This window comes from Nonomuraea sp. NPDC049655, from assembly GCF_044465465.1.
Classification (GTDB): domain Bacteria; phylum Actinomycetota; class Actinomycetes; order Streptosporangiales; family Streptosporangiaceae; genus Nonomuraea.
Window position 1 is genome coordinate 1 of record NZ_JBITLS010000015.1, and the last position, 54122, is coordinate 54122.

The 54122-nt window shown below is 69.1% G+C and carries 65 protein-coding genes (1 of these 65 running past the window's edge); 55 read left to right on the forward strand and 10 right to left on the reverse strand.

Annotated features, from left to right (window positions below; genetic code table 11):
- Positions 1-122 precede the first annotated feature (122 nt).
- The 39 genes from ACIBQ6_RS39040 (at position 123) to truA (ending at position 27986) form a co-directional block, all read left to right on the forward strand.
- A complete protein-coding gene (locus tag ACIBQ6_RS39040) occupies positions 123-3998 on the forward strand; it encodes a DNA-directed RNA polymerase subunit beta' (protein ID WP_357982792.1) in 3876 nt (1291 codons plus the stop codon).
- Between the two features lie 557 nt (positions 3999-4555).
- Entirely contained in the window at positions 4556-4930 is a 375-nt protein-coding gene (gene rpsL / locus ACIBQ6_RS39045) for a 30S ribosomal protein S12 (protein ID WP_020542315.1), read from the forward strand.
- Positions 4931-4932: 2 nt separating this feature from the next.
- Complete coding sequence (gene rpsG, locus ACIBQ6_RS39050) at positions 4933-5403, forward strand: 30S ribosomal protein S7 (RefSeq protein WP_043623423.1); 471 nt, start codon at positions 4933-4935, stop codon at positions 5401-5403.
- 90 nt (positions 5404-5493) lie between these two features.
- Positions 5494-7542 carry an elongation factor G gene (gene fusA, locus ACIBQ6_RS39055; protein WP_387669283.1) on the forward strand — a complete coding sequence of 683 codons (2049 nt, stop codon included), beginning with the start codon at positions 5494-5496 and terminating at the stop codon, positions 7540-7542.
- A gap of 109 nt (positions 7543-7651) precedes the next feature.
- The gene (gene tuf / locus ACIBQ6_RS39060) at positions 7652-8845 is read left to right on the forward strand and encodes an elongation factor Tu (protein ID WP_352327252.1); all 1194 of its coding nucleotides are present in this window, start codon (positions 7652-7654) and stop codon (positions 8843-8845) included.
- A gap of 253 nt (positions 8846-9098) precedes the next feature.
- Positions 9099-9407 (forward strand): 30S ribosomal protein S10, encoded by a 309-nt coding sequence (gene rpsJ / locus ACIBQ6_RS39065; protein ID WP_012887830.1) that lies wholly within the window; start codon positions 9099-9101, stop codon positions 9405-9407.
- A 14-nt stretch (positions 9408-9421) separates the two neighbouring features.
- Positions 9422-10075: a 50S ribosomal protein L3 gene (gene rplC, locus ACIBQ6_RS39070; RefSeq protein ID WP_358282128.1), complete on the forward strand. Its 654-nt coding sequence runs from the start codon at positions 9422-9424 to the stop codon at positions 10073-10075.
- Entirely contained in the window at positions 10072-10722 is a 651-nt protein-coding gene (gene rplD, locus ACIBQ6_RS39075) for a 50S ribosomal protein L4 (RefSeq protein WP_352362901.1), read from the forward strand. Before rplC ends, rplD begins: the two co-directional genes overlap by 4 nt.
- Positions 10722-11024, forward strand: coding sequence for a 50S ribosomal protein L23 (rplW, locus tag ACIBQ6_RS39080; protein WP_352327250.1), 303 nt, complete (start codon positions 10722-10724; stop codon positions 11022-11024). Before rplD ends, rplW begins: the two co-directional genes overlap by 1 nt.
- A 106-nt stretch (positions 11025-11130) precedes the next feature.
- The gene (gene rplB / locus ACIBQ6_RS39085) at positions 11131-11967 is read left to right on the forward strand and encodes a 50S ribosomal protein L2 (protein WP_125644676.1); all 837 of its coding nucleotides are present in this window, start codon (positions 11131-11133) and stop codon (positions 11965-11967) included.
- A gap of 11 nt (positions 11968-11978) precedes the next feature.
- Positions 11979-12257 (forward strand): 30S ribosomal protein S19, encoded by a 279-nt coding sequence (gene rpsS / locus ACIBQ6_RS39090; protein WP_030451498.1) that lies wholly within the window; start codon positions 11979-11981, stop codon positions 12255-12257.
- Positions 12258-12288: 31 nt separating this feature from the next.
- Positions 12289-12642 (forward strand): 50S ribosomal protein L22, encoded by a 354-nt coding sequence (gene rplV / locus ACIBQ6_RS39095; RefSeq protein ID WP_080043235.1) that lies wholly within the window; start codon positions 12289-12291, stop codon positions 12640-12642.
- On the forward strand, positions 12642-13487 hold the full coding sequence (gene rpsC, locus ACIBQ6_RS39100; RefSeq protein WP_352362898.1) for a 30S ribosomal protein S3: 846 nt from the start codon (positions 12642-12644) through the stop codon (positions 13485-13487). The genes rplV and rpsC overlap by 1 nt, the downstream gene beginning before the upstream one ends.
- 2 nt (positions 13488-13489) lie before the next feature.
- A complete protein-coding gene (rplP, locus tag ACIBQ6_RS39105) occupies positions 13490-13909 on the forward strand; it encodes a 50S ribosomal protein L16 (protein ID WP_125644673.1) in 420 nt (139 codons plus the stop codon).
- The gene (gene rpmC, locus ACIBQ6_RS39110; RefSeq protein ID WP_080047279.1) at positions 13909-14145 is read left to right on the forward strand and encodes a 50S ribosomal protein L29; all 237 of its coding nucleotides are present in this window, start codon (positions 13909-13911) and stop codon (positions 14143-14145) included. Before rplP ends, rpmC begins: the two co-directional genes overlap by 1 nt.
- A complete protein-coding gene (rpsQ, locus tag ACIBQ6_RS39115) occupies positions 14138-14431 on the forward strand; it encodes a 30S ribosomal protein S17 (RefSeq protein WP_357982781.1) in 294 nt (97 codons plus the stop codon). The genes rpmC and rpsQ overlap by 8 nt, the downstream gene beginning before the upstream one ends.
- A 191-nt stretch (positions 14432-14622) precedes the next feature.
- Positions 14623-14994 (forward strand): 50S ribosomal protein L14, encoded by a 372-nt coding sequence (gene rplN, locus ACIBQ6_RS39120; RefSeq protein WP_090769698.1) that lies wholly within the window; start codon positions 14623-14625, stop codon positions 14992-14994.
- Between the two features lie 8 nt (positions 14995-15002).
- Positions 15003-15290, forward strand: coding sequence for a 50S ribosomal protein L24 (rplX, locus tag ACIBQ6_RS39125; protein WP_352327499.1), 288 nt, complete (start codon positions 15003-15005; stop codon positions 15288-15290).
- Complete coding sequence (gene rplE / locus ACIBQ6_RS39130) at positions 15290-15865, forward strand: 50S ribosomal protein L5 (protein WP_352327490.1); 576 nt, start codon at positions 15290-15292, stop codon at positions 15863-15865. The genes rplX and rplE overlap by 1 nt, the downstream gene beginning before the upstream one ends.
- 4 nt (positions 15866-15869) lie before the next feature.
- A complete protein-coding gene (locus tag ACIBQ6_RS39135) occupies positions 15870-16055 on the forward strand; it encodes a type Z 30S ribosomal protein S14 (RefSeq protein ID WP_020542298.1) in 186 nt (61 codons plus the stop codon).
- A 145-nt stretch (positions 16056-16200) separates the two neighbouring features.
- Entirely contained in the window at positions 16201-16599 is a 399-nt protein-coding gene (rpsH, locus tag ACIBQ6_RS39140) for a 30S ribosomal protein S8 (RefSeq protein WP_125644666.1), read from the forward strand.
- Between the two features lie 16 nt (positions 16600-16615).
- On the forward strand, positions 16616-17158 hold the full coding sequence (gene rplF / locus ACIBQ6_RS39145; RefSeq protein ID WP_352327491.1) for a 50S ribosomal protein L6: 543 nt from the start codon (positions 16616-16618) through the stop codon (positions 17156-17158).
- Positions 17159-17160: 2 nt separating this feature from the next.
- A complete protein-coding gene (gene rplR / locus ACIBQ6_RS39150; RefSeq protein ID WP_125644663.1) occupies positions 17161-17544 on the forward strand; it encodes a 50S ribosomal protein L18 in 384 nt (127 codons plus the stop codon).
- Between the two features lie 25 nt (positions 17545-17569).
- Complete coding sequence (gene rpsE, locus ACIBQ6_RS39155) at positions 17570-18199, forward strand: 30S ribosomal protein S5 (protein ID WP_049572667.1); 630 nt, start codon at positions 17570-17572, stop codon at positions 18197-18199.
- 2 nt (positions 18200-18201) lie between these two features.
- Positions 18202-18384: a 50S ribosomal protein L30 gene (gene rpmD, locus ACIBQ6_RS39160; RefSeq protein ID WP_080043226.1), complete on the forward strand. Its 183-nt coding sequence runs from the start codon at positions 18202-18204 to the stop codon at positions 18382-18384.
- 2 nt (positions 18385-18386) lie between these two features.
- Positions 18387-18842, forward strand: coding sequence for a 50S ribosomal protein L15 (rplO, locus tag ACIBQ6_RS39165; protein ID WP_352327492.1), 456 nt, complete (start codon positions 18387-18389; stop codon positions 18840-18842).
- Between the two features lie 171 nt (positions 18843-19013).
- The gene (gene secY / locus ACIBQ6_RS39170) at positions 19014-20318 is read left to right on the forward strand and encodes a preprotein translocase subunit SecY (RefSeq protein WP_358282133.1); all 1305 of its coding nucleotides are present in this window, start codon (positions 19014-19016) and stop codon (positions 20316-20318) included.
- Positions 20318-20968, forward strand: a complete 651-nt coding sequence (locus ACIBQ6_RS39175) for an adenylate kinase (RefSeq protein WP_358282135.1) — start codon at positions 20318-20320, stop codon at positions 20966-20968. The genes secY and ACIBQ6_RS39175 overlap by 1 nt, the downstream gene beginning before the upstream one ends.
- Positions 20969-21094: 126 nt before the next feature.
- Positions 21095-21904 (forward strand): type I methionyl aminopeptidase, encoded by an 810-nt coding sequence (gene map, locus ACIBQ6_RS39180; protein ID WP_352362891.1) that lies wholly within the window; start codon positions 21095-21097, stop codon positions 21902-21904.
- A 17-nt stretch (positions 21905-21921) separates the two neighbouring features.
- Complete coding sequence (locus tag ACIBQ6_RS39185; protein ID WP_397218248.1) at positions 21922-22347, forward strand: DUF1707 domain-containing protein; 426 nt, start codon at positions 21922-21924, stop codon at positions 22345-22347.
- 108 nt (positions 22348-22455) lie between these two features.
- The gene (locus tag ACIBQ6_RS39190) at positions 22456-22833 is read left to right on the forward strand and encodes a hypothetical protein (RefSeq protein WP_397218251.1); all 378 of its coding nucleotides are present in this window, start codon (positions 22456-22458) and stop codon (positions 22831-22833) included.
- Between the two features lie 276 nt (positions 22834-23109).
- Entirely contained in the window at positions 23110-23331 is a 222-nt protein-coding gene (gene infA, locus ACIBQ6_RS39195) for a translation initiation factor IF-1 (protein ID WP_012887858.1), read from the forward strand.
- A gap of 24 nt (positions 23332-23355) precedes the next feature.
- Positions 23356-23469 carry a 50S ribosomal protein L36 gene (gene rpmJ, locus ACIBQ6_RS39200; protein WP_003956441.1) on the forward strand — a complete coding sequence of 38 codons (114 nt, stop codon included), beginning with the start codon at positions 23356-23358 and terminating at the stop codon, positions 23467-23469.
- A gap of 213 nt (positions 23470-23682) precedes the next feature.
- A complete protein-coding gene (rpsM, locus tag ACIBQ6_RS39205; RefSeq protein WP_125644650.1) occupies positions 23683-24063 on the forward strand; it encodes a 30S ribosomal protein S13 in 381 nt (126 codons plus the stop codon).
- A gap of 42 nt (positions 24064-24105) precedes the next feature.
- The gene (gene rpsK, locus ACIBQ6_RS39210) at positions 24106-24510 is read left to right on the forward strand and encodes a 30S ribosomal protein S11 (RefSeq protein ID WP_020542285.1); all 405 of its coding nucleotides are present in this window, start codon (positions 24106-24108) and stop codon (positions 24508-24510) included.
- Positions 24511-24533: 23 nt separating this feature from the next.
- Positions 24534-25160 (forward strand): 30S ribosomal protein S4, encoded by a 627-nt coding sequence (gene rpsD, locus ACIBQ6_RS39215; protein ID WP_352327498.1) that lies wholly within the window; start codon positions 24534-24536, stop codon positions 25158-25160.
- Between the two features lie 154 nt (positions 25161-25314).
- Complete coding sequence (locus ACIBQ6_RS39220) at positions 25315-26331, forward strand: DNA-directed RNA polymerase subunit alpha (RefSeq protein ID WP_043623495.1); 1017 nt, start codon at positions 25315-25317, stop codon at positions 26329-26331.
- A gap of 159 nt (positions 26332-26490) precedes the next feature.
- On the forward strand, positions 26491-27027 hold the full coding sequence (gene rplQ / locus ACIBQ6_RS39225) for a 50S ribosomal protein L17 (protein WP_352362883.1): 537 nt from the start codon (positions 26491-26493) through the stop codon (positions 27025-27027).
- Positions 27028-27107: 80 nt separating this feature from the next.
- The gene (gene truA, locus ACIBQ6_RS39230) at positions 27108-27986 is read left to right on the forward strand and encodes a tRNA pseudouridine(38-40) synthase TruA (protein WP_397218253.1); all 879 of its coding nucleotides are present in this window, start codon (positions 27108-27110) and stop codon (positions 27984-27986) included.
- On the opposite strand, the gene ACIBQ6_RS39235 is transcribed toward truA, so the two are convergent.
- From ACIBQ6_RS39235 to ACIBQ6_RS39245, 3 genes are all read right to left on the reverse strand, one after another.
- Complete coding sequence (locus tag ACIBQ6_RS39235) at positions 27951-29810, reverse strand: hypothetical protein (RefSeq protein ID WP_397218254.1); 1860 nt, start codon at positions 29808-29810, stop codon at positions 27951-27953. The genes truA and ACIBQ6_RS39235 overlap by 36 nt on opposite strands.
- Before the next feature lie 1786 nt (positions 29811-31596).
- The gene (locus ACIBQ6_RS39240) at positions 31597-32709 is read right to left on the reverse strand and encodes a hypothetical protein (RefSeq protein WP_397218255.1); all 1113 of its coding nucleotides are present in this window, start codon (positions 32707-32709) and stop codon (positions 31597-31599) included.
- Positions 32710-32763: 54 nt separating this feature from the next.
- On the reverse strand, positions 32764-33525 hold the full coding sequence (locus ACIBQ6_RS39245; RefSeq protein WP_364338135.1) for a CAP domain-containing protein: 762 nt from the start codon (positions 33523-33525) through the stop codon (positions 32764-32766).
- 322 nt (positions 33526-33847) lie between these two features.
- On the opposite strand from ACIBQ6_RS39245, the gene rplM reads away from it, so the two are divergent.
- The 3 genes from rplM to glmM are packed head-to-tail and all read left to right on the forward strand — an operon-like array spanning position 33848 to position 36190.
- On the forward strand, positions 33848-34291 hold the full coding sequence (rplM, locus tag ACIBQ6_RS39250) for a 50S ribosomal protein L13 (RefSeq protein ID WP_352328322.1): 444 nt from the start codon (positions 33848-33850) through the stop codon (positions 34289-34291).
- Positions 34292-34317: 26 nt separating this feature from the next.
- Positions 34318-34839 carry a 30S ribosomal protein S9 gene (rpsI, locus tag ACIBQ6_RS39255; protein ID WP_125644639.1) on the forward strand — a complete coding sequence of 174 codons (522 nt, stop codon included), beginning with the start codon at positions 34318-34320 and terminating at the stop codon, positions 34837-34839.
- A gap of 1 nt (position 34840) precedes the next feature.
- On the forward strand, positions 34841-36190 hold the full coding sequence (gene glmM, locus ACIBQ6_RS39260) for a phosphoglucosamine mutase (RefSeq protein WP_358282147.1): 1350 nt from the start codon (positions 34841-34843) through the stop codon (positions 36188-36190).
- Positions 36191-36233: 43 nt separating this feature from the next.
- Here the strand turns inward: glmM and ACIBQ6_RS39265 are convergent, their stop codons facing one another.
- Genes ACIBQ6_RS39265 through ACIBQ6_RS39285 form a run of 5 tightly spaced genes read right to left on the reverse strand, consistent with a single transcriptional unit; the run spans position 36234 to position 40584 of the window.
- Entirely contained in the window at positions 36234-36950 is a 717-nt protein-coding gene (locus tag ACIBQ6_RS39265; protein WP_397218256.1) for an ABC transporter permease subunit, read from the reverse strand.
- Positions 36951-37865: an ABC transporter ATP-binding protein gene (locus ACIBQ6_RS39270; RefSeq protein WP_352362865.1), complete on the reverse strand. Its 915-nt coding sequence runs from the start codon at positions 37863-37865 to the stop codon at positions 36951-36953.
- Positions 37862-38716, reverse strand: a complete 855-nt coding sequence (locus tag ACIBQ6_RS39275) for an ABC transporter permease (protein WP_397218257.1) — start codon at positions 38714-38716, stop codon at positions 37862-37864. Before ACIBQ6_RS39275 ends, ACIBQ6_RS39270 begins: the two co-directional genes overlap by 4 nt.
- Positions 38709-39617 (reverse strand): ABC transporter ATP-binding protein, encoded by a 909-nt coding sequence (locus ACIBQ6_RS39280; RefSeq protein ID WP_352362861.1) that lies wholly within the window; start codon positions 39615-39617, stop codon positions 38709-38711. The genes ACIBQ6_RS39275 and ACIBQ6_RS39280 overlap by 8 nt, the downstream gene beginning before the upstream one ends.
- A 40-nt stretch (positions 39618-39657) precedes the next feature.
- Complete coding sequence (locus ACIBQ6_RS39285) at positions 39658-40584, reverse strand: DUF389 domain-containing protein (protein WP_397218258.1); 927 nt, start codon at positions 40582-40584, stop codon at positions 39658-39660.
- Positions 40585-40647: 63 nt separating this feature from the next.
- Here ACIBQ6_RS39285 and ACIBQ6_RS39290 point away from each other — a divergent pair, with 63 nt between their 5' ends.
- Positions 40648-40782 carry a hypothetical protein gene (locus tag ACIBQ6_RS39290; protein ID WP_352318657.1) on the forward strand — a complete coding sequence of 45 codons (135 nt, stop codon included), beginning with the start codon at positions 40648-40650 and terminating at the stop codon, positions 40780-40782.
- Here ACIBQ6_RS39290 and coaA read toward each other — a convergent pair.
- Positions 40754-41656, reverse strand: coding sequence for a type I pantothenate kinase (gene coaA, locus ACIBQ6_RS39295; protein WP_352362923.1), 903 nt, complete (start codon positions 41654-41656; stop codon positions 40754-40756). The genes ACIBQ6_RS39290 and coaA overlap by 29 nt on opposite strands.
- Positions 41657-41861: 205 nt before the next feature.
- Here coaA and ACIBQ6_RS39300 point away from each other — a divergent pair, with 205 nt between their 5' ends.
- The 12 genes from ACIBQ6_RS39300 to tsaD all read left to right on the forward strand — a co-directional run bounded on the left by ACIBQ6_RS39300 (position 41862) and on the right by tsaD (position 52490).
- Positions 41862-43265: a PhoX family protein gene (locus tag ACIBQ6_RS39300; protein WP_397218259.1), complete on the forward strand. Its 1404-nt coding sequence runs from the start codon at positions 41862-41864 to the stop codon at positions 43263-43265.
- Positions 43266-43278: 13 nt separating this feature from the next.
- Positions 43279-43629 carry a holo-ACP synthase gene (locus ACIBQ6_RS39305; protein ID WP_352318661.1) on the forward strand — a complete coding sequence of 117 codons (351 nt, stop codon included), beginning with the start codon at positions 43279-43281 and terminating at the stop codon, positions 43627-43629.
- A 102-nt stretch (positions 43630-43731) separates the two neighbouring features.
- Positions 43732-45195: an NAD(P)H-hydrate dehydratase gene (locus ACIBQ6_RS39310; protein ID WP_397218260.1), complete on the forward strand. Its 1464-nt coding sequence runs from the start codon at positions 43732-43734 to the stop codon at positions 45193-45195.
- A 135-nt stretch (positions 45196-45330) separates the two neighbouring features.
- The gene (alr, locus tag ACIBQ6_RS39315) at positions 45331-46479 is read left to right on the forward strand and encodes an alanine racemase (protein ID WP_358283887.1); all 1149 of its coding nucleotides are present in this window, start codon (positions 45331-45333) and stop codon (positions 46477-46479) included.
- 19 nt (positions 46480-46498) lie between these two features.
- Positions 46499-47551 carry an alpha/beta fold hydrolase gene (locus ACIBQ6_RS39320; RefSeq protein ID WP_397218261.1) on the forward strand — a complete coding sequence of 351 codons (1053 nt, stop codon included), beginning with the start codon at positions 46499-46501 and terminating at the stop codon, positions 47549-47551.
- Positions 47551-48003, forward strand: a complete 453-nt coding sequence (gene tsaE, locus ACIBQ6_RS39325; RefSeq protein ID WP_352362852.1) for a tRNA (adenosine(37)-N6)-threonylcarbamoyltransferase complex ATPase subunit type 1 TsaE — start codon at positions 47551-47553, stop codon at positions 48001-48003. The genes ACIBQ6_RS39320 and tsaE overlap by 1 nt, the downstream gene beginning before the upstream one ends.
- Before the next feature lie 211 nt (positions 48004-48214).
- Positions 48215-48871 carry a hypothetical protein gene (locus ACIBQ6_RS39330; RefSeq protein ID WP_397218262.1) on the forward strand — a complete coding sequence of 219 codons (657 nt, stop codon included), beginning with the start codon at positions 48215-48217 and terminating at the stop codon, positions 48869-48871.
- 3 nt (positions 48872-48874) lie between these two features.
- The gene (locus ACIBQ6_RS39335) at positions 48875-49411 is read left to right on the forward strand and encodes a class F sortase (RefSeq protein ID WP_358282161.1); all 537 of its coding nucleotides are present in this window, start codon (positions 48875-48877) and stop codon (positions 49409-49411) included.
- A 10-nt stretch (positions 49412-49421) separates the two neighbouring features.
- On the forward strand, positions 49422-50351 hold the full coding sequence (locus ACIBQ6_RS39340) for an aminoglycoside phosphotransferase family protein (protein WP_397218263.1): 930 nt from the start codon (positions 49422-49424) through the stop codon (positions 50349-50351).
- A gap of 27 nt (positions 50352-50378) precedes the next feature.
- Positions 50379-51023 carry a tRNA (adenosine(37)-N6)-threonylcarbamoyltransferase complex dimerization subunit type 1 TsaB gene (gene tsaB, locus ACIBQ6_RS39345; RefSeq protein WP_352362846.1) on the forward strand — a complete coding sequence of 215 codons (645 nt, stop codon included), beginning with the start codon at positions 50379-50381 and terminating at the stop codon, positions 51021-51023.
- Between the two features lie 11 nt (positions 51024-51034).
- On the forward strand, positions 51035-51466 hold the full coding sequence (gene rimI / locus ACIBQ6_RS39350; RefSeq protein ID WP_397218457.1) for a ribosomal protein S18-alanine N-acetyltransferase: 432 nt from the start codon (positions 51035-51037) through the stop codon (positions 51464-51466).
- Positions 51459-52490 (forward strand): tRNA (adenosine(37)-N6)-threonylcarbamoyltransferase complex transferase subunit TsaD, encoded by a 1032-nt coding sequence (gene tsaD, locus ACIBQ6_RS39355; RefSeq protein WP_352318676.1) that lies wholly within the window; start codon positions 51459-51461, stop codon positions 52488-52490. The genes rimI and tsaD overlap by 8 nt, the downstream gene beginning before the upstream one ends.
- A 59-nt stretch (positions 52491-52549) precedes the next feature.
- On the opposite strand, the gene ACIBQ6_RS39360 is transcribed toward tsaD, so the two are convergent.
- A protein-coding gene (locus ACIBQ6_RS39360) for a hypothetical protein (protein WP_352362844.1) crosses the window boundary here: on the reverse strand, positions 52550-54122 show its 3' portion. It continues 236 nt past the right edge of the window; the window shows 1573 of its 1809 coding nt (coding positions 237-1809); its start codon lies off the right edge, out of view — the gene reads right to left on this strand; the stop codon is at positions 52550-52552.

Here is a 54122-nt window from a genome sequence, read left to right on the forward strand (position 1 = left end):
ATGTCCATCGAGATGCGCGACACCGACGAGGACGTCTTCCGCGCGGCGGAGGAACTCGGTATCGATCTGTCCCGGCGTGAGCCGAGCAGCGTGGAAGAAGTCTGAGGGGGAGATCGCACACAATGCTAGACGTCAACTTCTTCGACGAGCTCAGGATCGGTCTTGCGACCGCCGACGACATCCGTCAGTGGTCGCACGGCGAGGTCAAGAAGCCCGAGACCATCAACTACCGGACTCTCAAGCCGGAAAAGGACGGACTCTTCTGCGAGAAGATCTTCGGTCCGACCCGCGACTGGGAGTGCTACTGCGGCAAGTACAAGCGCGTCCGGTTCAAGGGCATCATCTGTGAGCGCTGCGGCGTCGAGGTGACCCGGGCCAAGGTGCGTCGTGAGCGGATGGGCCACATCGAGCTGGCCGCGCCCGTCACGCACATCTGGTACTTCAAGGGCGTGCCGTCGCGCCTCGGCTACCTGCTCGACCTGGCTCCGAAGGACCTGGAGAAGGTCATCTACTTCGCGGCCTACATGATCACGCACGTCGACACCGACATGCGTGAGCGTGACCTGCCCTCGCTGGAGGCGAAGATCTCCGTCGAGCGGCAGCACATCGAGCAGCGCCGTGACGCCGACGTCGAGTCCAGGCAGAAGAAGCTCGAGTCCGACCTGGCCGAGCTGGAGGCCGCCGGCGCCAAGGGCGACCAGCGGCGCAAGGTCCGCGAGGGCGCCGAGCGCGAGATGCGCCAGCTCCGCGACCGTGCCCAGCGCGAGCTGGACCGGCTCGACGAGGTCTGGAGCCGCTTCAAGAACCTCAAGGTCCAGGACCTTGAGGGCGACGAGCTGCTCTACCGCGAGATGCGCGACCGCTTCGGCCGCTACTTCAAGGGCGGCATGGGCGCGCAGGCGATCCAGGACCGCCTGATCAGCTTCGACCTCGACGCCGAGGCCGAGAACCTGCGCGAGACCATCCGCAGCGGCAAGGGCCAGAAGAAGGCCCGCGCCCTCAAGCGGCTCAAGGTCGTGTCGGCGTTCCTGAACACCACCAACTCGCCGCGCGGCATGGTGCTCGACTGCATCCCGGTCATCCCGCCGGACCTGCGCCCGATGGTGCAGCTCGACGGTGGCCGGTTCGCGACCTCCGACCTCAACGACCTGTACCGCCGGGTCATCAACCGGAACAACCGCCTCAAGCGTCTGCTCGACCTCGGCGCCCCCGAGATCATCGTGAACAACGAGAAGCGGATGCTCCAGGAGGCCGTCGACGCGCTGTTCGACAACGGCCGTCGCGGTCGCCCGGTGACCGGCCCCGGCAACCGGCCGCTGAAGTCCCTCAGCGACATGCTGAAGGGCAAGCAGGGTCGTTTCCGCCAGAACCTGCTGGGCAAGCGAGTCGACTACTCCGGCCGTTCGGTCATCGTCGTCGGCCCGCAGCTCAAGCTGCACCAGTGCGGTCTGCCCAAGCAGATGGCGCTGGAGCTGTTCAAGCCGTTCGTGATGAAGCGGCTCGTGGACCTCAACCACGCGCAGAACATCAAGTCGGCCAAGCGGATGGTCGAGCGCGCCCGCCCCGTCGTGTGGGACGTGCTCGAAGAGGTCATCACCGAGCACCCGGTGCTGCTCAACCGCGCTCCGACGCTCCACCGTCTGGGCATCCAGGCGTTCGAGCCGCAGCTGGTCGAGGGCAAGGCCATCCAGATCCACCCGCTCGTCTGCACCGCCTTCAACGCGGACTTCGACGGCGACCAGATGGCCGTGCACCTGCCGCTGTCGGCTGAGGCCCAGGCCGAGGCTCGCATCCTGATGCTCTCGACCAACAACATCCTCAAGCCGGCCGACGGCAAGCCCGTGACGATGCCCACCCAGGACATGGTCATCGGCCTCTACTGGCTGACCACCCAGAAGGAAGGCGCGACCGGCGAGGGCCGCGTGTTCGGCTCGATCGCCGAGGCGCAGATGGCCTTCGACCGCCGCGAGCTGGAGATCCAGGCGAAGATCCAGATCCGGGTCAAGGACGTCCTGCCGCCGCGCGACTGGGTCGCTCCGGAGGGCTGGGAGCAGGGTGACCCGATCCGGCTGGAGACGACGTTCGGGCGGTGCCTGTTCAACCAGACGCTCCCCGAGAGCTACCCGTTCGTCAACTTCCAGGTGGGCAAGAAGCAGCTGTCCACGATCGTGAACGAGCTGGCCGACACCTACCCCAAGGTCGAGGTCGCCAACTCGCTCGACGCGCTCAAGGACGCGGGCTTCCGCTGGGCGACCCGCTCCGGCGTCACGATCTCGATCGAGGACGTCGTCGCGCCGCCGAACAAGACCGACATCATGGAGAACTACGAGCGCCGGGCCGACAAGGTCCAGCGCGAGTACGAGCGTGGTCTGATCACCGACGAGGAGCGCCGTCAGGAGCTCATCGAGATCTGGACCCACGCCACGGCCGACGTCGAGACCGACATGGTCAACGCCTTCCCGGCGACCAACCCGGTCTGGATGATGGTCAACTCGGGCGCCCGTGGTAACAAGATGCAGGTCCGGCAGATCGCCGGTATCCGTGGCCTGGTGTCCAACACCAAGGGTGAGACGATCCCGCGGCCGATCAAGGCCTCCTTCCGTGAGGGCCTGTCGGTGCTGGAGTACTTCATCTCCACCCACGGTCAGCGGAAGGGTCTGGCCGACACCGCCCTGCGGACCGCCGACTCGGGTTACCTGACCCGTCGTCTGGTGGACGTCGCCCAGGACGTCATCGTGCGTGAGATCGACTGCGGCACCGACCGCGCGGTCCCGCTGCACGTCGGCGAGCGTGACGCGTCGGGCAACCTGGTCAAGGCGGAGAACGCCGAGTCCAACGTGCACGGCCGCATCATGGCCGAGGACGTCGAGGTCGACGGCAAGGTCATCGTCCCGGCGGGTGTCGACATCAACGACATCCACGTGACGAAGCTGGTCGAGGCCGGCGTCGAGACCGTCCGCACCCGCAGCGCGCTCGTCTGCGAGGCCAAGATCGGTGTCTGCGCGACCTGCTACGGCCGCTCGCTGGCCACCGGCAAGCTCGTGGACGTCGGCGAGGCGGTCGGCATCATCGCCGCCCAGTCGATCGGTGAGCCCGGCACGCAGCTGACGATGCGTACGTTCCACACCGGTGGTGTGGCCGGCGCCGACATCACCCACGGTCTGCCCCGTGTCACGGAGCTGTTCGAGGCGCGCATCCCCAAGGGTGTCGCCCCGATCTCCGAGGCCGAGGGCCGGGCCAGGATCGACGAGACCGACAAGACCAGGAAGATCGTCATCACCCCCGACGACGGGTCGGAGGAGATCGCCTACCCGGTCTCGATGCGTTCGCGCCTGCTCGTCCAGGACGGTCAGCGCGTGACGGTCGGCCAGCAGCTGATCGCCGGCGCGGTCAACCCCAACGAGGTGCTGCGCATCCTCGGCCCGCGGGCCGTGCAGCTGCACCTGGTGGCCGAGGTCCAGCAGGTCTACCGGTCGCAGGGTGTGTCGATCCACGACAAGCACATCGAGATCATCGTGCGGCAGATGCTCAAGCGCGTGAACGTGCTGGAGTCCGGTGACACCGACCTGCTGCCCGGTGAGCTGGTGGAGCGTCCGCGCTTCGAGCAGATGAACCGTGAGACGGTGGCCGAGAGCGGCTCGCCGGCCGCGGGCCGTCCGGTGCTCATGGGCATCACGAAGGCGTCGCTGGCCACCGAGTCGTGGCTGTCGGCGGCCTCCTTCCAGGAGACGACCAGGGTCCTGACGGACGCGGCGATCCACGCCAAGTCCGACTCGCTCCTGGGCCTGAAGGAGAACGTCATCATCGGTAAGCTCATCCCGGCCGGTACGGGCATGCCCCAGTACCGCAACATCCGGGTCGAGCCGACCGAGGAGGCCAAGGCCGCCATGTACACCGTCGGCGGTTACGACGGTTCCGCGGCCGACTACACCTTCGGCACGGGCAGCGGCGAGGCCGTCCCGCTGGAGGAGTACGACTTCGGTCAGTACAACCGCTAGCAGTTTCGCAGGCGCCGCGCCCGGGTCTCTGTCCGAAGAGGCCCGGGCGCGGCGCTTTTCCGGCCGTACGCGCTGCCGTAGACGCTCCCAGACGCCCTGTGGGGGCGGGGCGGCCCCCGGGGGAGACGGTCCGCCGGGCTGGCGGTCTGTGGGCCGGTTGGGGGGCTCCCCGGCGAATCGGCACACGTCGGTCCCCAGGCCCGGTATCATTGCCGCGGCGCTTCGGATGGGCTGGATGAGACAGGCCCCGGTGGCACGGAGCGGCGAGGCCGACAGGCGTTGCCGTGCCGTTTTGACGTGTCGGCTGGGCCTGGGTAGTCTTGAGCATCGTGCCCGTCTCTAGCGGGCTTTCGGCTGTGCGCTCATATCCATAGGGAGAGCGTCGGCTGGACTCTCAGGCTCGCAAGTCTCCGTGGCTGTGTCTGTGTGAATAGCGCGACACGCCCGACCGCGGGGGCACCGGGACGAGGAAAACCAGCAGGTCATGACACCGGCAGAACCTGCGAAATGCAAGACCCAATGACGTAACACCGGCCAAGGCACGAAACGGAGTGGCAGTGCCCACTATTCAGCAGTTGGTCCGCAAGGGCCGGCAGGACAAGGTCTCCAAGACCAAGACTCCTGCCCTCAAGGGGAGTCCGCAGCGGCGCGGTGTGTGCCAGCGCGTTTACACCACGACCCCGAAGAAGCCCAACTCGGCACTGCGCAAGGTGGCCCGCGTTCGGCTCACGAACGGCATCGAGGTCACGGCTTACATCCCCGGTGTGGGCCACAACCTGCAGGAGCACTCCATCGTGCTCGTGCGTGGCGGTCGTGTGAAGGACCTGCCTGGTGTTCGCTACAAGATCATCCGCGGTTCGCTCGACACCCAGGGTGTCCGCAACCGCAAGCAGGCCCGCAGCCGCTACGGCGCGAAGAAGGAGAAGAGCTAACAATGCCTCGTAAGGGTTCTCCTGGCCGTCGTCAGCTCATGTCTGACCCGGTTTACAGCTCGCCGCTGGTGACCGCCCTGATCAACAAGGTGCTCCTTGACGGCAAGCGCTCCATCGCGCAGTCGATCGTCTACGGCGCCCTCGAAGGCTGCAGGGAGAAGACGGGCAACGACCCGGTCGTCACCCTCAAGCGCGCGCTTGACAACGTCAAGCCCACCCTCGAGGTCCGCAGCCGCCGTGTCGGTGGCGCGACCTACCAGGTGCCGGTCGAGGTGCGCGCCGCGCGCAGCACCACCCTGGCCCTGCGCTGGCTGGTGCAGTACTCCCGCGCCCGCCGCGAGAAGACCATGACCGAGCGCCTCATGAACGAGCTCCTCGACGCCAGCAACGGCCTCGGGGCGAGTGTCAAGAAGCGCGAGGACACCCACAAGATGGCCGAGTCCAACAAGGCCTTCGCCCACTACCGCTGGTAACCCGGCGGGTTCGACGAGACGACGAGGACGCGAGTTAAAGTGGCCGCTACGACCGCTCTTGACCTGGCCAAGGTCCGCAACATCGGGATCATGGCCCACATCGACGCGGGCAAGACCACCACGACCGAGCGCATCCTGTTCTACACCGGTATCAACTACAAGATCGGTGAAGTCCATGAGGGCGCTGCCACCATGGACTGGATGGAGCAGGAGCAGGAGCGCGGCATCACGATCACGTCTGCCGCGACGACCTGTGAGTGGATCGGTCACACCATCAACATCATCGACACTCCGGGTCACGTCGACTTCACCATCGAAGTGGAGCGCTCGCTCCGCGTCCTCGACGGTGCCGTCGCCGTGTTCGACGGTGTCGCCGGTGTCGAGCCGCAGTCGGAGACGGTGTGGCGGCAGGCTGACCGGTACGAGGTCCCGCGCATCTGCTTCGTGAACAAGATGGACCGTGTCGGCGCGGAGTTCCACCGCTGCGTCGAGATGATGGTCAGCCGCCTGGGCGCGACCCCCGCTGTGATCCAGCTTCCGTGGGGTGTCGAGGCCGACTTCAAGGGCGTCATCGACCTCATCAAGATGAAGGGGCTCATCTGGAGCGCCGACGCGGCCAAGGGCGAGATGTACGACACCGTCGACATCCCGGCCGACCACGCCGACGCCGCCCGCGAGTGGCGTGACCGCCTCATCGAGACGGTGGCCGAGAACGACGACGAGCTGATGGAGCTCTTCCTGGAGGGCACCGAGCCCACCGAGGAGCAGCTGGTCGCGGCCATCCGCCGCGCCACGCTGAGCAGCGCCATCAACCCGGTGCTGTGCGGCACCGCGTTCAAGAACAAGGGCGTTCAGCCCCTGCTCGACGCGATCGTCGCCTACCTCCCCGCCCCGACCGACATCCCGGCGTTCAAGGGTTACGCGGTCGGCAACGAGGAGAAGGTGATCGAGCGTCACGCGGACCCGGCTGAGCCGTTCTCCGCGCTGGCCTTCAAGATCGCCAGCGACCCGCACCTGGGCAAGCTCACCTACATCCGCATCTACTCCGGCACCCTCGACACCGGTTCGCAGGTCGTGAACTCGGTGAAGGGCAAGAAGGAGCGGATCGGCAAGATCTACCAGATGCACGCCAACAAGCGCGAAGAGCGCCCGCAGGCGATCGCCGGTCAGATCGTCGCCGTCATGGGTCTGAAGGACACCACGACCGGCGACACCCTTGCCGACCCGGCCAACCCGGTCGTGCTCGAGTCGATGACGTTCCCGGCTCCGGTCATCAACGTCGCCATCGAGCCCAAGACCAAGGGCGACCAGGAGAAGCTGTCCACCGCCATCCAGCGGCTGGCCGAGGAGGACCCGTCCTTCCAGGTCCGTCGTGACGAGGAGACCGGCCAGACGGTCATCTGGGGCATGGGCGAGCTTCACCTGGAGATCCTCGTCGACCGTATGCGTCGCGAGTTCAAGGTCGAGGCCAACGTGGGCCGCCCGCAGGTGGCCTACCGCGAGACCATCCGCCGCAAGGTGGAGAAGGTCGACTACACCCACAAGAAGCAGACCGGTGGTTCCGGTCAGTTCGCGCGGGTGATCATCGACCTGGAGCCGCTGGGCGAGGGCAACGACGGTTACGAGTTCCAGAACAAGGTCTCCGGTGGCCGCGTCCCGAGGGAGTACATCCCCTCGGTCGACGCCGGCGCCCAGGAGGCCGCCGAGTTCGGCGTGCTGGCCGGTTACCCGATGGTGGGCGTGAAGGTTACGCTGACCGACGGTGCCGCCCACGACGTCGACTCCTCGGAAATGGCGTTCAAGATCGCCGGCTCGATGGCCTTCAAGGAGGCCGCGCGCAAGGCGGACGCCGTTCTTCTCGAGCCGATGATGGCCGTCGAGGTCACCACGCCCGAGGACTACATGGGTGACGTCATCGGTGACCTCAACGGTCGCCGCGGGCAGATCCAGGCGATGGACGAGCGGGCCGGCGCCCGTGTCGTCCAGGCGCTCGTGCCGCTGTCTGAGATGTTCGGCTACGTGGGTGACCTGCGTAGCAAGACGCAGGGGCGCGCGAGCTACAGCATGCAGTTCGACTCCTACGCGGAGGTGCCTCCGGGCATCGCCAAGGAGATCGTCGCGAAGGCCCGGGGCGAATAACTTCCCGGTCCCTGGCGGGGTGGTGTGAGCCACCCCGCCGCCTAGGGGTCTGGGATTTCCCGGGCCCGAGTGTGTAGACAAGTCAGTCAGATTCTCAAGGAGAGAACCAGTGGGCAAGGCCAAGTTCGAGCGGACTAAGCCGCACATGAACATCGGCACCATTGGACACATCGACCACGGCAAGACCACGCTGACCGCGGCGATCACCAAGGTGCTTCACGACCGTTTCCCCGAGCTCAACAAGGCGACCCCGTTCGACAAGATCGACAAGGCGCCCGAGGAGAAGGCTCGCGGTATTACGATCTCCATCGCGCACGTCGAGTACCAGACCGAGAAGCGTCACTACGCTCACGTTGACTGCCCCGGTCACGCCGACTACGTGAAGAACATGATCACCGGTGCCGCTCAGATGGACGGCGCGATCCTCGTGGTCGCCGCCACCGACGGCCCGATGCCGCAGACGAAGGAGCACGTCCTCCTGGCCCGCCAGGTCGGCGTCCCCTACATCGTCGTGGCGCTGAACAAGGCCGACATGGTCGACGACGAGGAGATCCTCGAGCTCGTCGAGCTGGAGGTCCGTGAGCTCCTGTCCGCGCAGGAGTTCCCCGGCGACGACCTGCCCGTCGTCCGCGTCTCCGCCCTCAAGGCTCTCGAGGGTGACGAGAAGTGGGCCGACAGCATCATCGAGCTGATGAACGCGGTGGACGAGAACGTCCCCGAGCCTCCCCGTGACACGGAGAAGCCGTTCCTCATGCCCGTCGAGGACGTCTTCTCGATCACCGGTCGCGGCACCGTCGTCACCGGTCGTATCGAGCGCGGCATCGTCAAGGTCAACGAGCAGGTCGACATCATCGGCATCAAGCCGGAGAAGACGACGACCACCGTCACCAGCATCGAGATGTTCAACAAGATGCTCGACGAGGGTCACGCCGGCGACAACGCCGCCCTGCTGCTCCGCGGCATCAAGCGCGACGACGTCGAGCGCGGCCAGTGCATCATCAAGCCGGGCACGACGACCCCGCACACCGAGTTCACCGGCCAGGTCTACATCCTGTCCAAGGACGAGGGCGGCCGCCACACGCCGTTCTTCAACAACTACCGCCCGCAGTTCTACTTCCGTACGACTGACGTGACCGGTGTGGTGAACCTCCCCGAGGGCACCGAGATGGTCATGCCGGGCGACAACACCGAGATGCGCGTTGAGCTGATCCAGCCCATCGCCATGGAGGAAGGCCTCAAGTTCGCGATCCGTGAGGGTGGCCGCACCGTCGGCGCCGGCCGGGTTGTGAAGATCATCAAGTAGCTCGACCGTCGGGGCGGCGGTCGGCCCCACATTCAGGGCCGACCGCCGTACCGCGTCAAGGGCCTCGCGTAAAGCGCCGTGATCCAGCAGTCGCTTCGGCCATAGTGACCGAAGTAACTGCCGGATCACGGAAGAAAAGACAGATCAACAGTGTCTGTCTCGTGGGGTCACGCAGGGTCAGACCTGCAGCAACACAGCGGCACAAGGCCGCACGATACTTTTTCAGACGACAGCGAAGGACACCGAGGCCACTATGGCGGGACAGAAGATCCGCATCCGGCTTAAGGCCTATGACCACGAGGTCATCGACAGCTCGGCCAAGAAGATCGTCGAGACGGTGACGCGGACTGGCGCGAAGGTCGCGGGCCCGGTGCCGCTGCCGACCGAGAAGAACGTGTACTGCGTCATCCGCTCGCCGCACAAGTACAAGGACAGCCGCGAGCACTTCGAGATGCGCACGCACAAGCGGCTGATTGACATCATCGACCCGACCCCCAAGACGGTTGACTCGCTCATGCGGCTCGACCTCCCCGCGGGTGTCGACATTTCGATCAAGCTCTGAGGGAACGCACTGACATGGCTAAGACGATCAAGGGCGTCCTGGGCAAGAAGCTCGGCATGACCCAGGTCTTCGACGCGGACAACCGGATGGTTCCGGTGACCGTGGTCGAGGCCGGTCCGTGCGTGGTGACCCGGGTCCGCACCGCAGACAAGGACGGCTACTCCGCCGTTCAGCTCGGCTTCGGGCAGGTCGACCCCCGGAAGGTCAACAAGCCGCTCGGCGACTACCTGCGTAAGCACGACATCACCCCGCGCCGTTACTTCGCGGAGATCCGCACCGACGACGCGAGCGACTACACCCTGGGCCAGGAGCTGCTGGCCGACACCTTCGAGGCCGGCCAGTTCGTCGACGTGACGGGCAAGAGCAAGGGCAAGGGCTTCGCCGGTGTCATGAAGCGGCACGGCTTCGGTGGTCTGGGCGCGTCGCACGGTACGCAGCGCAAGCACCGCTCGCCGGGTTCCATCGGTGGCTGCGCCACCCCGGGCCGCGTATTCAAGGGCCTGCGCATGGCCGGTCGGATGGGTAACGTCCGCACCACTGTGCAGAGCCTCAAGGTTCACTCCGTCGACGCCGAGAACGGTCTCATCCTGATCAAGGGTGCGATCCCCGGCGCGAACGGCAGCCTGGTCCTCGTCCGCACCGCTGCCAAGAAGGGGGCTGCCAAGTGAGCACCACTATTGACGTCCTCGACGCCAGCGGCGCCAAGGCCGGCACCGTCGAACTGCCCGAAGACGTCTTCGGCACGACGGTCAACGTTCCGCTGATCCACCAGGTGGTCGTGGCCCAGCTCGCCGCTCGCCGGCAGGGCACCCACAAGGCCAAGACCCGTGGCGAGGTCAGCGGTGGCGGCAAGAAGCCGTACCGCCAGAAGGGCACCGGCCGCGCCCGTCAGGGCTCGACCCGTGCGCCGCAGTTCACCGGCGGTGGCACCGTCCACGGGCCCGTGCCGCGTGACTACTCGCAGCGCACGCCCAAGAAGATGAAGGCCGCCGCGCTCCGCGGCGCCCTGTCCGACAGGGCCGGTGGCGGTCGCGTCCACGTGGTCAGCACGCTGGTGACGGGGGAGACCCCGAAGACCAAGGCTGCCCTGGACGCCCTGCGCAAGATCACTCAGGCTCCCCGCGTGCTCGTCGTCGTCGACGAGGCCGACGAGCTGACCTGGATGAGCCTGCGTAACGCTCCCGAGGTCCACCTGCTGGACGCCGGGCAGCTCAACACCTACGACGTGCTCGTGCACGACGACGTGGTCTTCACCCAGGAGGCGTACGACCAGGTCGTCGCGCGGCTGAGCCAGGGCGGGAAGGAAGACGCCTGATGGAGAAGATCGCCGACCCGCGCGACATCATCATCAAGCCGGTCGTCTCTGAGAAGAGCTACGGCCTGATCGATGAGAACAACAAGTACACGTTCCTGGTGAAGAAGACCGCGAACAAGACCCAGGTCAAGATCGCCGTTGAGCAGATCTTCGGGGTCAAGGTCACCAGCGTGAACACCATCAACCGGACGGGCAAGCGCAAGCGCACCCGCACCGGTTTCGGCAAGCGTCCCGACACCAAGCGCGCGATCGTGAGCCTGGTCGAGGGCGATCGGATCGACATCTTCGGTCAGATCGGCTAGCAGCGCCATAGATAGGAAGCGGACCGAAAGGTCTGCGAGGGACGAGACCGTCGCATTTCGGTGCGGCGGGCTCGCCCATGTAACCGACGAAGGATGAACGAAAAAGATGGGCATCCGTAAGTACAAGCCGACGACTCCGGGTCGCCGCGGGTCGAGTGTCTCGGACTTCTCCGAGATCACCCGCAGCACTCCCGAGAAGTCGCTGCTTGCGCCCCTTCACAGCAAGGGCGGCCGGAACGTACACGGCCGGGTGACCGCGCGCCACCAGGGCGGCGGACACAAGCGCGCCTACCGGATCATCGACTTCCGTAGGCATGACAAGGACGGCATCCCGGCGAAGGTCGCTCACATCGAGTACGACCCCAACCGCACCGCCAACATCGCTCTGCTCCACTACGCCGACGGTGAGAAGCGCTACATCATCGCGCCGACCGGCCTCAAGCAGGGCGACCGAATCGAGAACGGCCCCGCTGCCGACATCAAGCCGGGCAACTGCCTGCCGCTGCGCAACATCCCGACCGGTACCTTCATCCACGCGGTGGAGCTCCGTCCGGGCGGCGGCGCGAAGCTCGGTCGTTCCGCGGGCGCCCAGATCCAGCTGCTCGCCAAGGAAGGCCAGTACGCCACCCTGCGTATGCCGTCCGGTGAAATGCGCATGGTCGACGTGCGCTGCCGGGCGTCGGTCGGCCAGGTCGGCAACGCCGAGCAGGCCAACATCAACTGGGGCAAGGCCGGCCGTATGCGGTGGAAGGGCAAGCGCCCGACCGTCCGTGGTGTCGCCATGAACCCCGTTGACCACCCGCACGGTGGTGGTGAGGGCAAGACGTCCGGCGGTCGCCACCCGGTGAACCCCAAGGGCAAGCCCGAGGGCCGCACCCGCCAGGCCAACAAGTCCAGCGACCGGCTGATCATCCGTCGTCGGAGCAAGAGGAAGAAGCGGTAGGAGCAGCCGAAATGCCACGTAGCCTTAAGAAGGGTCCCTTCGTGGACGACCACCTTCAGAAGAAGGTGGACGCCCAGAACGAGAAGGGCACCAAGAACGTCATCAAGACGTGGTCGCGGCGCTCCATGATCGTTCCCGACATGCTCGGGCACACGATCGCCGTGCACGACGGCCGCAAGCACGTCCCGGTGTTCGTCACCGAGTCGATGATCGGCCACAAGCTCGGAGAGTTCGCCCCCACGCGGACGTTCCGCAGCCACGTCAAGGAAGACCGGCGCAGCCGGCGATAGACGCCTTCAGAAGCATTTAGAGGAGTAAGCGATGGAAGCCAGGGCTCAGGCGCGGTTCGTCCGTGTCACGCCCCTCAAGGCCCGCCGCGTGGTGGACCTTATTCGCGGGCTGCCCGCTTCGGAGGCGCAGGCCGTGCTGCAGTTCGCTCCCCAGTCGGCGAGCGAGCCGATCTACAAGGTGCTCAGCAGCGCCATGGCGAACGCCGAGCACAACTTCAACCTCGACCCCAGCACGCTCGTCGTGAGCCGTGCCTGGGTCGACGAGGGCCCGACGCTGAAGCGGTTCCGCCCGCGTGCACAGGGTCGCGCCTATCGGATCAACAAGCGGACGAGCCACATCACCGTGATCGTGGAATCCCGCGAGCCGAAGGGAAGGACCCGATAGTGGGCCAGAAGGTTAACCCGCACGGGTTCCGCCTCGGCATCACGACCGACTTCAAGAGCCGGTGGTACGCCGACAAGCTGTACAAGTCGTACGTCGCCGAGGACGTGGCGATCCGCCGCATGCTGCAGAAGGGCATGGAGCGGGCCGGCATCTCCAAGGTCGAGATCGAGCGCACCACGGACCGTGTGCAGGTGGACATCCACACCGCGCGTCCGGGCATCGTGATCGGCCGCCGCGGCGCCGAGGCGGACCGCATCCGCGGTGACCTCGAGAAGCTGACCAAGAAGCAGGTCCAGCTCAACATCCTCGAGGTCAAGAACCCGGAGATCGACGCCCAGCTCGTCGCTCAGGGCGTCGCCGAGCAGCTGTCCAGCCGTGTCTCGTTCCGCCGCGCCATGCGCAAGGCGATGCAGTCGGCCATGAAGTCCGGCGCCAAGGGCATCCGTGTCCAGTGCGCCGGTCGTCTGGGCGGCGCCGAGATGTCGCGGTCGGAGTTCTACCGTGAGGGTCGCGTGCCGCTGCACACCCTTCGCGCGGACATCGACTACGGCTTCTACGAGGCCCGTACCACCTTCGGCCGCATCGGCGTGAAGGTCTGGATCTACAAGGGCGAGGCTCCGACCAGCCGCGCCGAGCGTGAGGCGGCTGCCGCCGGCGCTCGTGCCGGTCAGCGTCGCGAGCGTGACGACCGTCGTGGTGGCGGCGGCGACCGTCCGCGTCGTGGCGGCGGTGACCGTCCGCGTCGTGGCGGCGGCCGTGGCGACCGCGCCCCCCGTACCGAGGCAGCTTCGCAGGCTGCCCCTGAGACCGGCCCGGCTGCGCAGCCGGGTGCTGAAGGGAGCTGACCATGCTGATCCCGCGCAGGGTCAAGCACCGCAAGCAGCACCGGCCTGACCGCAGCGGAGCCGCCAAGGGCGGCACCAGGGTCGTGTTCGGCGAGTTCGGCATTCAGGCTGTTGAGCACTCCTACGTGACCAACCGCCAGATCGAGTCCGCTCGTATCGCCATGACCCGTCACATCCGCCGTGGCGGCAAGGTGTGGATCAACATCTACCCCGACCGTCCGCTCACCAAGAAGCCGGCCGAGACCCGCATGGGTTCCGGTAAGGGTTCGCCGGAGTGGTGGATCGCCAACGTCAAGCCCGGACGCGTGATGTTCGAGCTGTCCGGCGTGGCGGAGTCGGTCGCTCGTGAGGCGCTCACCAGGGCGATCCACAAGCTGCCGATGAAGTGCAAGATCGTTAAGCGTGAAGTGGGTGAGGCGTGATGGCTAAGGGCCTGACCGCCGGCGAGCTGCGAGTGGAGGACCAGGACACCCTGGTCCAGAAGCTCAAGGAAGCCAAGGAGGAGCTGTTCAACCTCCGCTTCCAGGCGGCGACCGGTCAGTTGGAGAGCCACGGGCGGCTGCGCGCCGTCCGCCGCGAGATCGCCCGTATCTACACCGTGATGCGCGAGCGTGAGCTCGGCATCGTCACGGTCGAGAAGGAGACGAGCGATGGCTGAGACCGAGACCACCGGAACCACCGAGGCGAACGACGCGCGGAACTTCCGCAAGGTCCGTGAGGGCCTGGTCGTCAGCGACAAGATGGACAAGACCGTCGTCGTCGCCGTCGAGGACCGCGTCAAGCACCGTCTGTACGGCAAGGTCATCCGCCGTACGACCAAGTACAAGGCACACGACGAGGCCAACGCCTGCGGCGTCGGCGACCGCGTGCTGCTCATGGAGACCCGCCCCCTCTCCGCCACCAAGCGGTGGAGGGTCGTGGAGATCCTCGAGAAGGCCAAGTAGGGCTCTTCTCGGATATACCGCGCCTCGTGGGGGCCTCAGGGCCCCCATGACGGCGTCCAAGGACGCGAGGTCCTCCGGGCCTCGCGTCGCCTGCGGTGCGGCCCCTTCGTGGACTGTGGCCGTGGGAACAAGACAACGACAGGTTCCGCCAGGCTCAGAGATGAGAACCGGCGCGACTAACAGGAGTTCAAGTGATCCAGCAGGAGTCGCGGCTCAAGGTCGCCGACAACACTGGTGCGAAGGAGATCCTTTGCATCCGTGTTCTCGGTGGCTCGGGCCGACGCTACGCCGGTATCGGCGACATCATCGTCGCCACTGTCAAGGACGCGCTGCCGGGCAGCACGGGCGTCAAGAAGGGCGACGTGGTCAAGGCCGTCGTCGTCCGCACGGTCAAGGAGCGCCGCCGGCCCGACGGCTCCTACATCCGCTTCGACGAGAACGCCGCCGTCATCATCAAGGACAGCGGTGACCCTCGTGGCACTCGTATCTTCGGCCCGGTCGGCCGCGAGCTGCGCGACAAGAAGTTCATGCGCATCATCTCGCTCGCCCCGGAGGTGCTGTAATGCCGAAGCTGCATGTGAAGAAGGGTGACCTGGTTCAGGTCATCGCCGGCAAGGACAAGGGTGCCAAGGGTCACGTCATCGCCACGTACCCGCGCGAGGACCGCGTGGTGATCGAGGGCGTCAACATGATCAAGAAGCACACCAAGGAGTCTCTCCAGGGTCCGCGTGGCGCCAAGACCGGCGGCGTGCAGACGATGGAGGGCCCCATCCACGTGTCCAACGTGAAGAAGCTCAAGGACGAGAAGCCCGCCGACAAGAAGGCCGACAAGGCCGAGGAGACGGGTGAGGACAGCTGATGACCGCCACGACCACTGAGACCGAGCGCCCGACGCCGCGACTCAAGACGAAGTACCGCGAGGAGATCGCGGCCCAGCTTCGCGAGCAGTTCGGCATCGAGAACGTCATGCAGATCCCGGCCCTGACCAAGATCAAGGTCAACATGGGTGTCGGTGAGGCGGCTCGCGACTCCAAGCTCATCGAAGGCGCCGTACGCGACCTCACCGCGATCACCGGCCAGAAGCCGGCCGTCGTCCGGGCGCGCAAGTCCATCGCGCAGTTCAAGCTGCGTGAGGGCATGCCGATCGGCGCGCACGTCACGCTGCGCGGCGACCGCATGTGGGAGTTCCTCGACCGCCTGCTGGCCCTGGCGCTGCCCCGTATCCGGGACTTCCGCGGCCTGTCGCCGAAGCAGTTCGACGGCAACGGCAACTACACGTTCGGTCTGACCGAGCAGGTCATGTTCCACGAGGTCGACCAGGACAAGGTCGACCGCCCGCGGGGCATGGACATCACGGTCGTGACCACCGCGACGAACGACGACCAGGGCCGGGCGCTGCTGAAGCTCCTCGGCTTCCCGTTCAAGGAGGCCTGATCCAATGGCGAAGAAGTCGCTGATCGCCAAGGCGGGGCGCAAGCAGAAGTTCGAGGTCCGGGCCTACACCCGGTGCTCGCGTTGCGGTCGTCCGCGCGCGGTGTACCGCAAGTTCGGTCTGTGCCGCGTGTGCTTCCGCGAGATGGCGCACCGGGGCGAGCTGCCCGGCATCACCAAGTCGAGCTGGTAGATACTCTGGGGGGCGGCTCCGCGTCGTCCCCCGGAATCCATGTTCAGAAGAAGACAGGACGCTTCGCGTCCATGACCGCGCCGAAGGTCCACCGGCAGAGCGCTGCTTGGCCGACTGGAAACCGCGGCGAGGAAGGCCACTGGCCATGACGATGACCGACCCCATCGCAGACATGCTGACGCGTCTGCGCAATGCGAACTCGGCGTACCACGAGAGCGTGTCGATGCCGTATTCGAAGATCAAGGCGCACATCGCCGAGATCCTCCAGCAGGAGGGTTACATCCAGTCCTGGGCCGTCGAAGACGCCAAGGTCGGAAAGAACCTCGTGGTGGAGCTCAAGTTCGGGCCTACCCGTGAGCGTTCGCTCGCGGGCCTGCGCCGGGTTTCCAAGCCCGGTCTGCGGGTTTATGCGAAGAAGGACAACCTGCCTCGAGTTCTGGGCGGGCTGGGCGTCGCGATCATCTCGACGTCCGCCGGTCTCATGACTGACAAGCAGGCCGGCAAGCGTGGCGTGGGCGGCGAAGTCCTCGCCTACGTCTGGTAGAGGGGAGGAACACAGCATGTCGAGAATCGGACGGCTGCCCATCCCTGTGCCCAGTGGCGTAGACATCACGATCACCGGCCAGGATGTCCAGGTCAAGGGCCCGAAGGGCACGCTTTCTCACACGGTCGCGGACCCGATTACGGTCGGTCGTGACGACGACGGCGCCATCGCCGTCTCCCGGCCCAACGACGAGAACAAGGTCCGTGCGCTGCACGGCCTGTCCCGGACGCTGATCGCCAACATGGTGCAGGGCGTCACCCAGGGGTACACGAAGTCCCTGGAGATCGTCGGCGTCGGTTACCGCGTCCAGGCCAAGGGCCCGACGCAGCTGGAGTTCTCGCTGGGCTTCAGCCACCCGGTCATCGTCGACGCCCCCGAGGGTGTCTCCTTCCGCGTCGAGAAGCCGACCCTGTTCCACGTGGACGGCATCGACAAGCAGAAGGTCGGCGAGGTCGCGGCCAACATCCGCAAGTTGCGCAAGCCTGACCCGTACAAGGGCAAGGGCGTGCGTTACCAGGGCGAACAGATCCGCCGCAAGGTCGGAAAGGCTGGTAAGTAGGCATGGCTCCGAAGACTGCGTTCAGCAAGCACACGGCTGCCCGCACCGTCTCGCGGGCTCGCCGTCACCGCCGCGTCCGCAAGTTCGTCGTCGGTACGGCCGAGCGTCCGCGCCTGGTCGTCAACCGTTCGACCCGTCACATGTTCGTCCAGATCGTGGACGACTCCGTCGGTCACACGCTGGTGAGCGCCTCCACCATGGACGCCTCGCTGCGCACCCTTGAGGCCGACAAGACGGAGAAGGCCAAGAAGGTCGGCGAGCTCCTCGCTCAGCGGGCCAAGGAAGCCGGGATCACCAAGGTCGTCTTCGACCGCGGTGGCAACCGCTACGCCGGTCGCATCGCGGCTCTGGCGGACAGCGCCCGCGAAGGCGGGCTGGAATTCTGATGGCAACTGAGAAGAGGAACCACTGATGGCTGCAGCTCCGCGTCGCGGTGGCGGCACCGGTGGCGAGCGGCGGGACCGTCGTGACGATCGCCGCGGTGGCGCCGCCGACAAGGGCGTCTCGTACATCGAGCGCGTAGTGAAGATCAACCGAGTGGCCAAGGTCGTGAAGGGTGGTCGTCGCTTCAGCTTCACCGCCCTCGTCGTCGTCGGTGACGGCAACGGCCTGGTCGGCGTCGGTTACGGCAAGGCCAAGGAAGTCCCCGCGGCCATCGCCAAGGGCGTCGAAGAGGCCAAGAAGCACTTCTTCAAGGTGCCCCGCATCCAGGGCACCATCCCGCACACCGTGCAGGGCGAGGAGGCGGCCGGTGTCGTCTTCCTGCGTCCGGCGTCGGCCGGTACCGGCGTCATCGCCGGTGGCCCGGTGCGCGCGGTCCTGGAGTGCGCCGGCATCCATGACGTGCTGTCCAAGTCGCTCGGCTCGGACAACCCGATCAACATCGTGCACGCCACCGTGGCGGCTCTGAAGGGCCTTTCCCGCCCCGAGGAGATCGCCGCCCGCCGTGGCCTGCCGATCGAGGACGTGGCTCCGGCCCGCATGCTCAAGGCTCAGCGCGAGGGCATCGCCGAGGCCGCGGCCGCGAAGGCGGTGAGCTAGTCATGGCACGCCTGAAGATCACTCAGGTTCGCTCGAAGATCGGTGGCAAGCAGAACCAGCGTGACTCGCTGCGTTCGCTTGGCCTGAAGCGAATCGGCGATGTCGTCGTCAAGGAGGACCGTCCCGAGATTCGCGGGATGGTGTCCGTGGTGACGCACCTCGTCGAGGTGGAAGAGGTCGACTAGTCATGACTGACAAGGCTCCGCTCAAGATTCACGACCTGCGTCCTGCTCCGGGTGCCAACAAGTCCAAGATCCGCAAGGGTCGTGGCGAGGCGTCCAAGGGCAAGACGGCCGGTCGCGGCACCAAGGGCAGCCACGCCCGTACCACGGTTCCCCTCGGCTTCGAGGGTGGCCAGGTGCCGCTGCAGAGGCGTCTGCCGAAGCTCAAGGGCTTCTCCAACGCCCTGTTCAAGACGACCTACCAGGTCGTCAACCTGGACAGGCTCGGCGAGCTGTTCCCCGAGGGTGGCGACGTCACCGTCGAGGCCCTGGTGGCCAAGGGCGCCGTTCGCAAGAACCAGCTCGTGAAGGTGCTCGGCACCGGCGAGATCTCCGTCGCTGTGAACGTTACGGCTCACGCCTTCTCGTCCGCCGCGAAGGAGAAGATCGCCGCCGCCGGTGGTTCCGTTACCGAGCTGTAGCTCCGCTATGACGAGGCGTGGGGGTTCCGACAATGGGCCCCCACGCCCTTAGTGCGTTAGAGTTCGGCGAGACGGCAGGATTCTGTCCGGCTCGTTTGACTTGAGACTTGACATGGCAGATCCCCGCACCACCGCATACTCACATCGCCATAAAGGCGCGCAGGAGGGACCGTGCTGACCGCGTTTACCCGGGCGTTCCGGACACCGGACCTGCGCAAGAAGTTGCTCTTCACCCTGGGCATCATCGCGCTGTTCCGTCTCGGCTCGGTTCTTCCGACTCCGGGAGTTCACGTCCAGAACCTCGCGGCCTGTTTCGATCAGGCCCGTAACGGAGCCACCGGCAACATCTATGGGATGGTGCAGCTGTTCAGTGGTGGTGCGCTCCTGAAGCTGTCGGTGTTCGCGCTGGGCATTATGCCGTATATCACCGCGAGCATCATTCTTCAGCTGCTCGTCGTGGTGATTCCACGTCTTGAGGCTCTCAAGAAGGAAGGCCAGGCGGGTCAGGCCAAGATCACGCAGTATACGCGTTATCTGACCATCGGCCTCGGCGTCCTCCAGTCGACCGCCTTCATCGCCCTCGCGCGGTCCGGCCAGCTGTTCCCCAACTGCCAGCAGTCCGTCCTGCGTGACCCCGACGACGTCTTCGGCATCGTCACGATGGTCATCATCATGACGGCCGGCACGTCGGTGATCATGTGGCTCGGTGAGCTCATCACCGACCGCGGCGTCGGCAACGGCATGTCCATCCTGATCTTCACGCAGGTCGTCGCGGTCTTCCCGTCCGAGCTGACCAACATCTTCCAGGCGAACAAGTTCACCTTCGCGGTGGTCCTGGTCGTCGGTGTCTTCATGATCGCGGCCGTGGTCTTCGTCGAGCAGGCGCAGCGCCGCATCCCGGTCCAGTACGCCAAGCGCATGGTGGGCCGCAGGATGTACGGCGGCACCTCGACGTACATCCCGCTGAAGGTCAACCAGGCCGGCATCATCCCGGTCATCTTCGCCTCGTCGCTGCTCTACCTGCCGCAGCTGCTGACCTCGCTCTTCCCGACGTCGAACAACGCGGTCGTGCAGTGGATCTCCCAGTACCTGGTCAGGGGCGACCACCCGGTCTACATGATCACGTTCTTCGTGCTGATCGTCTTCTTCACGTACTTCTACGTGTCGATTACGTTCAACCCCGCTGAAGTCGCCGACAACATGAAGAAGTACGGTGGGTTCATTCCGGGCATCCGTCCCGGCCGTCCGACGGCTGAATACCTGAACTTCGTGCTCACCCGTCTGACCGCGCCCGGCGCGCTCTATCTGGGTCTGATCTCCATGATCCCGATCGTCGCGCTGGCGGTGGCCGGGGCTAGCCAGAACTTCCCGTTCGGAGGGACGAGCATTCTGATCATGGTTGGTGTCGGCCTGGACACGGTGAAGCAGATCGAGAGCCAGCTCCAGCAGCGTAACTACGAAGGTTTCCTGCGGTAGTGCGTCTCGTTCTCGTCGGGCCCCCCGGAGCGGGTAAGGGGACACAGGCCCAGTACATCGCATCGAACCTGTCCATCCCGAAGATCTCGACAGGTGACATCTTCCGTGCCAATGTCTCGGGCGGCACGGACCTCGGCAAGCTGGCCAAAACCTACATGGACCGTGGCGATCTCGTGCCCGACGAGGTCACCATCGCCATGGTCCGCGACCGACTGTCCGAGGACGACGCGCAGGACGGGTTCCTGCTCGACGGCTTCCCGAGGAACGTCGCGCAGGCGGAGATCCTGCGCGACATGCTCAAGGACTGGGGTCTGGAGCTCGACCTGGTGCTGGAGCTGGTCGTGGACGACGACGAGGTCGTCCGGCGGCTGGCGGGGCGGCGCACGTGCAGTCAGTGCGGCCGTATCTGGCACGTGGAGTTCGACGACAAGAAGGACGACAAGTGCGACGCCTGCGGCGGCGCGCTGTTCCAGCGGGACGACGACAAGGAAGAGACCGTCAGGCACCGCCTGGAGGTCTACCAGGAGCAGACCGCGCCGCTGGTCTCGTACTACGTCGGCGAGGACATCCTCGTGGGCGTCGACGCGACCGGGCCGGTCGAAGAGGTGACGCAGCGGGCCATGGAGGCGATCCGCCCGTACCTGGGATGACGCCGGACACGATCTCCTGCGAAGGTGGCACGGATCTCCGTGCCACCTTGCTTTTTTGTGTGCGGCTATTGTGGGGGAATTAGGGCTCCCACGAGGCCCGTCAGAAACCCCGGGGGGTGCCGAACAATGTTCAAGAGAAACCGACACGGAATCCAGATCAAGTCGCCCGAGCAGCTGGAGAAGATGCGGGCCGCCGGCCTGGTGGTCGGGCGCACGCTCGATCTGCTGAAGCGCTCCGTCGAGCCCGGCATGACGCCGCTCGACCTCGACTCCATCGCCGAGAAGGCGATCAGGGACGAAGGCGCGATCCCGTCGTTCAAGGGCTACCAGGGCTTCCCCGCGACGATCTGCGCGTCCGTCAACGACGAGGTGGTGCACGGCATCCCCACGGACGCCCGCAAGCTGCGCGAGGGCGACGTCATCTCCATCGACTGCGGCGCGATCCTGGAGGGCTGGCACGGCGACTCCGCCGTCACGGTGCCGGTCGGCGAGGTCGACCCGAAGCTGACCGAGCTGATGCGGGTCACCGAGGAGGCCATGTGGCGCGGCATCGCCGCGCTGAAGGTCGGCCGCCACCTGTCCGACATCGGCTACGAGATCGAGCGCTACGTCAAGACTCAGGGCCGCTTCGGCATCCCCCCGGAGTACGGCGGCCACGGCATCGGCACCGAGATGCACATGGACCCGTGGATCGCCAACCACGGCAAGCCGGGCCGCGGCCCGCTGCTGGAGGAGGGCATGTGCCTGGCCATCGAGCCCATGGTGAACCTGGGCACCGAGCGCACCCGCGTGCTGTCCGACGACTGGACGGTCGTGACGATCGACGGGAAGGCCTCGGCGCACTTCGAACACAGCGTCGCGGTGACACATAATGGACCTTGGGTGCTTACCGCCCTGGACGGTGGCGAAGAGCGCCTGAGTCACCTGCAGCCCTGACCCCCGGGAGTGGTGGAATGGCGAACAGCCCCGAGATGCGTGCCTCGGACGTCGACCGCGATCGGGTGGCCGCCATCCTCCGGGAGCACACCGCGCAGGGCCGCATCACGATGGAGGAGTTCAACGAGCGGCTCGAAGAGCTCTACAAGAGCAAGACCTACGGTGACCTGGCCAAGCTGACGGCCGACCTGCCCGACGTCGACCTGCGCCATCGGCCGGCGAAGCCCGAGGCGGCGCCCGCGACGCGCGGCAACCTGCATCCGGGCATGCGGGCGGCCTGGGGCGCCTGGGCCACGGCCAGCGCCATCAACTGGGTGATCTGGCTGATCGTGAGCGTCTCGTCCGGTCACATGATCTATCCGTGGCCGCTGTGGGTCATGGGGCCCTGGGGCGCGATCCTGCTGATGAGCACGATCTTCGGGAACGGGCCGAAGCGCAGTTAGCCGGGAGCCGGGTGTGCCGTAATGCACTGTGTGTATTCCTCCGCAGTGCGGGGCGGCGCTGGTTCCTAGCGTGTGCCGTGTCGGGAACACGACTCACGGAGGAATCAGATGCGCAAGGTTCTCGCAGCCGCCGCCCTCGCCGGCTCGATCGCCGTCACCGGTCTCGCCGTCGCCCCCGCCGCCCAGGCGGCCTCGTCCGGGGGGTGGGGCACGTTCTACGCGGCCAACCACAAGGCGTACACGCACGGCAGCACGTACCGGTCGCACGGCAAGGTCTACACCCACTGGTACGGCAAGGAGGCCACGCCGAAGTTCGGCTACGTGTGGTTCCGGTACTACGCGAACGGCAGCTGGCACCAGTTCTCCAGGAAGTGGGACGGGAGCCACGACGAGACCTGGTCCGGCCGGGGGATCAAGAAGATCTACACCTGGACGTGCTGGGGCGGCTCGTCCACGTACTGCGGTGACCGGCACCGCGTCTTTTAGGAGCACACCGCGAAGGGCTCGCCGGTCCGCCCGGCGGGTCCTTCTGTGTAGGGGCGAAGGAGTGCGGGCCGTGGGGTAGACTCTTACATGGTTGTGTCAGGACACCTGGCACGCGTTTCGCGTTTTGGGCTCAGGTGTCGTACACTCCTTAGTCGGCTCACTATGACTATCACGCGTCGGCGGTCTTTGCCGATCGCCGCTCTCTTCGAAGCGTGAGGTCGCGGCTGCTTAGTGAACCGGAGCCTCAGACGACCGATCAGTGAAACGCGAGGGATTTTGGCCAAGAAAGACGGCGCCATCGAGATCGAGGGCACTGTGGTTGAGTCGCTCCCGAACGCCATGTTCCGGGTGCAGCTCGACAACGGCCATAAGGTCCTGGCCCACATCAGCGGACGGATGCGGATGCACTACATCCGAATTCTGCCGGACGACAGGGTAGTCGTTGAACTGAGCCCCTACGACCTGAGTCGCGGGCGGATCGTCTACCGATACAAGTAAGACGTCTGAGGAACACGAAGGACAATGAAGGTAAAGCCGAGCGTCAAGAAGATCTGCGACAAGTGCAAGGTGATTCGCCGGCACGGTCGCGTCATGGTGATCTGCGACAACCTGCGCCACAAGCAGCGTCAGGGTTAGTCGTACGCAAGGTTTCTCCGAGTCCGCCCCGATTTAGGGAGCGGGCTCGACGCATGAGGAGCCCGCGACAGTAATCGCGTCTCACACCTGGGCCGGCGGAGCGATCCGTACCACTCAGGAGACCCCCGGTCGGAGGCCGGGGCCCTCACCCCGGGCATGGGGAGGGGTAGTGCGGCGCAAGACCTCCGCCCAAAAGAAGGAGAATGCCCGACCATGGCTCGCCTGGTTGGCGTCGACCTCCCCCGCGAGAAGCGGCTGGAGATCGCTCTCACCTACATCTACGGAATCGGCCGCACCCGCGCCCAGGAGATCCTCCAGGCGACCGGTGTCAGCGGCGACCTCCGCGTGCACCAGCTCTCCGACACCGAGCTCGTCCCGATGCGTGACTACATCGAGGCGAACTTCAAGATCGAGGGTGACCTGCGCCGCGAGGTCCAGGCCGACATCCGTCGCAAGATCGAAATCGGTTGCTACCAGGGCATCCGGCACCGCAAGGGCCTTCCGGTCCACGGTCAGCGCACGCAGACCAACGCGCGTACCCGTAAGGGCAAGAAGAAGACCGTCGCCGGTAAGAAGAAGCCCGGTAAGAAGTAGTCCACAGCCGCGGACCGAAGATCTCAGGAGTAATGGCAAACAATGCCTCCTAAGAGCCGTCAGGGTGCCCCGAAGAAGGTGCGCCGCAAGGAAAAGAAGAACGTCGCTCACGGGCACGCCCACATCAAGAGCACGTTCAACAACACGATCGTCTCGATCACCGACCCGAACGGGAACGTGATCTCCTGGGCCAGCGCCGGCCACGTGGGTTTCAAGGGCTCCCGTAAGTCCACCCCGTTCGCCGCCCAGATGGCCGCCGAGAACGCCGCCCGCCGCGCCATGGAGCACGGCATGCGCAAGGTCGACGTGTTCGTCAAGGGTCCCGGCTCCGGCCGTGAGACCGCGATCCGCTCCCTCCAGGCCACCGGCCTCGAGGTGGGTTCGATCCAGGACGTCACGCCGGTCCCGCACAACGGCTGCCGTCCGCCGAAGCGCCGCCGCGTCTGAATTTCCCCAGGAGATATTGAGAAATGGCTCGTTACACGGGCGCGGACTGCAAGCTCTGCCGTCGCGAGAAGACCAAGCTCTTCCTCAAGGGCAGCAAGTGCGAGTCCGCCAAGTGCCCCATCGAGATCCGTCCTTACCCGCCGGGTGAGCACGGCCGCGGACGCCCCAAGGAGTCCGAGTACCAGCTTCAGCTTCGCGAGAAGCAGAAGACCCGTCGCATCTACGGCGTCCTCGAGAAGCAGTTCCGCAACTACTACGAGGAGGCCGCGGGCAAGAGCGGCAAGTCGGGTGAGGTGCTGCTCCAGATCCTGGAGAGCCGTCTCGACAACGTCGTCTACCGCGCCGGCTTCGCCCAGTCGCGTGACGCCGCCCGCCAGCAGGTGCGCCACGGCCACATCCTGGTGAACGGCAAGAAGGTCGACATTCCGTCGTACCGCGTTCGCGAGCACGACATCATCGAGGTCCGCGAGACCAAGCGCAACCTGCTGCCCTACGAGGTCGCTCGGGCGACCGCGGGCGAGCGCACGGTTCCCGCGTGGCTCGGCGTCGTGCCGGAGAAGCTCCGCGTCCTGGTCCACCAGCTGCCGGTTCGCCAGCAGATCGACACCCAGGTCCAAGAGCAGCTCATCGTCGAGTACTACTCCAAGTAGTCCCTGACGTCCTAGTTCGGGTGCGGATTTCCGTAGGCGCGCGAGGCGCTGCCTACGGAAGACCGCTATACGCGGTCTTCCGTGCCCGAACTAGACTGTTTATCGGAGTGGCGTCATATAGCGGGCGCCACACGACAAGGGGAGAACCCACACCATGCTGATCGCTCAGCGTCCGACTCTTCTCGAAGAGTCGATCGACGAGACCCGGTCCCGGTTCGTCATCGAGCCGCTGGAGCCGGGCTTCGGCTACACCATCGGCAACTCGCTGCGTCGCACGCTGCTGTCGTCCATCCCGGGCGCGGCCGTGACGAGCATCCGCATCGAGGGCGTGCTGCACGAGTTCTCGACCGTTCCCGGGGTCAAGGAAGACGTCACCGACATCATCCTGAACCTCAAGGAGCTGGTCGTCTCCTCCGAGCACGACGAGCCGGTCGTGATGTACCTGCGCAAGCAGGGCCCGGGTGAGGTCACCGCCGCCGACATCGCGCCTCCGGCCGGTGTCGAGGTGCACAACCCCGAGCTGCGCATCGCCACGCTCAACGGCAAGGCGAAGCTGGAGATGGAGCTGACCGTCGAGCGCGGTCGCGGCTACGTCTCCGCCGCCCAGAACAAGCAGCCGGGCCAGGAGATCGGGCGCATCCCGATCGACTCGATCTACTCCCCGGTGCTCAAGGTCACCTACAAGGTCGAGGCGACCCGAGTCGAGCAGCGCACCGACTTCGACCGTCTCATCCTCGACGTCGAGACCAAGCCCGCCATGAAGCCCCGCGACGCGGTGGCCTCGGCCGGCAAGACCCTCGTCGAGCTCTTCGGCCTGGCCCGTGAGCTCAACGTCGAGGCCGAGGGCATCGACATCGGCCCGTCGCCGACCGACGCCGCCCTGGCCGCCGACCTGGCGCTGCCGATCGAGGAGCTGAACCTGACCGTTCGCTCCTACAACTGCCTCAAGCGCGAGGGCATCCACACCGTGGGTGAGCTCGTCGCCCGCAGCGAGCAGGACCTTCTCGACATAAGGAACTTCGGGGCCAAGTCGATCGAAGAGGTCAAGCAGAAGCTGCACGAGATGTCGCTGGCGCTCAAGGACTCCCCGCCCGGGTTCGACCCGAGCGCGGTGGCCGGCGGCGGCTACGACGACGACGACAGCGCGTACGTCGAGACCGAGCAGTACTGAGCCTCGTGCGGAGACCCGTCTCCGCACGTGCCCCGCACGCGCCGAGTGGCCCAGCCGCTCGGCGCGTGACGAACGTAACGGCCCAGTCGTGGTGACTGCGGCCGGCCCGACTCCGGTACCTGGTACGGCCGGGGCGGGTTAACCCAAGAGGAGAAAGCAATGCCCAAGCCCACCAAGGGTGCACGTCTTGGCGGCAGCCCGGCGCACGAGCGGCTGATCCTGGCGAACCTCGCCACGGACCTGTTCCGCCACGGCAAGATCCGCACGACGGTCGCCAAGGCCAAGCGCCTTCGCCCGCTGGCGGAGCGCCTGATCACCAAGGCGAAGAAGGGCGACATCCACAACCGCCGCCAGGTCCTGACCGTGGTCAAGGACAAGGGCGTGGTTCACCACCTGTTCACCGAGATCGCGGTGACGTTCGCCGAGCGTCCGGGTGGTTACACCCGGATCACCAAGATCGGCGCGCGTAAGGGCGACAACGCTCCGATGGCCGTCATCGAGCTGGTGTCCGAGCCGCTGAACGGTGTCACCACCCGCCGTACCGAGGCTCCGGCCGCCGCTGCCGCTCCGGCTCCGGCCGCCGAGGAGACCGAGGCCGCCGAGACCGAGGCGCCCGAGGCCGCCGCCGAGGAGACCCCGGCTGCCGCCGAGGAGGCTCCGGCCGCCGAGGCCGAGGCGAAGAAGGACGAGGCCTGATCTCTCAGGCTGGTTGAATCGGGCCCGGATCCCCTTCGCGGGGGTCCGGGCCCTTTTCCGTGAACGCGAAAGGGACGATCGTGCTACGGCTCCGCCTGGATCTGGCATACGACGGGACCGACTTCTCCGGATGGGCGAGGCAGCCCGGTCGCCGTACGGTCCAGGGTGAGATCGAGCTGGCGCTCACCAGGATCCTGCGCCTGGGCGAGCCCGCCGCGCTGACCGTGGCCGGGCGTACGGACGCGGGCGTGCACGCGCGGGGTCAGGTGGCGCACGTGGATGTGCCGGCCGCGTCGTTGGCCGAGCTCGACGGCAACCGCGGGCCCCTGGAGCTCGATGAGCGGCTCTCTGCGCTCGTCCGGCGGCTGGGTGGGATCCTGCCCCAGGATGTACGCGTTCATCGGGTCTCGGTGGCTTCTGAGGGCTTTGACGCCCGTTTCTCGGCGATGTTCCGGCGGTACGCGTACCGGGTGTGCGACACGGCGGGCGGGGTCGATCCGCTGCGGCGGCACGAGGTGGTCTGGCACAGCCGTCCGCTCGACCTCGACGCCATGAACGAGGCGGCCCGGCGGCTGGTGGGCGAGCACGACTTCGCGGCGTTCTGCAAAAAGCGCGAGGGCGCCACGACGATCAGGGAGCTGCAGCGCCTGGAGTGGACGCGCGAGGCGGACGGCGTGCTGGTGGCCGCCGTCGTGGCGGACGCGTTCTGCCACTCGATGGTCCGGGCGCTGGTGGGCTCACTGCTGGCCGCGGGCGACGGGCGGCGGCCGGTGGAGTGGCCCGGCCAGGTGCTGACCCGGGCCGTACGGGACTCCGGGGTGCACGTCGCGCCCGCGCACGGGCTGTGCCTGGAGGAGGTGGGCTACCCGGCGGCGGACGAACTCGCCGCGCGGGCCGCCGCCACCCGGCGGGTCCGCACGCTCTCAGCCCTTGGTGACGCGGCGCTCCAGGACGAGTGAGGTCTGGTCCCGGAACGCCCCGCTGACCTTGGCCAGCGTCTTGTCGCCGGCGTCCGGGGTATGGCCGTCGGCGTGGGTGGCGTAGCTGAAGACGATGTACCTGCCCCACACCAGGCCGGCCGCGTAGCCGCCGGCGATGGACACCCGCTCGCCCCCGCTTCCCTTCGCACCCGGCAGCGCGCGGAACCAGACGTTGCGCGAGAGGTTCTTGGCCAGGTCGGTCTGGACGGCGTCCTCCTTGGTCGGCAGCACCGCGATGCCGGTGGTCACGGCGTAGCGGCGCTTGCTGTCGACGAAGGTGGCCCGGATGATGCGGCTGCACTTCCGCTCGCGCAGCGCGTCGGCGAACGCGCCGGTCGCCGCCTTGTCGCAGCTCGTCTCGGTGTCGGTCTTGACCCTGGTGAACGTCGTGCCGGCGGCGGAGACCTTCTTCTTAGGGAACGCCTCCGTCAGGGACATCTTCTTCGGGTCGGTCTCCTCCGAATTGAGCATGGACGCGCCCGGCACGTCGGCGGGCGGGCTGGTGGTCAGCTCCGAGGTGGGCAGCAGCGTGGGCGGGGCGGGGGTGGCGCCCGCGGTCGTGGCGGCCGGCGGGGCGGTGTTCAGCGCGCGGTAGGCGAAGAAGCCGCCGGTCGCGACGCCGGCCAGGGCCAGGGCGCCGAGGGTCACGAGCAGGGCTCGCTTGCTCTTGCCGCGGGCCGGGGGCGGTGGCGGCGGGATCTGGAACGGGGGCTGCCTGAACGCGCCGGGTGGGAAGGTGGGCGTGCCGTGGGGCGGGGTGGGGAGGTCCAGGGCGGTGCCGGGCCTCTTCGTCCACAGGTCCTGGTTGAAGGGCAGGTCGGGGAGTCTGTCCTGGGTGGGGGACGGGTCCTGACGCGGCTCTGGTGAAGGCTGGGGCTTGGCCTGCCTGTCGTCCTGGCTCTGTTCTGCTGGGTGGGTGTTCTGTGCGGGCGTGTCGGGAGAGTGGCCGGTTGCGCGTTGCGTCGCCTCGTCGGGCCTTTCGTCCGGGTGCCTGTCCTCCGGGCGCTTCTCCTCGGCGGGGGGCATGGGGGGCCATACGGGGACGTCGCCCGGCTCCGGGGGGCGGCCCGTCGGGTTGGTGGGGTGGGGCTCGGCGTAGTGGGCCGTCCGCATGGGGCCGGTGGGCTCCTCGCGGGGGTCGGACGCGCGCATGCCCTGAGGCGGGGTGTCCAGGGCTGCCGGGTCGTGCTCCTCGTGGGGAGGGGCCGGGGTGGCGTGCTGCTGGACCGTTGCGGCGGCGTCGCGCTTGGCGGCCTCGGGGTCGAAGTAGTGGGCCGCCTTGGGGATGCCGCCCGGGCGGGTGGCATCGGGGTCGTACGAACCGGCATCGGGGTCGTATGACCCGGCATCGGGCCCGTATGAACCGGCGTCCGGCTCGTATGAACCGGCCTCGGGGGCGAGGCGTCCGGCGTCGGGGCCGAACTGTGCGGGCTCGGAACCGAACCGTGCGGCGTCAGGGCCGTCGTGTGGTGCGGCGTCCGGGGTGTCGAGGGCGTCGGCGGGGAACGGCGGGTGGCTGGGGGCGTACGGGGCGGCGTCCTGGTCGTACGGCGTGGCGGGGTCGTACGGCGTGGCGGGGTCGTGGGGGAACGCCGGTGCGGTGGCGTTGGGGTCGGCGGGCACGCCGGTGGCGGCGGTGCCGGTGGGGGCGGTGCCGGGCGCGGCGGTCGACGGGGTGACCGGCGGCTCTGTGGGGCGGCCGGCCTGGGTGGTGGGGAATCGGGCGGTGGGGTCGCCGAGGGCCGGGTCGTCGGTGTCCGGCTCAGCTACGAGTTCGCCCGTGGCGGCGGGCCAGGGGGGCATGACGTGCGGGTCGGCGACCGGGGCGGGCCACACCTGAAGGCCCGCGGCGGCGGCCGTGAACGCCGGCGGCGGCTCCCACGGCGGCGCACCCGGTACGACCGGCCCTGGCTGCTCCCACGGCGGCACAGCCGGCGCGCCCGGCGCGGCCGACTGGCCCGGCCAGGCGGGAGGGTCTTCCTCCGGGACGGCGGCCCACTGGCCAGGGGCAGGGGTCCAGGAGGCGTCGTCCTCCGGCTGCGGACCTTGGGTGGCGTTTTCCGCGGGCTGCGGACCCCGGTTGGGGTTCTCTTCGGGCTGCGGACCCCGGTTGGCGTCGTTCTGGGGTTGCCGGCTCCAGGAGGTGTCGTCATTTGGCTGCGAGCCCTGGGCGGGGTTGCCCCTTTGGTGCTGGCTCCAGCTGGCGTCGATTTCGGGTTGCGGGCTCCAGGGGGCGCCGGCTTCCGGCTGTGGGCCCTGGGCGGGGTTGCCCCCTTGGTGCTGGCTCCAGCTGGCGTCGTTCCCCGGCTGTGGGCCCCAGGTGGCTTCGGTGGCGTTTCTGGGGGTCCAGGCGGCTTGGTCGGGGGCTTGGGGGGCCCAGGCGGGTGTGTCGGTGGTGCCTGCGCCCGGTCCGGTCTCGGTGGACGGCCTGGGGCCCCAGCCGGCTTCGGTTGGGGTGCCGAGGGGGCGTCCGGGGTCGGTGACGGCTCTGGGCGGCGAGGCGGCCTGGTCGGGGGATTGGGGGGCCCAGGCGGGCTGGGCCGACGATCGGGACGGCTCGCCGGCTGCGTCGGAGATCTGGGGGGCCCAGGCGGGCCTCGTCGGGGCGTCAACAGCCCACTCGGGGGCATCGGCAATCCCTGCGGGGTCGGAAGCCGAGACGGGCGTTCCGGGCATGTGGGACGTGGAGGCAGGCGTTCCCGAGGTGCCGGGGGCGGAGGTGGGGGCTCCCGGGTTGGGGCCGGGGGCGGGTGTGCCGGGGATGCCGGATCCGGAGGCCGCGGGGCCCGAGGCCGCGGGGCCCGAGGCCGAGGCTGGGGTGGGGGGAGCGCCGGTGGGGGTGTTCGGCGTGCCGGTCGGCCAGGAGCCGGTGTCTCTGCGGGGAACCCGTATGGCGGCGACGGTGTCTTCGTCGATTCTCGGGCCCTGGGGAGCGCCGGCCTCGGGAGGCGCGAAGGGGGCGCCGGTGGTGGGGACGGGCGCTCCGTAGGGGGCGTGATGCCCAGGGACGTTGAAGGGGCCAGAAGCTTCGGAGGAGCCCCCCGCGCGGTGGCCGGAGGTCGCGGGAAGGGCACTGGGCCCGGAGGCGGCGTTTGGGGCCGCAGGCCCGGAGGAGGTGACTGGGGCGCCGGGCTCGGAGGAGGGGCCTGGGGTGCCGAAGGGGGTGCTGATGGAGGGGTGGGGAGCGGAGGCGGTGGAGGTCGGGGATGGTGGAGCGGTGGTGTCGGGGGCGTCGTCGGCGAACCAGTCGTAGGGGGCCGAGTCGTCGTCGGCCACCTCCCACGGCTGTACGCCGGCGGACGTCTCCTCGGGCTCCGGTGGAGTGCCACCTGGAACCCGCGTCTCGTCGCCGGTCGGCTCACCTGACGGAGAGAACGCCGACGGGACGCCGCTGCCGATGCGGCCGAAACTCGGCGGTGGCATCGGTGATGCGGTCGTACGGTCGGCTTCCCTGCGATCGTGCTCAGACCCGGGTTCCTGGCCACGCATAGGGCGAGCCTAGCGAGAGTAGCGAGATCGTTATGTCGGTATGGGGGTTCCCCACCGGATCCGCTGCCCTCTTTGGGGGGTTATCGGGCGGGATGCCGGTTCAGCTGAGCGCGCTCCCCGTCATCGAACGGTTGTCCAGAGCCTTGAAGACGGTCGCGTCGCTGAGGTCCTTGATGGCTTCGAGGATGCGCTTCGATTCCTTCTTGTCCGGCTTGCTGCCGTCCTTGTTCTGGAACCACACCATGATCGCGTAGTGGCCGTGGGTCGAGATCTTGGCGCCGCCGCTGCCCGAGCCGAGCATCTTGGTGACGCTGTCCTTGCCGGCCAGCGGCTTGACGTAGTTGCTCGCGTCGCCGACCTTGGCCACCTTGCTGGCGGTGCCGCTCGTCTTGAGGTTGGCCACGCCGATCGTGCCGATCACCTTGCCGGACTTGTCGCGGAAGCTGGCCCGGAGGAGCTGGGTGCACTTGCCCGACTTGAGCGCCTTCTGGAGCTTGTCGCCCAGGGCGCCGTCGGTGCACTTCTTGTCCTTGCTGGTGACCGTCATCTCGTACGAGCGGCCCGAGACGTTGATCTTCTTGGTCGAGCCGAAGATCTCCTTGACCGTGATCGGGTCGGGGTCGGTCTTGCGCTCGGCGGCGAAGCCGTACTTGCCGGGCGGGGCAGAGGGGAGCGGCGCTGAGGTCCTGGTGGGAGCGCCGGCCTCGGCGGTGCTGGGGCCGTCCGCGTTCCACATCAGCGCCAGGCCGCCGCCGAGCAGGCCCAGCAGCAGGACGCCGCCGATCGCGAAGTACAGCGGGGCGCGCGAGCGCCGGCCCTCGTCGTAGGGGCTCCAGCCGACCCGGCTCTGCTGTGGCTGCGGCGACTGCTCGGACTCCGCCGCCTGCCCTGACTGTCCCGGCTGGCCCGGCTGTCCCGGCTGCGCCGACTGCTCGGACTGCGACGAATACGGCGGCTGACCGAACGACCCCGACTGGCCGAACGATCCGGACTGACCGAACGACCCGGACTGCCCGAACGGCCCCGGCTGGCCGGGCTGCTCGGGCGGCAGGAACTGGCCGGTGCGGGCGGACTGCGGCGGCTGCGAAGGCCCGGGGAACGGAGACTGCGAGGACGGAGCCTGCGAGGACGGCGGCTGCGGGAACGGAGACTGCTGAGTGGTCTCGCTCTCGGCGGCGCGCTCCCTGCGCAAACGGCGGGGACCGCTGTCCATGCCACGTTCCTCATTGCCGTTGGAAACCATGCGGAGACATTACCGTGATGTTCGTCATTGAGTTCCGAAGTCCTGGGTCCACCATGGGCCGTCCGGTCCGGCGGCGACGCCGACGCCGATGGCCTTGAGGGTGCAGTCCAGGATGTTCCTGCGGTGGTCGCGGCTGTCCAGCCAGCCGCGTACGGCCTGCTCGGGCGTGCTGTAGCCGTTGCCGATGTTCTCGGCGGCGCCCCAGTGGTAGCCGGCCCGGTCCATGCGGTCCCAGGGCGAGGCGCCGTCGGGGGAGTTGTGGGCGAGCTGCCCGGTGCGCGCCATCTCCAGCGAGTGCTCGCGCGCCGAGCGTCCCAGCCTGCCGTCCACCCGCAACGGCCCGCAGCCGTGCTCGGCGCGGGCGGCGTTGGTGAGCGTGACGACCCGGGCGGCCATGCCGGGGATCACCTTGGCCTGGTCGCCGCCGCCGGTGAACACCTGGGTGGGGTCGTCCGCGGCGTCGAAGCCGGCGATCTGCCCTTCGGGGGTCTTCGTGGGCCTCGGGGTGGACCTGCCGCGCGGCGTCCTGACCGTGCTGGCCTGTCGCGGGATGCGGTCCAGCTCGGGCCGGGCCTTCTGCCCTGCGGTGGGCGCGGGACGCGCGGTGGCCGCGGCCGGCGGGGCGGTCTCGTTGAGGTAGATGTGGGCGGTGGGCTCGACGTCGTCGGACAGCCGGCCGAGCAGCACGCCGGTGAACAGCGCGGCCATCAGGCAGGCCAGCACGCCCAGGCTGTTCCGGCGCCGCGCGCCCCGCTGGGTTTGCCGGGTGTGAGAGTTCCGCCACATACCGCAGCTAACGATAGAGATGTCGGGTACAGGGAAAGAAGGGATCCCAGGGAAACGAAATGGAACCGTTCTGCTGTCAGGTAGACTCGTGCAGGGTTACCGGTCTTTTGACCTGCGCGCCGATAGGCGGGTAACCTAATCGTTCGTTGTGTGCATAGGTCCAGCGTGACCGATGCGCGGCGCGTCCGGCGTCATCTCCCATCGTCAAGCCCATCGGGCTCGGGAGACGGAAGGTCCGGGCTGCCGTGTGCCCGCACCGACCGACCCATGTAGCTGTCGCATCCGACAGCGCCGAAGACGCGAGCAAAAGAAGGCTACGACCGTGCGCACGTACTCACCGAAGCCCGCCGACGTCCAGCGTCAGTGGTACGTCATCGACGCGACCGATGTCGTGCTGGGCCGGCTGGCCAGCCACGTCGCGAACCTGCTCCGCGGCAAGCACAAGCCGATCTTCGCCAACCACGTCGACACCGGTGACTTCGTCATCGTCATCAACGCCGACAAGATTGCGCTGAGCGGTAACAAGCGTGAGCAGAAGAAGGCGTACCGTCACTCGGGCTACCCGGGCGGTCTGCGTTCCGTCACCTATGGCGAGCTCATGGACAAGCGGCCGGAGAAGGCCGTCGAGAAGGCCGTCAAGGGCATGCTGCCGAAGAACTCCCTCGGCCGGAAGATGGCCAAGAAGCTGAAGGTCTACGCGGGTTCCGACCACCCGCACCAGGCCCAGCAGCCGGTGCAGTTCCAGATCACCCAGATCGCCCAGTAGTAGTTCGAAAGAGTTAGAGGAGAACCGTGGCTGAGCCCACCGGTGTCGAGACGGTCGTCGAGACCGAGCTGGAGGAATTCTCCGGCGAGGACTTCCCGTCCGAGTACACCACCGAGTCCGCTGCCAGCGCTGACGCGCCCGTGCGCAAGCCCGTCACCACGGGTAACTCGTACGGCACCGGTCGCCGCAAGGAGGCGATCGCCCGCGTGCGCATCGTCCCCGGCACCGGCAAGTGGACGATCAACGGTCGTTCGCTGGACGTCTACTTCCCGAACAAGGTCCACCAGCAGATCGTCAACGAGCCCTTCGTGGTCCTCGGCGCCGAAGAGGCGTTCGACGTCATCGCGCGCATCGACGGCGGCGGCGTCACCGGTCAGGCCGGCGCGCTGCGCATGGGCCTGTCCCGCGCCCTGGCGATCCTGGACGTCGACGTCAACCGCCCGCCGCTGAAGAAGGCCGGCTTCCTCACCCGTGACGCCCGCGCCACGGAGCGGAAGAAGTACGGCCTCAAGAAGGCCCGCAAGGCTCCGCAGTACAGCAAGCGCTAAATTGGCGCGCCTTTTCGGCACCGACGGGGTACGTGGGGTCGCTGGTCGCGACCTCACGGCCGAGCTCGCCATGGACCTGTCCGTGGCGGCCGCCCATGTACTCGGTGATGCGGGCGCGTTCGCGGCCACGGGACGTCGTCCCGTGGCCGTCGTGGGCCGGGACCCGCGAGCCTCCGGGGAGTTCCTGGAGGCCGCAGTGGTCGCCGGCCTCGCGGCGTCCGGAGTGGATGTGCTGCGCCTCGGCGTGCTGCCCACCCCGGCCGTCGCCCATCTCACCGCCGCGCTCGGCGCCGACCTCGGCGTCATGCTGTCCGCCTCGCACAACGCGGCGCCGGACAACGGCATCAAGTTCCTGGCCAGGGGCGGCTTCAAGCTGTCCGACGCGGTCGAGGACGAGATCGAGCGCCGGCTCGGTGAGAGCTGGTCCTTCCCCGTCGGTTCGGGGGTCGGCCGCGTGCGCGACGCGTACGGCGAGGCCGACCGCTACATCTCGCACGTCCTGACCACGATGACCGCCGCGCTCGACGGCCTGCACGTCGTGGTCGACTGCGCGCACGGCGCCGCCCACATGGTCGCGCCCGAGGCGCTGGTGCGGGCGGGCGCCCGGGTCGAGGCCATCGGCGCCAGACCCGACGGGCTCAACATCAACGCCGGGCACGGCTCCACCCACCTGGACAAGCTTCAGCAGATAGTCGTGTCCAGGGGCGCCGATCTGGGCGTGGCCTACGACGGCGACGCCGACCGCTGCCTGGCGGTCGACCACACCGGCACGGTCGTCGACGGCGACCAGATCATGGCGGTGCTCGCCGCCGCCATGCACGGCGACGGCCTGCTGTCCAAGGACACCGTGGTCGCGACCGTCATGTCCAACCTGGGCTTCAAGCTGGCGATGCGCGAGAGCGGCATCACCGTGATCGAGACCGCGGTCGGCGACCGTTACGTCCTCGAACGCATGAAGTCCGACGGGTTCAACCTGGGCGGCGAGCAGTCCGGTCACGTCATCATGCTCGACCACGCCACCACGGGCGACGGCCTGCTCACCTCGCTCCACCTGCTGGGCGTGGTGGCCAAGTCGGGCGTCCCGCTGAAGGAGCTGGCCTCGGTGATGACCCCGCTGCCGCAGATCCTGATCAACGTCAAGGACGTCGACAAGGGCAAGGCGTCGGTGCCCGAGCTCATCGCCGCCGTGGCCGAGGCCGAGGCGGAGCTGGGGGAGACCGGCCGGGTGCTGATCCGGCCGAGCGGCACCGAGCCGATGATCCGGGTGATGGTGGAGGCCGCCTCCGAGGAGCACGCCAACCAGGTGGCGGGCCGCCTGGCCGACGTGGTCCGTACGGCCTGCGCCTCCTGACGCGCCTGGGCGGGTACGGCCGCGCGCCGTACCCGCCGGGCCGCTACTCGTCGCCGGTGAGGGCGAACGCCCGCAGTCTGCGGCCGGCCCAGAAGACCGCGCCCACGGTCACGACGACCAGCGCCGGCGCGGCGAAGCCCATCGCGACCTTCGCCCCCAGGAAGGGCGAGTCGGAGATCTGGTCGGCGATGGCCATGGCCCACGCCTGGATGGAGAACTTGCCCGCCCCCTCGATGACGTTCACCACGGTGACCTCCCAGACGAGGGCGTAGATGACGCCGATCGTGACCGCGTGCTTGGTCACGACCCCGAGGAGCAGGAAGAGCGCGGCGTAGGCGATGCCGGCGATCAGGGCGCCGAGGGCGAAGCCGGCCGCGATGCCGTCCTCGCCGCCCACCAGGATCCAGGCCGCCACGTACGTCGGCAGGGCCCCGAACACGGCCATGAGCGAGGCCGCCACCCCGAACTTGGTCAGGGCGATCACGGGCCTGGAGATGGGCTTGGACATCAGGTGGATGACGGTGCCGTCGTCGATCTCCGGCGCGATGACGCCGGTGCCCGCGATGACCCCCAGCAGCGGCAGCATCGCCTGGACGGCGAACTTCTGCATCAGGTCCACGGCCAGCTTCTGGTCGGCGCCGGTCGCCACGCGCAGCAGCACGGCCAGGGCGATCAGGGCCAGGGGGAGCAGCAGGAGCAGGATGATGCGGCGACGCCCGAGCAGTGAGCGGTACGTGATGCCCGCGACCACGGTGTTCATTCAGGTGCTCCTGTTGATCAGGTAGGCGAAGACGCTCTCCAGGTCCTCGTCGGCGGGGGAGACCTGGTGCAGGCGCACACCCTCGTCGCGGGCGACGCGGGGGAGCAGCCGGGCGAAGCGCCGCAACTCGGTCGCCTGGACCTCCAGGCCGTCCGGGCGGAGCGTGATGCCGCCGGCCGACTCGTCGCGGATCAGGGCCGCGGCGAGCTTCCTGTCGTCGCTGGACCGGATGACGAACAGGTGGGGCCGGTCGGTCATCAGGCGTCTGATCTCGCGGAAGTTGCCCGAGGCGGCGTGCCGGCCGGACACCAGGACCTCGATGTGCTGGGCGACCCGCTCGACCTCCTCCAGGATGTGCGAGCTGAACAGGATCGTCTTGCCCGCGGTGCCCATGGCGCGGATGAGGTCCATCAGGTGGAGGCGCTGGCGCGGGTCCATGCCGTTGAACGGCTCGTCGAGCAGCAGCACGGCCGGGTCGTGGACGAGGGCGGCGGCCACCTTGACCCGCTGGCGCATGCCCTTGGAGTACGTCTCCACCCGGCGGTCCTTCGGCTCCTCCATCTCGACCGTGGCCAGGGCCTTGCGAGCGGCCTCGACGGGATCGGGAAGGCCGTGCAGGCGGGCGGCGGACAGGACGAACTGCCAGCCGGTGAGGAAGCCGTACACGCCCTCACGTTCCGGGACCAGACCGATATTTCGGTAGATGTGGTGGTTCTTCCAGACCTGGGTGCCGTCCAGCGTGACCGAGCCGCCGGACGGCGCCAGGAACCCGGCCATCATGTGCAGCAACGTCGACTTGCCCGCGCCGTTGGGCCCGAGCAGGCCGGTGACGCCGGGGCCGATCGTCATGGTCACGTCGTTGACCGCCACCACGTTGCCGTACCAGCGGGACACCTGGGAGAGCTCGATCTTCATCGCGAGGCCGCCTTCCTGTAGCGCAGCGCGAGAGCGGCCAGGCCGACGCCGATCAGCACCACCAGGATCGCCGCCGAGGCGGGACCGTTCGGGTACGGGCCGTCGGCGTGGGACGGGGTGCCGAACAGCCACGACTGCACCGAGTCGACCAGCCAGAACGGGTTCATCAACCAGGCCCAGGCGGCCCCCGACTCGTTCCCGGTGCTGAGCATCGTGCCGTAGAGCAGCGGCACCGACGCCGAGGACAGCAGGTAGACCGTGATCACCGAGGCCACCCCCAGCCCGCGCCGCGGCGTGAACGAGGCGAGGGCCAGGCCGAACGCCGACAGCAGCAGCGCCAGCACCAGCGCCATGAGCAGCGCGCCGAAGTACTCGCCGGTGGCGGGCGGCCCCGGCATGTCCACGACCAGCTCGCCGATCCACAGCAGCGTCAGGGGCCCGCCGACCAGCAGGAACAGCGCGGCGGTCATCGCGATCACCTTGGCGGTCACGTACTGGAAGACCGAGATCGGCCGCGACAGGTACAGGGGCAGCACGCGGTGGCGCAGGTCGGGGGCGACGACCGTGGGGGCCTGGGAGGCCAGGAAGATGGCCACCACGGCCTGCAGGAGGACGGCGAATCCGCTGTAGGGGACGAGACGCTGCTTGGCCAGCGCCATGGACGCGATCGACACCACCATGGGCAGCAGCATGATGACGACCAGCGCGAACGGCACGATCTTGCTGCGCGCCGGACGGCCGAGGCCGAAGATGCCGCGCAGGCTGTGGACGGTGAGCGCGCGGGTGGCGTACGCGCCGCCCATGCGGGGGCCGTCGTAGTGCCGGTAGCCGATGTCGTAGATCTCAGACATTGGCCGCCTCCTCCCTGAAGACGTCCTCGATGCGGTGGCGTCCCTGTTCGAGGCGGATCAGGCACAGGTCGAGGTCGACGGCGGCGTCGCGGACGGCGTCGTAGGTCTCGGGCCCGAGCACCTTGACCACCAGCAGGCGGCCCTGCTGGGAGACGGTCTGGCCGGTCTCGGTCAGGCGCCGGGCCAGGGGCTCCAGGCCGTCCTCGACCTCGACCGTGACGGTCTGGGTGGCCTGGGTGAACTCCGAGATCGCCGACGAGCGCAGCAGCCGGCCGCCGTCGATGACGATCACGTGGTCGCAGATGCGTTCCAGCTCGCCCAACAGGTGGGAGGTGACCAGCACGCTGATGCCGAACTCGGTGCCGATGCGCCTGATCAGCGTCAGCATCTCGTCGCGGCCGCGCGGGTCGAGCCCGTTGGTGGGCTCGTCCAGGAAGACGAGCTTGGGGTCGTGCACGAGAGCCTGGGCCAGCTTGACCCGCTGCTTCATGCCGGTGGAGTAGCCGCCGATCGGGCGGTAGCGCTCTTCGGCCAGGCCCACGTGGCGCAGCACGTCGGCGGCGCGCTCGCGGGCGGCCGTGCGCGGCAGGCCGGAGATCCTGGCGAGGTGGACGACCAGCTCGGTCGCGGAGACGTCGGGAGGGAGGCATTCGTGCTCGGGCATGTAGCCGACGAGCCGGCGGATCTCGGCGCCCTGCGCGGTCACGTCGAGGTCGAGCACCCGCGCGGCGCCCTGGCTGGGCGGCAGCAGGCCGAGCAGCATCTTGATCAGTGTCGACTTGCCCGCGCCGTTCGCCCCCACCAGCCCGGTGACGCCGGATCCCACGGTCACCGTGAGCCCGTCGACCGCGGTGACGGTGGGGAAACGTTTGGTCAGCCCCTCGGTGGCGAGGATGTGCATGTGGCGGACCCTACCGGGCGCGGGGTGGGCCTGGCCTCGTTCACACGGATGAACGTTGTCCTACTTGAGGCCAGAATTTCCGCTGGACCACGAGCGTGGCGGTGCCCGAGATGATCATGCCGAGGATGTTCACCGCGAGTTGTGAGACCGATCCCGCGACCTCCGCCCAGTCGCCGAGCCCCAGCGCGACGGCGAGGTAGCCGGCCGCCGGGACCGTGGTGACCGAGATGAACACGCCGATCAGCGCCGAGGACTTGCCCGCCGTCACCGACAGGACCCCCGCCGCCCCCGCCAGCAGCGCCACGATGAACGACCACTTGTCCGGCTTGACGATGAACTGCACCTCCGCGTTCACCTTCAGGTTGCCGATGTCGATCCAGCCCAGCCAGTTGGAGACCAGCGCGCAGGCGAAGGTGATGGCGATGGCCACGGTGAAGCCGATGACCAGCGTCCGCAGAGCGGTGGTGATCAGGCGTCCGCGCCGGCCCAGCAGGCCGAAGCAGATCGCGGCGATCGCGCCGAACTCCGGGCCGAGCACCATCGCGCCGACGATCAGGATGGGCGAGTTCTGCAGCACGCCGATGCCCGCGAGCTGCGTCGCGATGGCCAGGAACGCCAGGTAGGCCCAGGTGATGCGGGAGTCGCTGGAGACCTTGTGGGCCAGTTCCTCCCACACCACCGCGTCGTCGGGATCGCCGGGCGCCTCCTCGACCGCCGCCGTGGCGGCCCTGGACAGCGACAGGTCCACCTGCTCGATGGCGATCGAGCCGACGTCCTCCACCCACTTGAGCCGGCTGATCACCTCGTTGGCCGCCTCGCGGGCGGCGTCGCAGAGGACGACGTCGCCCGCCGGCTCGCGGGCCGCCCCGGGCAGCACGATGACGTTGGTGACGCCCGTGCACTCCTGCAACAGCGCGACGGCCTCGTCGGTGCGGTCGGCAGGGATGATCAGTCGGAGATGCAGCACTCCGCCATTGTTGTCCATCGGACATTGACGTCGCGTTGACCGCCGTACGCGAGGCTGCCTCACATGACTCGCTTCAGATGCCACGATCACGGTGAGGACTGCTGGTTCGCCGACATAGACGACCAGGAGTGCGCGGGCCGGTTCGCCGCCTATGTCTTCGACGAGGTGTTCAGGTCCGGCGAAGCCGTACCCGCCTGACCGCGTGGTCGGCGCCCTTCTGCAGGACGAGGTCGGCGCGTCCCCTGGTGGGGGCGATGTTCTCGACCAGGTTGCGCTCGTTGATGTCGCGCCAGACGTTGACCGCGAAGTCCGTGGCCTGCTCGTAGGTGAGCTCGGCGATGTACTTGAAGTAGGACTTCGGGTCCTCGAAGGCCGTGCGGCGCAGCTTGTGGAACCGTTCGACGTACCAGGTGCGGATGTCCTCGACCTTGGCGTCCACGTAGATGGAGAAGTCGAAGTAGTCGTTGACGGCCAGGGACGTGGGCGGGGCGGGCTGGAGGACGTTCAGCCCCTCGATGATCAAGATGTCTGGATTTTTCACGACCTGGCGGGCGCCGGGGACGATGTCGTACTCCAGATGGCTGTAGACCGGCGCGTACACCTCGGGAGCGCCCGCCTTGACCTCCGCCACGAACCTGACCAGCGCGCGCCGGTCATAGCTCTCCGGGAAGCCCTTGCGCTGCATGATGCCCTTGGCCTCCAGCACCGCGTTGGGGTAGAGGAAGCTGTCGGTGGTGATCAGCTCCACGTGCGGGTGCTCGGGCCAGCGGGCCAGCAGGGTGTGCAGCAGCCGCGCCGTGGTCGACTTGCCGACCGCGACGCTCCCGGCGATGCCCAGGATGTACGGCACGCGCGTCCCCGCGTCGCCGAGGAAGGCGCTCAGCACGCTGCTGCGCTGCTTGGACCCGGTGAAGTGCAGGTTGAGCAGCCGGGTCAGGGGGAGATAGATGTCGGTGACCTCGGTGAGGTCGATGGGGTCATCGACGCCGCGCAGGTCTTCCAGCTCGTCTGCGGTGAGAGTCAAGGGCGTGTTCTTGCGGAGCTCGCTCCACTGCTCCCTGCTCAGTTCCACGTAGCCGTTGTTCACCTAGGCAGCGTAGCGATGGGGGACAAATGCGATCATGGGCGGGTGGCGCGCGGCGGACATCCACAGCCTGTGGATAAAAACGTGGGATTACCAAAGCATGATTCCGGGAAGAAAGACCGGTCCTGACGATCCGGGCGTGCCGGAACCGGCGGGCGGCTACTCTTCCGGACGTAGCCTCCCGGGAGGTCTTGTGGATCGCCGTCGCTTCCTCGCCAACGTGCTGGCCGTGGCCGGGCCCTTCACCGGGGTCGCCTGCGCCGGGGCCAGGGGCGGCGTCCGGCCCGCCGTCGGCTACGGGCCGCTGCGACCGGTCGCCGACCTGCGTGACGGCAAGGTGCGCCTGCACCTTCCCGACGGTTTCCGGTACCGCTCGTTCAGCGCCGCGGGGGAGAAGTTCACCGACGGCTCCACCGTCCCCGGCCGGCACGACGGCATGGCGGCCTTCAGCGGCCCCAAGGGCAGCACGATCCTCGTACGCAACCACGAGGTCACCGGCCCGGTCGGCGCGTTCGGCGACAAGGACACCGCCTACGACCCGGCGGCCGGCGGCGGCACCTCGACCCTGCACGTCACCCGCCACGGCGAGGTGCTCAGCAGCGACCCCTCGCTCAACGGCACCATGACCAACTGCTCCGGCGGCCCGATGCCCTGGCGGGCCTGGGTGAGCTGCGAGGAGACGGTCAACGGCCCCGACGTGGGCGACGACCCGTCCGGGAACGACAACACCAAGCTCAGGCGCAGGCACGGCTACCTGTTCGAGGTGCCGGTCGGCGGGGTCGCGAGCGCGCGCCCGATCAGGTCGGCCGGCCGCTTCCCGCACGAGTCGGCCGCCTTCGACCCCGCCGCCGGGGCCGTCTACCTCACCGAGGACAACTTCTCCTTCCCCTCCGGCTTCTACCGCTACCTGCCGCCCAAGCACCCGATGCGGGAGGGCCGGCTGCTCGACGGCGGCCGGTTGCAGATGCTCGCCGTCGACGGCGTCGAGCGCGCCGACCTGTCGCGCGGGCAGCGGGCGGGGGCCTCCTACGCCACGCGCTGGGTGGACATCGACGAGCCCGACCCCCGCTTCACCGGCAGGCCGCCGTACGAGGAGGCCGTCCAGGCGGTCGGCCGGCAGGGGCGCGCGGGCGGCGCGGCGATCTTCGCCAGGCTGGAGGGCGCGGTCTTCCACCAGGGCGTGGTGTACTTCGTCTCCACCCAGGGCGGAGCCACCGCGCCGGGCGACCGGCCGCCTCCCGGCTTCGGCGACGGGCGGGGCCAGGTGTGGGCGTACGAGACGTGGAGCGGGCGGCTGCGACTGGTCTATGAGTCGCCGCGCTCGTCGGCGCTCGACCTGCCCGACAACGTGACCGTCAGCCGGCGCGGCACGCTGGTGCTCTGCGAGGACGGCGACGGCGACAACTTCCTGCGCGGCCTCACCAGGACGGGCGAGATCTTCGACTTCTGCCGCCTGCAGCCGATCCCGGGCGATCCGGGCGCCGAGTTCGCCGGCTCGACGTTCGGGCCGGGCGGCCAGACGCTCTACGTCAACGTCCAGGCCGTCCAGGGGCGGTCGTTCGCCATCTGGGGGCCGTGGGAGCGCGGCCTGTTCTGAGTAGCCTGGGACGATGATCCTGGGTATCGGAGTGGACATCGTCGACATCGCCCGCTTCGAGGCGGCTCTCGAACGTACGCCGCAGCTGCGCGAGCGGCTGTTCACCGACCTCGAACGGCCGCTGCCGGCGCACTCGCTGGCCGCCAGGTTCGCCGCCAAGGAGGCCGTGGCCAAGGCGCTCGGCGCGCCCAGGGGGCTCGGGCACCTGGAGGCCGAGGTGCGCTGCGACGAGCTGGGCAAGCCCGAGCTGCACGTGTCGGGCAAGGTCGCCGAGGTGGCCTACGGCCTCGGGGTCAAGCGCTGGCACCTGTCGCTCAGCCATGACGGGGGCGTCGCCGTGGCCTATGTGATCGCGGAGGGATAGTTTCGGATCATGCGCGCCAGGGAGTGCCCTCGCGTGGAGCAGCGACCGGAGCGGGGGAAGGCGGCGGCATATGGCGACCGAGCAGCCGAACGGAGTGAGGCCATGAAGACCGCCTACACCGCCGACCAGATCCGGGACGCCGAGCGCACGCTGATGGCGCGCCTGCCCGAGGGCGCCCTCATGCAGCGGGCCGCCCACGGTCTCGCCGCCGCCTGCGCCGACCTGCTGGGCCGGGTGTACGGCGCCCGCGTCGTGCTGCTGGTCGGCAGCGGCGACAACGGCGGCGACGCCCTCTACGCCGGCGAGCGCCTGGCCCGCCGGGGAGCCCGGGTCGAGGCGGTCCTGGCCGGCGCCAAGACGCACGAGGGCGGCCTGCGCGCCTTCCTCGACGCCGGAGGCCGCGTGGCCGGCCCGTCAGCGGTCCAGGAGGTCCAGGACGCCGACCTGATCGTGGACGGGCTGGTGGGCATCGGGGCCGCGGGCGCGCTGCGCGAGCCGTACGCCCGGCTGGCCGAGGAGGCGAACGCGGCCCACGGCACGATCGTCGCGGTCGACGTGCCGAGCGGCGTCGAGGCGAGCACCGGGCGGGTCGCGGGCGCGGCGGTGCGCGCGCGGGTGACGGTGACGATGGGGGCCTGCAAGACGGGGCTGCTGGTCGATCCGGGCGCCGCGCACACGGGCCGGGTCGAGCTGGTCGACATCGGGCTCGGCCCCTTCCTACCCGACCCCGACGTCGCGGCGCTGACCCGCGCGGACGTGGAGGACCTGCTGCCCAGGCCCGGCAACGAGTCCGACAAATACCGCAGGGGCGTGCTCGGGGTGGCCGCGGGCAGCGACCTGTACACCGGTGCGGCCGTGCTGGCCGTGGGCGGCGCGCTGCGGGCGGGCGCGGGCCTGGTCCGCTACGCGGGCACCCACGAGCCGGTCCAGCAGGTGCGCGCCCATTGGCCGGAAGCGGTGATCACGCCGCTCGACCGGCCGTCCGTCGAGGACGTGGGCCGCGTCCAGGCGTGGCTGCTCGGGCCGGGGCTCGGCACCGGCGACTGGGCGCACGAGCTGGCCGCCCGCGTGCTGGCCTCGGACGTCCCGGTGCTGATCGACGCCGACGGGCTCACCCTGGTGGCCCGCGACCGGTCGTTGCTGCGCAGGCGGGCGCCCGTGCTGATCACGCCGCACGCGGGCGAGCTGTCGCGGCTGATCGGCGTGAGCCGCGACGACATCGAGGCCGCCCGGCTGGAGCACGCCCGCCGGGCCGCGGCCGAGCTGGGCGTGACCGTGCTGCTCAAGGGCTCGACCACGGTGGTGGCCGAGGAGGCCAGGCCGGTCCGCGTCAACGGGACCGGCACGTCGTGGCTGGCCACCGGAGGCACCGGCGACGTGCTGTCGGGCGTGGCGGGCGCGCTGCTGGCCCAGGGGTTGTGCTGTTACGACGCGGGCTCGGTCGGCGCGTACGTGCACGGGCTGGCCGGCCGCCTGGCCGCCCGCGGCGCCCCGCTCACCGCGGCCGAGGTGGCGGCGGCCGTCCCGGAGGCCGTCCGGTCCGTCCACGGCGGACCCCGTCGCTGAGGCCGTCCGGTCCGTCCACGGCGAACCCCGTCCCTGAGGCCGTCCGCTCCGTCCACGGCGAACCCCGTCGCTGAGCGGCGCGAACCGCGCTCGACCACCCGTCTGAGCTGCCACACTGGAGAGATGTACTCCTCGATGGCCACCCCCGCCGAGGCGCGGGTCGACCTGTCCGCGATCCGGCACAACGTGGCCCTGCTCAAGGAGCGGGCGGGCGGCGCCGAGCTGATGGGGGCCGTCAAGGCCGACGCCTACGGCCACGGGCTGGTGCCCTCGGCCAGGGCCGTCCTTGAGGGCGGCGCGTCCAGGCTGGGCACGGCCTTCGTCGCCGAGGCGCTGGCGCTGCGCGAGGGCGGCGTCACCGCGCCCGTCCTGGCCTGGCTGATCACCCCCGGCGAGCCCCTCGACCGGGCGGTGGCACAGGACGTCGAGCTGTCGGCCGCCCACGAGGGCCTGCTCGACGAGATCGCGGCCGCCGCCCGCCGCGTGGGCCGTCCGGCCAAGCTGCACCTGGAGGCCGACACCGGCATGAGCAGGGGCGGCGCGCCGCTGGCCGCCTGGCCGGGCCTGCTGAGCAGGGCGCTCGCGCTGCGGGCGGAGGGCGTCGTCGAGATCGTCGGCCTGTGGTCCCACTTCGCCTGCGCCGACCTGCCCGGCCATCCCTCGGTCGAGCAGCAGCTGGAGGCGTTCGAGAGCGCGCTGAAGCAGGCCGAGCAGGCGGGCGCCGCCGGGTCGTCGGTGATCAGGCACCTGGCCAACTCGGCCGCCGTCATGACCCTGCCGGCCGCCCGCTTCGACCTGGTCAGGCCGGGCATCGCCATGTACGGCCTGAGCCCCGTCCCCGAGCTGGGCGACTTCGGGCTGCGTCCGGCCATGACCCTGACGGCCAGGATCGCGCTCGTCAAGCGGGTCCCGCAGGAGTCGGGCGTCTCCTACGGTCACCTCTACGTCACCGACCACGAGACCACCCTCGGCCTCGTGCCGCTCGGCTACGCCGACGGCATACTCCGGCACGCGTCGGGAAGAGCCGAGGTGCTGGCGGGCGGGCGCCGCCGGAAAGTGGCGGGCCGGGTGTGCATGGACCAGTTCGTGATCGACGTCGGCGACGACCCCTTGTCGCCGGGCGACGAGGTGGTGCTGTTCGGTCCCGGCGACGGGGGCGAGCCGACCGCCCAGGAATGGGCGGATACCCTCGGCACGATCACGCATGAGATCGTGACCAGGATCGGTTCCCGGGTGCCACGGGTCCACCAGCATGTGACGGCGGGCACTCCGGAGCGGCCATGAGCGGAGAAGGATCGGGGACATGACGACGACAACACGGCGGCGCAGGGTCGGAATCGCCGGCGCGATCGTCGGAGCGGCGTCGGCCGGTGTCGCGGCGGCGGCTCTGGCCAAGCGCTACGCGGTCGGCCGGATCAGGCTGCGGCACGACGAGGAGGCCAGCGAGCCGTTCGGCGAGCTGCGCGGCAGGGAGCGCACGCTCGTCACCTCCGACGGGGTGGCGCTCCACGTCGAGATCGACGGCCCCGAGGACGCGCCGCTGACGATCGTGATGTGCCACGGCTACTGCCTCAACCTCGAATCGTGGCACTACCAGCGCAAGGACCTGCGCGAGAACTACCGCCTGGTGCTGTGGGACATCCGCTCCCACGGCCGCTCGCAGCGCGTGACGGCCGACGACAGCACCATCGACCGGCTGGGCCAGGACCTCGCCGAGGTGATCGAGGAGTTCGTGCCCGGCCCGTGCGTGGTGGTCGGCCACTCGATGGGCGGCATGACGATCATGGCGCTCGCCGACAGCCACCCTGAGCTGTTCGGCAAGAAGATCCGGGCGGTCGCGCTCGTCGCGACCTCGGCGGGCAAGCTGGCCGAGCTGACGCTGGGGCTGCCGGCGATGGTGTCCAAGGCCGTGCACAAGGTGGCGCCGTCCACGGTGTCGCTGCTGGGCAGGAAGGGCGCGCTGATCGACAGGACCAGGCACGCGGGCAGCGACATCGCGTTCCTGATCACCCGCTACATGGGCTTCGGCGACTCCGCGAACGTGAGCCCGACCGTGGTCGACTTCGCCGAGTCGATGATCAGGCAGACCCCCACCGAGGTGTTCGCCGCCTTCTACCCGGCCCTGATGAACCACGACAAGTTGTCCGCGCTGCACGTCCTCGACCCGGTCCCGACCGCCATCGTCTACGGCGAGCGCGACTGGCTGACCCCGCCCGACCACAGCAGGGCCATCGCGGCGGCGCTGCCCAAGGCGCAGGTCACCGAGATCCCCGACACCTCCCACCTGATCCAGCTGGAGCGCCCGGGGATCGTCAACGACGCGCTGCGCGACCTGATCAAGCGAGTGGAGTTGTAGTGCGACTGGCGACAGCGGAGGACATGCGGGCCTACGGCGCCCGCCTGGCGGCCCACCTGCGGCCCGGCGACCTGATCGTGCTGTCCGGGCCGCTCGGCGCGGGCAAGACCACGCTCGTCCAGGGCATCGCCGAAGGTCTCAAGGTACGCGGGCCCATCACCTCGCCCACCTTCGTGATCGCCAGGGTGCACCCGTCGCTGCGGCAGGGCCCGCCCCTGGTGCACGCCGACGCCTACCGGCTCGGCGGCGACCTGGAGGTCGACGACCTCGACCTCGACGCCTCGCTGGAGGAGTCGGTCACCGTGGTCGAGTGGGGCGAGGGCCTGGTCGAGGGGCTGGCCGAAGACCGGCTGGAGATCCACATCGACCGGGAGACCGGCGACGACGCCCGCCTGGTGACCCTGCGCGGGGTGGGCGACCGGTGGGCCGACACGCCGTCTGATCCGGCCTAAGGCTAAAACCTCCGTCAATTTCCGGCAAAGCTGTCACCCTTGACGTACCTGACCGATGACATAAATCATGATCGTTGGTCAGGGATTTGCCCAGAATTTCTGGGTATCAGGAGGGGCGACATCCACATTTTTGGTGGATGCTGGGTGCAAGACGGCAAAGTGGGGTGCGGCGGTGCTCAGGGTCAGGCGAGTCGCGTACGCGGGTGCCATCATGGTGGTCGGGCTGACCGGGTGTGCGGCCTCGGCCGAGACCACACCGACAGGCACACCGACGGCCACAGCCACGACGTCCACCACCGCCACCACGACGACCACCGCCACGACCACGGCCACGACCACCGCGACCGCCCCGCCCACCAAGAGGCCGAGCATCGCGGTCCAGGTCAACCCCGACCGGGTCACCGCGGGGGAGACGTCCAAGGTGTGGATCCTGGCCAACTGCCCGCTGCCGTCCGGCGGACCGGCGCACACCGGCACCGCGACCTCGCGGGCGTTCCTCAACGGCGTCCCGCTCAACCCCGTGCCGGCCGGGTCGGCCACGCCGACCGCGACCAGCAGCCCGGCGAACGGCTCGCCCTGGGTCCGCGGCGAGGCGACGGTCTCCGGCACGGTCAAGCGCGGCTCGTACACCGTCGACGTCAAGTGCGACGGCACCAACGACGTCGGCAAGGCCACGCTCAAGGTGGCCAGGGCCGAGGCCGACCCGACCGGCGTGCCCACCAAGGCGCCCAAGGCGGGCGGCGGCGGCACCTTCGGCCGTGACGTCGACGACGAGTCCTCGATCCCGCTCGGCCCGGCCGGTGCGCTGGTGGCCCTGGTCCTCGTCGGCGGCGCGGTCGTGATGGTCAAGCGGCGCAGCCGGGCTTGATCGATGGCACGTCCAGGACGGGTGGTGCTCGCGGGCGCCGTCACGGGCCTGCTGCTGGTCGCCTTCGGCAAGAGCATGCAGAACTCCTCCACCCCGGCGGCGAGCGTGGTGCCCAAGAGCATCGACATCCCGTCGCTCGACCTTGAGGCCCCGCTGATGAAGCTCGGGCTGAGCAAGGACGGCGAGGTCGAGCTGCCGCCGTACGAGAAGCCGAAGGTGGCCGGGTGGTACAGCGGCAGCGCGGTGCCCGGCGAGAAGGGCGCCTCGGTGATCATCGGCCACGTCGACACCAAGACCGCCCCGGCCGTGTTCTACAAGCTCAGGCAGCTACGCAAGGGCGAGACCGTCAAGGTGGAGCGCAGCGACGGCAAGGTCGTCAGCTTCAAGGTGGACGCCATCGAGCAGGTCTCCAAGGACCACTTCCCCGCCCGGCGGGTGTACGTCGACGACGGGCTCAAACTCGTCACCTGCGGCGGTAAGTTCGACTACGCCAGAGGCGAATATGTCGACAACATCATCGTCTACGCGTCCCGAGCCTGATCATGGAACGATGAGCACTGACCACAACCCGCCGGCGTCCGGCGCCCGCGTGCCCTGGCAGGAGGTCCACCCGCTGGTGCGCGAGGCGGTCGAGGGCTTCCTCGGCGGCCGCGTCGTGGAGGCCGTCACCCAGGAGGGCGGCTTCTCCCCGGCGGCCGCGGTGCGCCTGCGGACCGATGACGGCCGGCGCGCGTTCGTCAAGGCCGTCGGCCCCGAGCCCAACCCCGACAGCGTGCGCATCTACCGCTCCGAGCTCAGGAACGCCGCCGCGCTCCCCGAGTCGGTCCCCGCGCCGAAGCTGCTGACGGCGTTCGAGCTGGAGGGCTGGGTCGCCCTGGTCTTCGAGGACGTCGAGGCCGCGCATCCCGAGATGCCGTGGCGGCGCGACGAGCTCGACCGGGTCTTCACGGCCCTGAAGGAGATGTCCGCCGCGCTCACCCCGTCGCCGATCGAGGCCCGCACGATCGGCGAGGTCTTGGGCGACTCCTTCCAGGGGTGGCGCAGACTGCTCGGCGAGGACACCGCCGGGCTCGACCCGTGGGCGCTGCGCCACCTGCCCGCGCTGGCCGAACTGGAGTCAGGCTGGGAGACCGCGGCGGCCGGCGACACCCTCGTCCACGCCGACCTGCGGGCCGACAACATCCTGCTCACGCCCGACCGCGTCTACGTGGTGGACTGGCCGTGGGCCTGCCTGGCCGCGCCCTGGTACGACCAGGTGGCCATGCTGCCGTCGGTCGGCATGCAGGGCGGGCCCGCGCCCCACGAGCTGTTCGACGATCCCGACCCGGCGGTCACCGCGGTCGTCGCGGCCCAGACCGGCTACTTCGTCCGGAACGGCCGGCTGCCCGATCCGCCCGGCCTGCCCACGCTCAGGGCGTTCCAGCGGGCGCAGGGAGTGGTCGCGCTGGAGTGGCTGAAACGGCGTACCGGCTGGGTGTGACCCGTCCGGCGGGTAGGCTAAACAGTCGTGCTGGTCCTGGCCTTTGATACCGCGACGCCCGCCGTCACCGCCGCCCTCCACGACGGTGAGCGGGTGCTCGCCGAGTCCACGACGATCGACGCCCGCCGCCACGGCGAGCTGCTCGTCCCCACCATCGAACGCGTGCTGACCGAGTCGGGCGCCGCCCTGCGCGACGTGACGGCCGTCGTCGCGGGCAGCGGCCCCGGGCCCTACACGGGCCTGCGCGTCGGGCTGATGACCGCCCAGGGGCTCGCGACGACGCTCGCCGTGCCCGCGTACGGCATCTGCACCCTAGACGCGGTCGCCTACGGCAGCGGGCTCGGCGAGCCGTTCCTGGTCGCCACCGACGCCCGGCGCAAGGAGGTGTTCTGGGCGCGCTACCAGGACATGCGCACCCGTGCCGACGGCCCGTTCGTCGACCGGCCCGCCGACGTGCCCGTCGAGGGCCTGCCGGTCGTGGGCGCCGGCGCCGGGCTCTACCCCGACGTCCTGGGCCGCCACGACGCCCCGCCCTACCCCTACGCGGGCGCGCTGGCCGCGCTGGCCGCCGAGCGGCTGGCCGCGGGCGTCCCGCTCGACCCGCCGCGGCCCATCTACCTGCGCCGGCCCGACGCCGTGGTGCCGGGCGCGCCCAAGAGGGTGACGGCGTGAGACTGCGGCCGATGACCCAGGCCGACCTGCCCGCGGTCATGGCGATCGAGCGGGCCACGTTCCCGCTCGACGCGTGGAGCGAGGGCATGATGCGCGGCGAGCTGGCCGACATGCCGCGTTCGCGCCACTACGTGGTGGCCCTGGCCGACGACGAGATCGTCGGCTACAGCGGCATCGCGGTCGCGTCCGACCAGGCCGACGTGCAGACCATCGCCGTGCTGGAGAAGCACCAGGGCACCGGCATCGGCAGCGCGATGCTGACCGAGCTGCTGGCCGAGGCGCGGCGCAGGGGCGCGCGCGAGATCTTCCTGGAGGTACGCGCCGACAACCCGCGCGCCCAGGCGGTCTACCGGCATTTCGAGTTCGAGGAGATCGGCATACGCCGCCGCTACTACGACGACGGCACCGACGCGATCATGATGAGAAGGAAGCTGGATGGCTGACGCACCCCTGGTCCTGGGCATCGAGACGTCGTGCGACGAGACCGGCATCGGCATCGTCAGAGGCCACACGCTCCTCGCCAACACCATCGCCTCCAGCATGGACGAGCACGCCCGATACGGCGGCGTGGTGCCCGAGGTCGCCTCCCGCGCCCACCTGGAGGCCATGACGCCCACGGTCGAGGCGGCGCTGGCCGAGGCGGGGCTCAAGTTCTCCGACATCGACGCCATCGCCGTCACCGCCGGGCCCGGCCTGGCCGGGGCGCTGCTGGTGGGCGTGGCCGCCGCCAAGTCGTACGCGCTGGGCCTCGGCGTGCCGCTCTACGGCGTCAACCACCTGGCCGCCCATGTGGCCGTCGACCAGCTCGAACACGGGCCGCTGCCCAAGCCGTGCATCGCCATGCTGGTCTCCGGCGGCCACTCCTCGCTGCTGCTGGTGCCCGACGTGGCCGAAGACGTCATCTCGCTCGGCTCGACCGTCGACGACGCGGCCGGCGAGGCGTTCGACAAGGTGGCCCGGGTGCTCGGGCTGCCCTTCCCCGGCGGCCCGCACATCGACCGGGCCGCCCGCGAGGGCTCCGGCACGGCCGTCACCTTCCCCCGGGGCAAGATCGACGACGGCACGCTCGACTTCTCCTTCTCCGGGCTCAAGACGGCCGTCGCCCGCTGGGTCGAGGCGCGTGAGGCGTCCGGGCAGTCGATCCACGTGCCCGACGTGGCCGCCTCCTTCCAGGAGGCCGTGGTCGACGTGCTGACCCGCAAGGCGTTGCAGGCGTGCAAGAAGTACGACGTGCACGACCTGCTGATCGGCGGCGGCGTGGCGGCCAACTCGCGGCTGCGGGCGCTGGCCCAGGAGCGCTGCGACGCGGCGGGCGTGCGGCTGCGGGTGCCCCGGCCGGGGCTGTGCACCGACAACGGGGCCATGGTCGCCGCTCTGGGGTCCGACCTGGTGGCGGCGGGGGTCACCCCCTCGACCCTGGAGATCCCGGCGGACTCGTCGCTGCCGATCACGACGGTCCACGTCTGAGCCCTGGCGGGGCCGGAGGCCGGCGGTGAGGCGCGGGAGGTGCCCCACCGCCGGGCGGGTCAGTCTTTGGTCCTGGTGGGCCGGAGCAAGGCCTCGGCCAGCGCCAGCATGGTCTCCTCCAGCGCGGCCAGCCGCTTGGTGAGGTCGTCGGTGGCCGGCTGCACGATGCCGCTGACCGTCTCGCTCAGCTCGTCGCGGTCGGGCCGGGAGCGCACCAGCTCGGTCAGCGCGTCGGCGGCGGCCGACAGGCGGTCGGCCTGCGCGCCGGCCTGCGACTCGATGAGCTCGCCGACCCGCTCGGGGATGGCCAGGGCGGCCGGGAGCTGGCTGACGTGCTGGTTCATGGCCTCGATGCGGTCGTCGACCGACTCCAGGTGCTCGCCGGCCTGATCGGCGCGGGCGGCCAGGCCGTTGAGGTGGGTGTCGAGGCCGTTGAAGCGGCTGTCGAGCCCGCTGAACTGGCCGTCGAGGGTGTCGAACCGGGTGATCAGGTGCTCCTCCGCCTCGACCAGCCGCTCGTCGATCGACTCCATCTGGTTGTCGAGCTTGTTGAAGCGGCCCTCGCTGCGCACGGCGGTCTCGGCCAGGCGCTGGTCGGTGGCCGAGGCGCGGTCGTCGAGCGCGCTCAGGCGGCCGTCGAGGGCGTCGAAGCGGTCGTCGTGGCGGACGAGGTGGCCGTCGATGGCGCCCATGCGCTTGCCGAGGCCGCCGAGCTGGCCGTCGACCGAGGTGAGGCGCTTGTCGACGCCGCTGATGCGGCCGTCGACGCCGTCGAGCCTGGTGTCGATGTCGGCCAGGCACTCGTCGGCCGACTCCAGCCGGCCGTCGAACCCGGTGAGCCGGGTGTCGAGCCCCATGAGCCGGCCCTCGACCCGGTCGAGCCGGGAGTCGACGCCGTCGAGCCGCCCGCTGAGCCGCAGCTCGCTCTCCCCGAGCTGCACGGCGAGGTGCTGGTCGGCCTCGTCGAGGCGGGCGGTGAGCCGCTGCTCGACGTCGGCCAGCCGGACCGTGAGCCGCTGGTCGCCCTCGTCGAGCTTGGCGGCCAGGCGCTCGTCGGCGCGGTCGAGCCGCTCGTTCAGGCGCTGGGTCAGCCGCTCGTCGGTCTCGTCGAGGCGGCCGGCCAGGCGTTTGTCGGCCTCGTCGAGGCGGGCGGCGATGTGCAGGTCGGTGTCGTCGAGGCGGCCGGTCAGGCGCTGCTCGGCCGCGTCGATCTTGACGGCGACCTGCTGCGACGTGGCCGCGACGCTCTCGGCCAGCTCGCCGACCACGCTCTCGACCCGTTCGGCGCGGCCCGACAGGTCGGCCACCGACTTGTCGAGCCGGGTGAAGCGGCTGGCCGCGGCCTCCATGCTGGAGTTGAGCTGCGTCAGCTTGGCGGCGAAGCCGGACATGTTCTGGGTGATGCCGTCGGTGGTGTCGAGCACCGACTGCAGGCGTTTGAGCGCCTCGTCGACGGCCTCGCCCACGGTGCCCAGGTCCGCCCACAGGCTCGGCAGCTCGGCCACCGGCGCGACCCGGGCGTCGACGTGGCCGATCTTCTCCCCGACGGCGTCGACGTGGTCGCGCACGGCCTCGACGTGCTGGGCCAGGCCCTCCGCCCACATCGGCGGCTTGGCGGTGATGTCGTCGAGC

Excerpts from the sequence above, each read along its gene's own strand:
- ACIBQ6_RS39240 (WP_397218255.1), bottom strand. The coding sequence starts at position 32,709 with ATGGACAGCGGTCCCCGCCGTTTGCGCAGGGAGCGCGCCGCCGAGAGC.
- rimI (WP_397218457.1), top strand. The coding sequence starts at position 51,035 with ATGACCCAGGCCGACCTGCCCGCGGTCATGGCGATCGAGCGGGCCACG.
- rplQ (WP_352362883.1), top strand. The coding sequence starts at position 26,491 with ATGCCCAAGCCCACCAAGGGTGCACGTCTTGGCGGCAGCCCGGCGCAC.
- rplE (WP_352327490.1), top strand. The coding sequence starts at position 15,290 with ATGACCGCCACGACCACTGAGACCGAGCGCCCGACGCCGCGACTCAAG.
- rpsS (WP_030451498.1), top strand. The coding sequence starts at position 11,979 with ATGCCACGTAGCCTTAAGAAGGGTCCCTTCGTGGACGACCACCTTCAG.
- rplR (WP_125644663.1), top strand. The coding sequence starts at position 17,161 with ATGGCTCCGAAGACTGCGTTCAGCAAGCACACGGCTGCCCGCACCGTC.
- rplP (WP_125644673.1), top strand. The coding sequence starts at position 13,490 with ATGCTGATCCCGCGCAGGGTCAAGCACCGCAAGCAGCACCGGCCTGAC.
- ACIBQ6_RS39330 (WP_397218262.1), top strand. The coding sequence starts at position 48,215 with ATGGTGGTCGGGCTGACCGGGTGTGCGGCCTCGGCCGAGACCACACCG.
- ACIBQ6_RS39310 (WP_397218260.1), top strand. The coding sequence starts at position 43,732 with ATGAAGACCGCCTACACCGCCGACCAGATCCGGGACGCCGAGCGCACG.
- ACIBQ6_RS39135 (WP_020542298.1), top strand. The coding sequence starts at position 15,870 with ATGGCGAAGAAGTCGCTGATCGCCAAGGCGGGGCGCAAGCAGAAGTTC.
- ACIBQ6_RS39040 (WP_357982792.1), top strand. The coding sequence starts at position 123 with ATGCTAGACGTCAACTTCTTCGACGAGCTCAGGATCGGTCTTGCGACC.
- rpmD (WP_080043226.1), top strand. The coding sequence starts at position 18,202 with ATGGCACGCCTGAAGATCACTCAGGTTCGCTCGAAGATCGGTGGCAAG.
- ACIBQ6_RS39265 (WP_397218256.1), bottom strand. The coding sequence starts at position 36,950 with ATGAACACCGTGGTCGCGGGCATCACGTACCGCTCACTGCTCGGGCGT.
- rplO (WP_352327492.1), top strand. The coding sequence starts at position 18,387 with ATGACTGACAAGGCTCCGCTCAAGATTCACGACCTGCGTCCTGCTCCG.
- rplB (WP_125644676.1), top strand. The coding sequence starts at position 11,131 with ATGGGCATCCGTAAGTACAAGCCGACGACTCCGGGTCGCCGCGGGTCG.
- rpsM (WP_125644650.1), top strand. The coding sequence starts at position 23,683 with ATGGCTCGCCTGGTTGGCGTCGACCTCCCCCGCGAGAAGCGGCTGGAG.
- rpmJ (WP_003956441.1), top strand. The coding sequence starts at position 23,356 with ATGAAGGTAAAGCCGAGCGTCAAGAAGATCTGCGACAAGTGCAAGGTG.
- tsaD (WP_352318676.1), top strand. The coding sequence starts at position 51,459 with ATGGCTGACGCACCCCTGGTCCTGGGCATCGAGACGTCGTGCGACGAG.
- ACIBQ6_RS39275 (WP_397218257.1), bottom strand. The coding sequence starts at position 38,716 with ATGTCTGAGATCTACGACATCGGCTACCGGCACTACGACGGCCCCCGC.
- rpsJ (WP_012887830.1), top strand. The coding sequence starts at position 9,099 with ATGGCGGGACAGAAGATCCGCATCCGGCTTAAGGCCTATGACCACGAG.
- ACIBQ6_RS39335 (WP_358282161.1), top strand. The coding sequence starts at position 48,875 with ATGGCACGTCCAGGACGGGTGGTGCTCGCGGGCGCCGTCACGGGCCTG.
- ACIBQ6_RS39290 (WP_352318657.1), top strand. The coding sequence starts at position 40,648 with ATGACTCGCTTCAGATGCCACGATCACGGTGAGGACTGCTGGTTCGCC.
- rpsH (WP_125644666.1), top strand. The coding sequence starts at position 16,201 with ATGACGATGACCGACCCCATCGCAGACATGCTGACGCGTCTGCGCAAT.
- rplF (WP_352327491.1), top strand. The coding sequence starts at position 16,616 with ATGTCGAGAATCGGACGGCTGCCCATCCCTGTGCCCAGTGGCGTAGAC.
- ACIBQ6_RS39245 (WP_364338135.1), bottom strand. The coding sequence starts at position 33,525 with ATGTGGCGGAACTCTCACACCCGGCAAACCCAGCGGGGCGCGCGGCGC.
- ACIBQ6_RS39190 (WP_397218251.1), top strand. The coding sequence starts at position 22,456 with ATGCGCAAGGTTCTCGCAGCCGCCGCCCTCGCCGGCTCGATCGCCGTC.
- map (WP_352362891.1), top strand. The coding sequence starts at position 21,095 with ATGTTCAAGAGAAACCGACACGGAATCCAGATCAAGTCGCCCGAGCAG.
- rpsG (WP_043623423.1), top strand. The coding sequence starts at position 4,933 with ATGCCTCGTAAGGGTTCTCCTGGCCGTCGTCAGCTCATGTCTGACCCG.
- rpsQ (WP_357982781.1), top strand. The coding sequence starts at position 14,138 with ATGGCTGAGACCGAGACCACCGGAACCACCGAGGCGAACGACGCGCGG.
- ACIBQ6_RS39320 (WP_397218261.1), top strand. The coding sequence starts at position 46,499 with ATGACGACGACAACACGGCGGCGCAGGGTCGGAATCGCCGGCGCGATC.
- ACIBQ6_RS39340 (WP_397218263.1), top strand. The coding sequence starts at position 49,422 with ATGAGCACTGACCACAACCCGCCGGCGTCCGGCGCCCGCGTGCCCTGG.
- fusA (WP_387669283.1), top strand. The coding sequence starts at position 5,494 with ATGGCCCACATCGACGCGGGCAAGACCACCACGACCGAGCGCATCCTG.
- ACIBQ6_RS39220 (WP_043623495.1), top strand. The coding sequence starts at position 25,315 with ATGCTGATCGCTCAGCGTCCGACTCTTCTCGAAGAGTCGATCGACGAG.
- rplW (WP_352327250.1), top strand. The coding sequence starts at position 10,722 with ATGGAGAAGATCGCCGACCCGCGCGACATCATCATCAAGCCGGTCGTC.
- rplC (WP_358282128.1), top strand. The coding sequence starts at position 9,422 with ATGGCTAAGACGATCAAGGGCGTCCTGGGCAAGAAGCTCGGCATGACC.
- ACIBQ6_RS39270 (WP_352362865.1), bottom strand. The coding sequence starts at position 37,865 with ATGAAGATCGAGCTCTCCCAGGTGTCCCGCTGGTACGGCAACGTGGTG.
- ACIBQ6_RS39185 (WP_397218248.1), top strand. The coding sequence starts at position 21,922 with ATGGCGAACAGCCCCGAGATGCGTGCCTCGGACGTCGACCGCGATCGG.
- ACIBQ6_RS39235 (WP_397218254.1), bottom strand. The coding sequence starts at position 29,810 with ATGCCCCCCTGGCCCGCCGCCACGGGCGAACTCGTAGCTGAGCCGGAC.
- ACIBQ6_RS39280 (WP_352362861.1), bottom strand. The coding sequence starts at position 39,617 with ATGCACATCCTCGCCACCGAGGGGCTGACCAAACGTTTCCCCACCGTC.
- rpmC (WP_080047279.1), top strand. The coding sequence starts at position 13,909 with ATGGCTAAGGGCCTGACCGCCGGCGAGCTGCGAGTGGAGGACCAGGAC.
- rpsK (WP_020542285.1), top strand. The coding sequence starts at position 24,106 with ATGCCTCCTAAGAGCCGTCAGGGTGCCCCGAAGAAGGTGCGCCGCAAG.
- ACIBQ6_RS39305 (WP_352318661.1), top strand. The coding sequence starts at position 43,279 with ATGATCCTGGGTATCGGAGTGGACATCGTCGACATCGCCCGCTTCGAG.
- rplV (WP_080043235.1), top strand. The coding sequence starts at position 12,289 with ATGGAAGCCAGGGCTCAGGCGCGGTTCGTCCGTGTCACGCCCCTCAAG.
- alr (WP_358283887.1), top strand. The coding sequence starts at position 45,331 with ATGGCCACCCCCGCCGAGGCGCGGGTCGACCTGTCCGCGATCCGGCAC.
- rpsD (WP_352327498.1), top strand. The coding sequence starts at position 24,534 with ATGGCTCGTTACACGGGCGCGGACTGCAAGCTCTGCCGTCGCGAGAAG.
- rpsE (WP_049572667.1), top strand. The coding sequence starts at position 17,570 with ATGGCTGCAGCTCCGCGTCGCGGTGGCGGCACCGGTGGCGAGCGGCGG.